Here is a 46,481-nt window from a genome sequence, read left to right as displayed (position 1 = left end):
GACAACGAGTCATAGACTCACCAAAACTGTCCACTTTTCAGGCGCCGGAACCGACCAATTTTCGATCGCCGCCGACAGCCGCTACCTGTGGCTGCTGAACGCCGTCGCCAACTGCGCCACGGGTCGGTACATCGAGGCCAACCCCGCCTGCCCGCAAGGTCCAGAAGCCTGCGGTGACCGGGCGCCACCTGACGATGCCCGACCCCGACCAGGTCCGAGACCTGCTGGCGCGACTTCGCGCCCGAGGCAACGGCGCGACGCGTGGTTCGTGCTCACCGCGGGATATACCGGGACGGCGTGCGGCTTGACGCATTCCGTTTCTCCAGCGACACTGTTTCTCAGTATGGGAAACACATGCAGGCAGGAAACGAGCAGGCTGGCTGACGCTGAGCGGCGGCTCCGCGCGCTGCTGCCGGTCACGTGGTCCGTGCGCACCCAGTCCACCGGGCCAGACCGGCCCGCCGTCGACGCTCGGCTGCTCATCACCAGCCCCAACGGCGACTCCGCGCTGCTTGTCCCGGTCGTGAAGCGATGGTCCACGGCACCGACATCATCCGTCATCGGCACCCTCCATGCCCTGAGCCAAGCGCGGTCAGAACCCATCCTCCTGGTCACCGACTACGTCAACCGACCACTGCGTGAGGCCTGCGAGGCAGGGCAGATCAGCTACCTGGACCAGACCGGGTGGGCCTACATCGCCTTGGACTCGCCCGCGGTGCTCATCCGAGCCCAAGGCGGCGACCGTCCTCCAGCTCGCCGGGTCTCCCACACAGTGACGCGGCTCACCGGCAAGGCGAGCGGCCGCCTGATCCGCACCCTGCTCACGGCTGCTGCGCCACTTGGCGTGCGCGAGCTGGCCCTTCAGTCCGGCACGAGTCCCGGCTCGGCTGCCAAGCTGCTACCTACCCTGGCCACGGCCGGCGCCATCGAGCGCGACGACCAGGGCCAGGTGACGCTCGTGCGTCGACGTCAGCTGCTGGAGCGGTGGACCGCGGATTACCAATTTCTCAAGAGCAACCGCCAGGTCGGGTACTACCTGGCGCCGCGGGGAGTGGACCAGGCACGACAACACCTGACTGGCAGACCCGAGGTCGCCCTGACCGGGGTCGCGGCCGCGCGCGCCTACCTGCCGGCGGAAGCCTTGGCGGTCGTGCCGACGACGACGCTGACGCTCTACAGCACCGACGCCGACGCCACCGTCGGCTCCCTGCGTCTGGTCGCCACTGACCGCCCCTCAGCCAACGTGGTCATGGCCGAGCCGGTCGATCCCGTCCTCGTGCAGAGTCCGGCAGCCAGCGTGGACGGCATACCGGTCGTCGTCCTCCCGCAAGTGCTCGCAGACCTACTCACGCTGCCCGGCCGCGAGTCGCTCCTGGCGGAGCAGCTGATGGACCACCTCGCGAGCAATGACCCCACATGGAAGGAGCACCCATGATGCAGCCGCCGGTGGCGCCGGAATACATCGCCGCTCGCCGCGTGCTCCTCGATGCCCTCGACGCGCTGGAGGGCCACCGACAGAGCCTCATCCTCATCGGCGCCCAGGCGGTCTACGTCCACACCGGCGCCGGATCGCTGAACGTCCCGGTGATGACCACGGACGCAGATCTCGCCCTCGACACCGCGACCCTCCAAAGCGAACCTGACATTGCCGCCGCCATGCACGCGGCCGGGTTCATCGCCGGGCAGCCGGGGCACTGGAGCGGGCCCGGAGACGTCGCGATCGACCTGATGGTCGCACCGCACCAGTCCAACCGACCGCAACGCAGCGCCCGCGCCGCTCACCTGCAGGGGCATCAACACACCACCGCACGCATCGGTGCCGGGCTTGCCCTGGCGCTGATGGACAATGCCCCGCGACTGATCACGGCGTTGGCCGATGATGACCAGCGACGTCGCACCCTGCGGGTGGCCGGCCCAGCGGCCCTGCTGGTGGCAAAGCTGATCAAGATCGAGGACCGTCTCCGGGGCGCGGCCAGGGGCCAGACCAGCAGGATCGTCGACAAGGACGCGCTCGATGTCCTGCGACTGCTCCAAGCTGTCGAAACGCAGGTACTCGCGGACGGGATGCGGCAACCCACAGCGGACAGCCCGGCGGCCAGCGACGTCGTCGCCGCGGTCGCCATCCTGCGCCACCGTGCATCGACCCCAACCGGTGACCTCCCACGCCTGGCCACCCGCGCTGCCCTTGGAGACCGCACCGTCGGACCCAGCCTCGTGGTGCTGGTTGGCGAACTCCTACAAGCACTGCCTCGTTGAGAAGACGGGACGAAGCATCTGACCGAGCCGCGTGCTCCGACCGGCCTGGCCACGGTGGCCGAGTCCATCATCGCGCCGACGACCCCGAGGTGAACCCTTGGCGGTGGATGCCGGTCTCCCGTCCAACCAGCTGCGGGAACAGGGACGGGTAGATGCCGAGCATGCCCCAGGACGCGGCGGCACCGGTGACGGCGAACGGAAGCCGGCACCAACCCCCGAGGGCACCCGCGGCCGATCGACCCACCTCGAGGCCACCGCCGGCCCGGACTGCCGGCGCCGGCCACCTGGGGGTCTCCTGGCGCCGGCCCAGCGCAACGATCGCGACCTACGAGCAAGTACGGCGTACACCACGGCGTGGGGCATCCGGGTCGGCGGAGAGTGCCGATCACCGAGGTTGCTTGCTGGATCCCCTCGAGGCGGTCGCGCGGGCACTGGTGGCGGCCGCCTTCCGGAATGCGTCAGGCTGTCTGGTGGATCGCTCGGCCGGCGGTGAGTGCCTGCCGCGCTTCCAGTAGCGCGGCGATGATTTCGCTTTCACGTTCTGGGCTCAATCTGACGATAGGTACCGGGCAGGAGATCGCGTAGACCGGTGGTTTCTCGCGGCCGACGGCGACGGCGAGGCAGCGTAGCCCGAGTGCGGTCTCCTGGTCATCGATGGCGTAGCCGCGTTCGCGCGTCTGACTCAGTTCCTTCTTCAGCTGTTCGTGGTCCGTAATGGTGTGTTCAGTGTAGGCGGGCATGACGTCGGGTATGAGTGACTCGACGTCTTCCCAGGCATGTTCGGCCAGCATGGATTTTCCGAGACCGGTGGCCCATGCCGGCATACGGCGTCCGGGTTGAGCGACGATGGACAGAGAGTGCATGGACTGCAGCGTGACGAGGTAGACGACGCTGTCGTGGTCCAGGCGCGCGAGGTGGACCGTTTCGTTGAACCGGTGCGAGAGTTCGTCAATCACGGGTCTTGAGCGTTGCACCATGTCGTCGGTCTGGACGAATGCGGCGCCAACGAGCAGGGAGCGGACGCCGAGCCGGTACTTGCCGTCCGCGAGGGTGAGCCAGCCGCGCCCGACCAGAGTTGTCAGCAACGCGTAGGCACTGGCGCGTGGGATTTGGAGGGCCTCGGCGATGTCGCGCAGGCTCAGGGGTTCGTCGCGTGTGCTGAGCAGTTCTAGGGCATCAACGGTGCGCTCTGCTGACTTGACCGGGCGCACCCCTGCCACTTTGTCGGGTGCGGACGTGCTGGTCATGGTTGGGACGTTAGCGGACGACATGCCGATAACCACGCAATCGCTCGTTGCCATCCAGGCGCCTTGTCACATCTGTAGACATAGTCTTAGATACTAGACATGAATGCGACTTCTCGTCCAACTCCCCAAGTCCTGGTTCTCGGCGCGGTGGCTGACAGTCAGTTGGAACGCCTCCGGCGGTCCTGCGCTGTGGACCAGGTCGCGCATGCAGATGTGCTACGTCCGGTGGGTCGGCGATTGCTGGAGCGGGCGGACGGCCTGCTGGTCACCGGTCAGTACCCGGTCGATGTTCGGCTGCTTGAGGCCGCTCCTCGGGTCAGGGTGGTATCGCTTCGGGCCGTGGGGCATGACAGCGTCGACCTACTCGAGTGCGCCCGCCGAGGGGTCCAGGTCTGCAACACGCCCGGAGTGCTGGATGCGGCGGTAGCGGAGCTGACGGTGCTTCTCATCTTGGCCCTCGCCAGACGGTTGCCTGAACATTTAATCAGCACCGCGGATGCCGTCCGGCCACAGGTGACGTTGGGCCGGGACATGGTCGGCCGGACGTTGGGGATCGTGGGTATGGGGCGGATCGGCAAGCGAGTCGCGCAAATAGCTGCTCAGGGTCTCGGCATGCACGTGCTCCACACGACCCGGCGGGAACCTGCCGAGGAGGGTTCCGGCTGGGTGTCGATGGATGAGCTGCTGGCCCGGGCGGACGTCATCTCGCTCCATCTGCCGCTGACTGACGCTACCCGGCACTTCGTGGGCGCGCGCGAGCTGAAACTGATGAAGCAGGGGGCCATCCTTGTCAACGCTTCTCGAGCGGGTCTGGTGGATACCGAGGCCCTTGCGGACTCGTTGAACCAGGCTCACCTCTACGGCGCCGCTTTGGATGTCACCGCGCAGGAGTGGATTCCGGTCGACCACCCGCTAAGGCGGGCGCCCAACGTGGTCCTCACTCCGCACCTTGGGAGTGCCACCGAGGAGACTCGCACCGCCATGGCAGAGATGGCGGTGTCGAACCTGCTTCTCGCGCTGCGCGGAGACCCGCCGCTGTCAGTGGTCAGCGCGTGACGGACACGGCGACCGACGTGGCGCCGATGGTGTCCCTTGCGGAACGGGCAACCCGCCGTCTAGTCTATACATGTAGTTGCGAGCTACACACATAGACAAACAGGAGGCGCTATGCATTGGGCCCCGGAGGACCTGCCACTCGCGATCAGCGGGCTGCTGGCCTTTCCCATCACTCCCTTCGACGCTGACGGCGACCTCGAGACTGCTGCGCTGAGACGGCAGGTCGCGATGCTTCAGTCGTTCGGGGCGCAGGCGATCTTTCCCGCCTGCGGCACGGGCGAGATGCAGTCGCTGTCGGGTGATGAGTACATCCGCGTCATCCGAGCGTGCGTCGAAGAGGTGGACGGACGCATTCCGGTGGTTGCCGGGGTCGGCTTCGGACACAGCATCGCCAAGGAGATGCTCGCCGTGGCCAGCGACACCGGTGCGGACGGTGCGCTGGTCTTTCCGCCCTACTTGGACCCGGGGGCCTCCATGGCGAGGCGCGACTACTTCGCCTCCCTCGCGGACTCAACCGAACTGGGTCTACTCGTCTACCAGCGCGGCTCCATGGTGTTCACGCCGAGCGAGGTGACCGCGCTGTCCGAGGTGCCGAACATCGTCGGGATCAAGGACGGCACCGGCAGGGTGGATCTGCTGGTCCGTCAGATCGCCGCGGCGCCTGGCAAGAGCTTCGCCTTCTTCAACGGAGTACCCACGGCGGAGCTTGTGGCACCCGCTCTTCGGGCCATCGGAATCGACTCGTACAGTTCCGCCCTGTTGAACTTTGTCCCCGAGATCGCTCGAGCGTTCTATGACGCTTTGGCCGCTGGAGACACGGACTCGGTCGCGGATCTCATGGCGCGTGCTGTGGTGCCGTTCGTCCAGCTGAGGGACCGGGCACCCAGCTACGCGGTCTCCCTGGTCAAGGCGGGGGTGCGCTTGCGCGGACTGGACGTCGGCCCGGTACGGCCGCCCCTAGCGATGCCCACGGCCTCAGACCTCGACGATCTCGTGGGCTACATCAACGGCCTTGGTTTGGACACCCCCATTCACGGCAGCGCCAAGGGGGCGAGGTGATGAAGATCGTCGTGGACCGGGACGCCTGCATGGGGTATGCCAACTGCGTCATCGAGGCACCCGAGCTCTTCGACATCGACGAGGCAACCGACAAAGCCGTTGCGTTGATCGAGGAGCCGGACGAATCGTTCCGAGAGGCGGCCGAACGGGCCGCGCGCGTGTGCCCGGCGGTAGCGCTGCGGATCGAAGGCTGATCCGCGTGCCTGGCCGAAGAGTGCTGATCGTGGGCGCGTCGATAGCGGGCGTCTCGGTTGCCGAGTCACTGCGCCAGTTGGACCAGGACTGCGAAATTCTGCTGGCAGGCGAGGAAGCGTCCCTTCCCTACGATCGGCCCCCGCTGTCCAAGCAACTGCTCGCGAAACCATCGTTCGGAGCAAACGACTGCCAGTTGCGCTCCACTGAGTGGTTCGCCGAGCGTCGGGTCGCGGTCCAGGTGAACCGCAGAGCGGTCGCGCTGGAACCAGCGGCGAAACAGGTCACCTTCGCTGACGGTTCGGCCGAAGAGGCCGACCACGTTGTCATCACCACCGGCGCCAGACCCCGTCGACTGCAGGGATGGCAACCCTCGGAGCACATCGTCTACCTGAGAACGCTCAGGGACGGCGTGGCCTTGCGAAGGGCCCTGCGTGGCCGGCCGGGGCGCTTGGTCGTGATCGGCGCGGGCTTCGTAGGGCTGGAAGTGGCGTCCGCGGCCGCGAGCCTGGGCTGGTCGGTGACCGTCCTAGAGGCAACCGACGCGCCCCTGAGCCGTGTGCTGCCCCCGGCGGCCGCTGCGGTGTGTGTCGAGCCGCTGCACGCGCTCGGTGTGGAGTTCCGGTGCGGGACGCTCGCCACAGGACACGTACGCGACAGCGCGGGCATCCGCGTCCAGACCTCTGCCGGTGAGGAGCTGGCCGCCGACCTCGCCTTGGTTGGTGCAGGCGCTATCCCCAACACCGAGTGGGTCGAGCCATCAGCTCTCGAGGTGGACCGGGGGATCTTGTGCAGAACCTCGGGAGACACGAGCCACGAAGGCATCTGGTCCGCCGGTGATGTCGCTCGTTGGTGCAACAGCGTTACCGGGCGCAGCGACCGGATCGAGCACTGGCAGGCAGCCCGTGAACAGGGGCACGTGGTGGCCCGGCGCATCGCGGGTCAGCTCGCGCATTGGGACTCGCCCCCTTACTTCTGGTCTGACTTGGGCGACACCAAAATACAGTTCGTGGGCGCCGCGAGCGCCGACTGGGAATGCCAAGTGGTCCGAGACGGCCGGCGCGCGCTATGTCTGATGGGCGACGACCGGCTGCGAGCCGTCTTGACGGTTTCGCATCCCCGTTCGCTCGCGGCAGGCCGCCGGCTCCTGCAGGAGGCAGCCTCCTTCGAGGCGGCCAAGGCCTGGGCGGCCGCGTGAACAGCATCGTGGATCCCTTGACCGGAGTCCCACGGACCTTTAGCATTCATCTACATCACGAGACAGTGTCTCGATGCATAGACAGAGGAGAGAGCGATGGCTGAACTGAGTGGACCTCTGGGGAGGCGGCAGTTCCTTGGCATGGCGGCAGTAGGGCTTGGTGCGGCCAGCGTCGGGCTCCTGACTGCCTGCGGCAAGGATGCCCAGGCCGACGCGGCTGGGCAGACCTCGGCGGGACCGGCGATCCGAGCCGCCGGAAGCCCGAGCGGAAGCTCGGGGGTGATGCGGCAGGCGCTCAGGCTGGCGGCCGAGGAGCTCGGGACGGCGCAGGTCGAGATCGCCGATATGGCCCAAGGGACGGCCCTGTTGAGCATGCGCAAGGGGTCGGTGACCTGCGCGATGATGAGCTGGGTCAACTTCGCCCAGGCCAAGGACCAGGGTGCGGAGTGCGTGGCGATCGCGCCGGCCTGGGCGTCCCACGCGTCGATCATGGTGCCTGCGGGCTCGGACATCAAGACGCTGGACGACCTGCGCGGCGTACGGATGGGTTCGGCCGAACGCACCACGGGCGTCTACCAGGAGACGCGGGCCGTGCTGAGCGAGAACGGCCTGGACATCGAGAAGGACATCCACCTGACGCCCATGGGCGACTCGACCGTCATGCTCGCCCTGTACAAGAAGGGTGAGTTCGAGGCGGTCCTGGACAACGAGCCAATGACCTCCCAGATGCTGGCGGACGGCTCATCGCGCGAGATCCTCCAGATCGGCCGCCACCAGGCGGAGCAGAACAATGGCCGGTTCACGCCGGTCAACTCCTGGGGTGTTCGCAAGGACTGGCTGGAGAAACAGGACCAGCAGAAGATCCACGAGCTGTTCCTGCACGCCACGGAACTGGCCAAGACGTCTAAGAAGCCGTACGAGGCGGCGGCCGAGCAGATCGGTCTGGACGCCAAGGCCACCGAGTTGTTCCGCAAACGGTTCTCCAAGCTGGTCGTCCCGGAGTTCACCGACCAGAACCTCGAGGACGCTCAGAAGATGCTCGACCAGTCCCGTTCGCTCGGCATGGTCGAGGAGAAGTTCGCCGTGACCGACTTCGTCTTCAAGGCCTGACCGTGGCCGGCACTATTCACGTCGCCCCCCGGCGCCTTGTTGGCGACATCCGGCTGCAGGACCAACGAGGGCTGTACCGCATTGGGTTCCTACTTACCGGTCTGCTCATCTGGTGGATTGGGGCGACCTTCATCGCTCCCACCGTCATTCCCTCGGTGGAGGAGACGCTGAGCCGGGTGGGGGACCTGGTGACCGGCGGTGAGCTCTACGGCCAGCTGTGGGCGACCACGCAGCGGGTGCTCGCCGGGTTCGCCTGCGCGTATGTCGCCGGCCTCACCCTGGGCGTCGCCATGGGCCGATCCAAGCGCGTCGAGGCCTTCTTCGAGATGTTCATCGTCATTGGCACCTCCCAACCCGGCCTGTTCGTGGCGATGATCCTGCTGGTCGCCCTGGGCCTCAGCACGGGCACCGCGATCTTCACGCTCGCCTATCTTGCGACGCCGATCATCACCATCAGCATCTGGCAGGGCGCCAAGAACCTCGACACCGGCCTCAACGAGGTGGCCGACGTCTTCGGCTACAGCCGCGCGTCGCGTGTCCGGCACGTGATCCTGCCCCAGCTGATCGGCCCGGGCCTCGCCGGGTTGCGGCAGGGCCTGGGGATCACCTGGAAGTACGTCGTGATGATCGAGATGATCGGACTGAACGACGGAGTCGGCTACCAGGTGACCCGCGCCTTCCAGCTGTTCAACCTCACGGACGTCGTCGCGTGGACCCTCTGCTTCCTCGCCTTCGTCCTGCTCCTGGAGTACGGCGTCATCCGCTCCGCTGAACGGCGGCTGTTCCGGTGGCGTGACAAACCCACCGGGCGGGTGCGCTCGGTGAGCGATCCCACGCAGGCGAAGGAGCCCAACCATGTCTAGCCCAACCGTGGTGCTCGAAAAGGTCTGCAAGTCCTTCGAGCTGAAATCTGGCGGCAGCATCGACGTCCTCGACAACATCCACCTCACCGCTGAGAAGGGTTCGTTCGTCGCGGTCCTCGGACCGTCGGGATCCGGCAAGTCCACCCTCCTCGGCGTGCTTTCGGGCGTGCTCGCCAGCGACGCCGGCCTCGTGCAGGTACCGCCGGCGCACGAGATCGGCTACGTCTTCCAGACCGCCCGACTGCTGCCCTGGCGCACGGTCTCGGAGAACCTGGAGATCACCCGGGCGGCCCGCGAACGCGTGCGTGGGCGCCCCTACAGCCGAGACGCCGAGCATTACCTCGCCGCTGCCGGCCTGTCCCAGTACGCCGACTTCTACCCCTCGGCGATCTCCGGCGGCATGCAGCAGCGGACCGCCATCGCGCGGGCGCTGTCGACCGAGCCGACCATGCTGCTGATGGACGAGCCGTTCTCCGCCTTGGACGAGATGACCGCCCGAGTCCAACGAGCCTTCCTGCAGCGGACCTGGCTCGAGTACGGCTCCACCGTCATCTTCGTCACGCACAACGTCCTCGAGGCGATCACATTGGCAAGTTCCATCGTCGTGGTCTCGCCTCGGCCGGCCAGAGTTCTCGATCACATCGAGGTCGAGATTCCCCGGCCACGGTCGTTGTCAGATCCCAGGTTCGGCATCCTGCAGGACAAGATCCTCGACCTCCTGGGCGTCGCCGTCGGAGACCAAATGCTCTGACCACCACACCCAATCCCACCTAGGACAGGAATCGACATGCAGCACTCAGACATTCGATCTCTGGTCGACGTCGCCGGCGGCACCGCGAGCCGGCAGATCTTCGTGGACCAGGACCTCTACCGGCTCGAGCAGGAACGGGTCTTCGGGCGCAGCTGGCTGTTCCTGGGCCACGAGAGCCAGGTGCCCAATCCGGACGACTACTACGTCACCCGGATGGGCGAGGAGCAGGTGATCCTGACCCGGGACAAGCAAGGCGAGATCCACGGTCTGCTCAACACCTGCACGCACCGGGGCATGAAACTGTGCCGCTACGACCAGGGCAACACCGGCCTGTTCACCTGCCCCTACCACGCGTGGAGCTTCTCCACCGACGGCAACCTGGTGAGTACCCCCGGTGAGCTCTTCGGCGTCCCCGGCTACCGGGCTCGCTACCACGAGGAGCTAGACAAGTCCCAATGGGGACTGGTCCAAGTACCGCGCATCGTCAACTACCGAGGCACGATCTGGGGAAACTGGGACAAGGATGCTGCTGACTTTGCCGACTACCTGGGCGGGATGGGCATGTGGCTCGACTTCGCGCTCGACCACCGAGACGGTCGGGAGAACGGCGCGGTGGTCCTCGCCGGTGTCCAGAAGTGGCGCGTCCAGTGCAACTGGAAGTTCGCACCCACCAACTTCATCGGTGACGTGGCCCACGTCGTGAGCCACCGCTCCGTCGACATGGTCGGCATCGGCCCCAGCGGCAAGGGCCGACGCGACACCAAGACCGACGGTGCATCGGTCTTCGGCTGGCCGGACCTCGGCCATGGAGGCACGGGCTGGGACGCCGCCCTCGAGGAGGACTACACCCAGCCGGCAAGCTTCGCCAAGTATCCGATCGTCTCGGAGTACTTCGAGGAGGTCCGGGCCAAGCGTCGGGAACGCCGCAAGGGACAACTGCACTTCCAAGGCAAGGGAACAGTCTTCCCAAACATGTCCTTCCACGAGGAGCAGCCACGAACCATCATCATGGCCCACCCCAACGGACCCACCGAGACGGAGTTCTGGCGGTACTACCTGGTCGACCACGACGCCCCCGACGAAGTCAAGGACGTGCTGCGCCGCTACTTCATGAGCTACTCCGGGCCAGCAGGACTCACCGAGCAGGACGACCTCGAGAACTGGTCGGCCGCCACCGAGGCCAGCAGCGGCTGGGCCGCCCGACAGCACAACTACAACTACCAGATGGGGCTTGGCCACTCCGAGCCCTACCCATCCGTGCCCGGCTGCATTTGGGCCAGGCAGCTGTACTCCGAACAGAACCAGTTGATCTGGCTGAAGCGATGGGCCGAGTTCATGGAAGGGCGAACCTGGGATGAATTGATGCACCGCGTGGAGGTCCCCGATGACGTACCGTTCCCGATGGCGTCCGACGAAGAGGCCTCGGCATGAGCGCCTCGCCCGCCACCACGACTGGCGTCACCCTCCCGCCCGCCTTGGCGTTGCGCGTCGAGCTGGAGGACTTCTATGCACGAGAGGCCGACCTCCTAGACAACAGGGAGTACGAGGAGTGGCTGGACCTGCTCACCGAGGACGTGACCTACCGGGTTCCGATCACCCAGAACGTCCACTCGAGTGGCACCGAACGGGAGTTCTTCACGGAAGACCTGGACGTCTCCTGGATGGACGAGGGAAAGGAAACCCTCACCCAGCGGGTAGAGCAGTTCCGGACCGGAATCCACTGGGCTGAAGAACCCGTCTCCCGGACGAGCCATCTCTATACCAACCTGCGGGTCCTCGAGGTCGACGACGTGGACGAGCCACACCGCCTCGTGGTCAAGCTCGGCTTCCTCATGTATCGAAACCGACTGCGCGGCACCGAAGACTGCCTCGTTGGCAAGCGCGTCGACACGTTGGTCGGCCAGCGCTACCGCTGGCAGATCGCAACGCGAGCCGTTCACTTGGACCACTCCGTGCTGCTGGCGAACAACCTCACCACGTTCCTGTGAAGGAGCCGGAAATGTACGACGTCAACCTGCGCACCTTCAAGCCTGGCGACACACTGCAACTCGTGGATGGACGAGTGGTCGAGGTCGTGGAAAACCCCGGGGACGGCGCATGGCTGATCTGTCGTGAGACCGTCCCAGGCGCATCCCCTGACGCGGTCTTTCTGGCGGAGATCGCCGGCGAGACCGACTGACCCGCTCCACGACGGTGGCCGGCGCGCCCAGGCCGCGGAGGACTCCATCAACGACCCTACCTAGCGCACGTCCCGACGGTGGTGGCGCCGCGAGTCGGCCGACACGTCACCGTCACAGGACGATGAAAGGGCAGCACACGTGAATCCCAGCAGCATTGTCAGCATCGACCCGGCACTCGGGGAGGCCGTCGAGGACGTCACGGCACCCACCACGACCGACCAGGTCGCCGAGGTGTGCCAGGCAGCGGCCGCGGCCGCCGGTCCCTACGAGGCAGGAGGGCGCAAGCTGTGGTCTCGGGTGCTGCGTGCGATGGCCGAGGCGCTGGAGGCGCGGCGCCCGGAGATCGTGCTTCTAGGGCAACGGGAGACTGCGCTGCCTGCGGCACGCCTCGAGGGTGAGCTCAGCCGAACCGTCTTCCAGGCACGGCTGTTCGCTGACGTAGTCGACGATGGCGCCTTCCTCGAGGCCACCATCGACCACGCGGCTCAGACCCCCATGGGCCCGGGCCCTGATCTGCGCAGGATGTTGATTCCGATCGGCCCTGTGGCGGTCTTCGGTGCCAGCAATTTTCCGCTGGCGTTCTCGGTACCAGGCGGTGACACGGTTTCTGCCCTAGCGGTTGGGTGCCCGGTCGTGCTCAAGGGACACGAGTCTCATCCGGCGCTCTCGGTTCTCGCCTTCGAGACGCTGCGCGAGGCTGCACGGAAGGCAGGCGCCCCCGAAAACCTCCTCGGCTTGGTTTTCGGCAGACAGGCCGGCATCGAACTGGTTATGCACCCCTCGATTCAGGCGGTCGGTTTCACCGGCTCCCTGTCCGGCGGCCGTGCCTTGACGGAGGCGATCGCGCTCCGCCCCGATCCGATACCGTTCTTCGGCGAGCTCGCCAGCCTGAATCCTGTCGTGGTCACGGCCGGGGCGGCCTCTGCCCGTGGGAACGAGTTGGCGCGGGACCTGGTGAGTTCCGTGACTGGCTCGGCGGGGCAGCTTTGTACCAAACCAGGGCTGGTACTCATACCGACCGGCCCAGTTGGCGACGTCCTCGTCGAGGAAGCTGCACGGCTTGTGACCGACACCGGGCCATCCGTGCTTCTGAACGCGCGGGTACGCGATGCCTATGCCGACGCCACTGGCTCGTTCGAGCGCGCGCCCGGCATGCGTGTCATAGCCGAAGGGAGCCCGCCCGAAGGAGCCGGCTATGCGGTGACCGCCCGCCTGCTGGAGACCGACGCTTCCCAGCTCCTAGGTGTCAAGCTCGACGAGTGCTTCGGTCCCACGACCGTGATCCTCAGGTACGAGCCGGAGCAGGTGGGACGCGTCATCGACCAGCTGCCTGGCTCCCTCACCGCCACGATCCACGCCGAAGTGGACGAACGAGAGCTGGTGGCCGAACTGACGACACGGCTGCGAGGGAAAGCCGGTCGCCTGCTCTACGCGGGCTTTCCGACCGGAGTCTTGGTCTCGTGGGCCCAGCACCACGGCGGACCATGGCCGGCCACCAACAGCCAACACACCTCCGTGGGAGCAACAGCAGTCCGGCGATTCCAGCGACCCATGGCCTGGCAGTCGGCGCCATCGTGGGTCCTCCCAGAGGAACTGCTCGATGGCACCACGAATATCCCGCGAAGAGTCGACGGCACGCTCGACTTGCCCTCCTAAGCCTCGATCCGTGGAGGTGCCGCGCGGTTGACCTCGAGCGGCCTTCGATGACCGCTCGGCACCGGTAGGCGGCCCGTGGGCAGGGCTGTGCCGCTGGTCTGCCCAGCTTTTCCACGAGAGGGTCTCGGGTCGTGGCGTTATGGCGAGGGGACAGGTGCTCAGACAGTGAGCGGAGGAGCGAGCCCGGGGTTGAACACGCCACGCCAGATGGCCAGCCAGGCCTTCGCCCAGGGCCAGTGCTCGGGTAGGTGCAGCACGCGCCGTCGTTGCGGGCGGGCGATCCGAGCGGGGACGTTGACGATTTGGCGCCGGAGCGTCGCGCCGCGCGCGACCCTCAGCTGCCGGCCACTGAGGGTCGCGGCGGCGCGTAGCAGGTTGTGGGTCATCCCGGCGCAGAGCGCCCACGCGTGGTTGGCGGCGAACCGGCTGGAGGGCAGGTGCGCCAGGGGGCCATCGATCAGGTCGGCGAAGACGGTCTCGATGATCGCGTGCCGGCGGTGGGTGATGTCGGCCTCGGCGACCGGCAGGTCGGTGTTGGTGAAGAACGGGTGGTAGCGCCAGACCGGGAACAGCTCGTCGAGCTTGGCCTGGTCGCGGACCCGGCGCACGACCAGCCGCGCGGTGACCGGGGTGTCGGTCGAGGCGAACGCGGTGAAGGAGGTCTCGGCGACTTCCGCATCGCTGATCAACGTGCCGGTGTCGGGGTCGGTGACCGCGCCGGGGTAGCGCACCGGGGTCCAGGCGTCATCGGCGATAGCCTCGATCGCGCGGGACACGGCGGCGTTCTTGGTCAGCACCACGGAGAATTGCACGCCCTCGCGCAGGCAGGCGGTCACGACCGCGCTGGTGCCGTACGCCGAGTCGCCGCGGACCAGGATCGTGCCGGCGGCGCCGGCCGCGCGGGCGGTCCTGATCGCTTCGGTGACCATCGATCCGGCGGCCCGCCCGGAGCCGGCCTTGCCGGCCCGCAACCGGATCCCGGCGAGCACCGGTGCGGCGGTGTCGGTGCTGATCGTGGTGGCCAGCGGGGACAGGCCCTTACGCAGCACCTGCTTGCCGGCGATCTTGGTGTGCCCGAAGCTGGCGCCCTAATGAGAGTTACCGGCTCGGCCCGTTGAGGCAGACTCGGTGACAGGTAGCTGCCAGTTGGTGAGCACTCGTGCGCCCAGGATCTCTTCCGAGTCCTACAAGCAGATCGTGCCCCTGCCGGTGGTTGGAAGAGTTGACCGCTGATGGGATGTCGTGCCTGCTCGCCCGAGCGTGAGCACTTGTTCATTAGGGTGCCGGCGCCTTCCACGAGCTGCCTGACGTTGTTGATGATGGATCGAGAGTCGGAGGTGCGGGAGTGCTGTTCATAGGAGATGACTGGGCCGAGGACCATCACGACATCGAGTTGCAGGATCAGTCGGGTCAGTCTCTGGTTCGGACGCGACTCGCTGAGGGCCTGGCTGGTATGGCTCAGCTGCATGAGCTGATCGGCAAACACATCGGTGACCAGGCGGCCGACCATGTGGCGATCGGGATCGAGACCGACCGCGGCCCATGGGTGGTCGCGCTGGTCGCGGCTGGATACCGCGTCTTCGCGGTCAACCCGTTGCAGGCGGCACGCTACCGGGAACGGCAGAGCGTGTCGGGTGCCAAGAGCGATGCCGCGGACGCGCACATGCTTGCCGACATGGTGCGTACCGACTCGCATCAGTTGCGTCAGGTCGCGGGTGACAGTGATCAGGCTGAGGCGGTCAAGGTCGTGGCACGGGCCCATAAGACGTTGATCTGGGAGAGGACCCGCCACGTGCAGCGAGTGCGTAACGCGCTACGGGAGTTCTTCCCAGCTGCACTGACCGCCTTCGAGGATCTCGCTGCTGCGGATGCGCTTGAGCTGCTCGCCAAGGCACCCGATCCGGACGCGGCAGCGCGCCTGACGATCACGCAGATCACCGCCGCGCTCAAGCGCGCCCGCCGACACCACGCCGGTGAGAAGGCCAAGGCGATCCAAGCGGCGCTCCGTACCCAGCAGTTGCGGCAGCCGGCTGCCGTGACAGCCGCGTACGCGGCTACAGTTCGAGCTCAGGTAGCCGTGATCGGCACGCTCAACGCACAGATCACGACGATGTCCTCGCAGGTCGACGCCCATTTTGGGCAGCACCCGGACGTTGAGATCTATCTCAGCCAGCCGGGGATGGGTCCGGTCATCGGTGCCCGGGTGCTGGCCGAGTTCGGGGATGACCAAAGCCGTTACGCCGACGCACGAGCACGCAAGAACTACGCCGGCACCAGCCCTATCACCCGGGCCTCGGGCAGGAAGAAGACCGTCCTGGCGCGCTACGTGCACAACAACCGCCTCATCGACGCACTCGGGCAGCAAGCCTTCAGCGCCCTGACCGGCTCACCTGGGGCGCGGGCCTATTACGACGGTCTTCGCGCTCGAGGGACCGGCCATCGCGCTGCTCTTCGACAACTGGCCAATCGACTCGTCGGCATCCTGCATGGCTGCCTCAAGACCGGCACCCGGTACGACGAGACGACTGCGTGGTCGCACCGCGACGAACCAGCCGCCGCAGCTTGACAGGTTTCGCCATGGGATGTCTGCTTGGTCTTGCCGTACACCGGCCGCAGCAGCGAGTCGATGTCGATGTACGCCTGCTCCTCGATCCCGGCCAACACGCTCGTGCGCTTGGCCAGCGCGATCAGGTGCGCCCGCGCGACCGCGGCGAGCTGGCTGGCGTGCCCGTGCGTGAACTCCCGCAGGAACTGCCCGAGCGTGGCCGGCGCGTACACCTCGCCGAAGAGCCGCTTCATCCCGCCGGAGCGGACCACCTGCAGGTCATCGATGCTGTCCGCGCCGGCGGCCATCCCGGCGATGATCGTGCTGATCTTCCCGGCCGGGTTGACCCCGGCCGAGGCGACCCCCACCGAGTCGAGCCGGACCTTCTCCTCCAGCAGCTCGGACAGGCCGGTCTGCTCGGCCAAGCCCATCACTGGGGCCAGCCCCGCGCACGACACGAGGTTCTCGTCATCGAAGACCGGTGTCGCCGTGGACCACGCGTGCGGTAGTTTCACTTTCAGTGCCTTCTGGGTTTCTGGAGCAACGGGACGTCAGCACTCCCGATCCTCCTGTCCCAGAAGGCACTTCCACACCCGCCACGCCGCACTCACCAAATCGGCTCACCATCGGTCCACGGATCGAGGCTAAGGCACTCGGCCTGGACCTCTCCAACCGCCGATCGCACGACTCTTCCGCCCGCAGCTTGGGCAGTTTGGAGGCATAGTGCAGTGTGGGTGGCGACCATCGAGCGCCATCTTCGCGTGCTTCAGCGACCAGCCCGAAAAGTCTCCCCCCTCGGGCGCGCCCATGGTTCCCTGCGGCGTTCCTGACCTGCCTATCGGTGCGCCGCTGATCAAGCTCGCCCAGCGAGATGGCTCCAAGGAGCGGACGGCACGGGCACGATCAAGCCTGGCGGGCGCGTGAGGTCGCCTCGGAGGCAGAAATTGCGATTGAGCACAACGGCAGCAGCAGCGATCCCAACGTTGCGCCTCGGGCTTCCGGCGTGGCCGCCGTGACAGCGTAGCTCGATCGGCGCATGCGAACGGTTGCTGCTGGGCCGACGAGTGCCATCGCGACATGTACGTAGAGGTGCTGCGAAGGACAACGTCCCCCTGGCAGTCATTCGCTCGCGTCCAAGCCGTCGATAGTCCGCCTGGATTCCGGTCTCGAGAGTGCTTCCTCTATCAGTCATCCCATCCTTAGTGTCTCGCCGGTGGAGTTTGATTCCGTACGCCCAACTCAGCACCACGTGAGCGCTTTCGTCTGGTCGCGCCGCAGCGAACGCTGCGAGTCGCAACGGTCACCGTTTGTTCCTCTCCGCGAGGCGCTGCTTCAGGTTGCGAAGGCGTGAGCCGCCTGGGAGAGCTGTTGTTTGGTGGGGCCTGATCCGATCGTCCGCAGCCGGCGAGAGCGATCCGTCGCTCAATATGCGGCGCGTTCCGGTGGAACCGCTGCCTCGGGGACATCAGTCGGTGCTTTGCCGCTGCCCGATGATGGAGATCGCGGATAGACTGCCGTGCTAGGTCCAGCGTGTTCATCATCTCGCAGACGGACCGGTTGCGTATGGAGGTGTGAGGATGGCTGAGGCTAAGGGCGGCAGCGTTCCTGAGTCAGTGGTTGGCGCCGCTAGGGAGCACCTAGCGGCCAATGTCCGGGCGGCTCGGCTGGCCCGGGGGATGAGCATGCGGGAGCTTGCCCTGGTGAGTGGGTTGAGCAAGGCGTTGATCTCCCAGGTTGAACGCTGTGTGGCGAATCCGTCGTTGGATGTGATCGGGAAGCTTGCGGATGGCCTGGATGTCCGCTTCGCGGCGTTGCTGCGTAGCCCTGTTGCGGGTCCTCAGGTGGTGCGCCGTGGTGAGGGCCCGACGATGCGAAGTGGGCGGGTGTCGATCCGGACGCTGTTCACGTCGACCGACCGTTCCTGGTCGGAGATGGCAGAGGCGTCGATGCCCGCTCGGAGCAAGTCGTCCGAGGCGACGCATCGAGAGGGTTCGGTGGAGTTTGCTTACGTGGTTGCTGGTTCGGTTCGCGTAAGCACGAGCGTTTGGGACGTGGATCTCGCAGCGGGCGATGCGATCCATTTTGACGGGGCAGCGGATCACCAGTATGTGGCTGGAGACGATGGCGCGACGTTACTGACCTCGGTGTCGGAGCCGGAGCTATGAGCACTAGCCCGGGTCAGACGTGCAGGACGACCATGGAGCGGTAGGGCGGGTCGCCGAATTGTGCCAAGCGTTCCAGCGCCTCGGGGCGGATCGGAAGGTTGTAGCCGTCGAGCCAGGACTCTCCGAGGTGGGAGTCGGTCCAGGGGTCGTGGGCGATGAATGCGCCGTCGTGGTAGGCGTGGACGAGGATCCAGTGGGGGCAGCTTTCGGTGTGCATCTGGTCTTCGTCGATCAGGACGATTGCCGCCTTGCCCGAGTCGACGATCGTTCGTAGCTCGTCGATGGCGAACCAGGCGGTCACGTGGTGGCCGGCGTTCTTGGCGGCTGCGCGCAGGTCTTGTTGGACGAAGGCCTTGAGGTCGCGGTCGGCATCGGTGCTGACGTCCTCGGTGAGGATGGTGTCTTCGGTGCTGAGCCAGACGTCGGCGTAGGCTTGTTGGTGGTGGGCGGCTACGGCCAGGCCGTAGGGGTCGCAGCCGCCGTGGCCGCCGACGCTGGTGGCCTGCCTCCACATGTCGATCTCGAGCTGCCGGCTGGGTGAGTCGATGAGGCCTTGTCCTGCCAGGCCCATGGATAGGGCCGCCGGGCCGCAGGTGAATTCGGTGGTTTGTCGGACATATGGGAAGGGGCGAAGGTTCGGTTCGGTGCGCCATCTGACTTGGCCGGTGGGGACGTGGTCGCTGGCCGACGGCAACGGGGTGGCCATCTGGGGGGTGTGCCATGGCGTGTAGCCGGCCGCCTGGTCGCTGGCGGCTGTGGGGTCGCTGGGGTGGTACTGGATCTTGACGGAGACCAGGCCGCGCTTCCAGGCTCGTTCCTCGATAGCGCCCACGAGTTGTCGGCGCAGGTGTTCTGCTGCCTCGGGGCCCGATTCGGGGTGAGTCCAGGTGGCACCGATCTTGAGGTAGGCCGTCAGCGGGCGCGAGGACGTGAAGGCCGCCGCGCGTAGCGTGTCGTCCTGCCAGGCCAGCACCACGGTCCGGTCCTGGACCCCGGCGGGGCTGCCCCAGGTCCGGGCGAGTTCGTCGGGCACGCCCGCCTTGGCTAGCGCCGCGGCGCTGTTGGCGTCGATGTGGCGTTCCTCGATGCGGTTCACTGTTCTTGCCCCTTCTTGGTGGTTCATACCGGCACGCTCTTGAGCAGCCGCTGGGTGTACGGGTCTTGGGGCTGGCCCAGGACCTCGGCGGTTGAGCCTTGCTCGACGACACGGCCGTCGAGCATCACGTAGATGCGGTCTGCGACCTGTCGGACGACGGCAAGGTCGTGCGAGATGAAGATCATCGACAGGCCGAACTCCCCACGCAGCTCGGCCAGCAGGTTCAGGATCTGTGCTTGTGCGGACACGTCGAGCGCCGAGACCGGTTCGTCGCAGATGAGAATCTCGGGCTTGGGTGCCAGGGCTCTGGCGATGGCGACGCGCTGCTGCTCGCCCCCGGACAGGGCTCGGGGTCGGCGGCGGGCGTACCCGGCGGGCAGCCCGACCTGGGTCAGCAGGTCCTGCGGCGTGTCGGTGGGGGCGTCACCGGCGCGAAGGGCATCTCGAAGTGAGGTCGCGATCTTGAGACCCGGGTTGAGCGCGGAGCTGGGGTCCTGGAAGACGATCTGGATGCCGCCCGCGCGGCCCGTGCGTGGGCGTCCCCGGAACTGGAGTGTTCCCGAGTCCGCCCGTTCGAGTCCGACCAGGATCCGGGACAGTGTGGTCTTGCCCGAACCTGACTCCCCGACGACTCCGATGCACTCCCCCCGCCGCAGCTCGAGGTCGACTCCGCTCAAGGCGGTGTGTCTGCCGAAGGACTTGGTCAGTCCCTTGGTGACTAGCAGGGTGTCGTCCGCGTGGGTCGCGCTGCCTGCCGGGCTAGGTTGGTCAGGGCGGGACGGGTCGACCTCTGGGGTCGGCAGCGCTAGGCCAGGGCGGATGCAGGCCGCTGCGTGTCCGAGTCCGGTTTCCGCCAGGGTGGGCACCGCCTCGGTGCATGCGTCGACCACCAGGGAGCAGCGGTCCGCGAACGCGCAGGCGTTGCCCACGTCGGCCAGTCGGGGCACCGATCCCTCGATGACGGGCATCCGGGCGAGCCGGGTATGTAGCGGTGGTTCGCACTCGCGAAGGCCGAGGGTGTAGGGGTGTTGAGGGGCGTGGAACACGGCCGTGGCGGAGCCGCGTTCGACGATACGGCCGGCATACATGACCACGATCTGCTCGGCGCGGGCTCGGGCGACGGCCAGGTCGTGGGTCACCAGGAGCAGGCCCATCTCGCGGTCGCGTTGCAGTCCGGCGATCAGGTCGAGCACTTCGGCTTGGGTGGTGACATCCAGTGCGGTGGTTGGCTCGTCGGCGATCAGCACGGCCGGGTCGGTGATGAGCGCCGCGGCCAGGGCGACGCGCTGCCGCATTCCTCCGGACAGCTCGAACGGGTACTGCCGGGCGACCCGCTGGGGCAGCCCGACCTCGTCCAGCGCCTGGGCGACCAGTTCACGCCGGCGACTTCTGGACTGCCCCCGCAGGGGCATCGCGATCTGGATGCCGCACTGGTGGCGGGCGCTCAGGCTGGTGAACGGGTCCTGTGGCACCAGCCCGATCTGACGGCCGCGGATGGTGCGCCAGGCCGGGTGGGTGGGGTCGAGGTCCACGCGGTGGCCCTCGAGGTCCAGGATGCCGCTGGCCGACAGGCCGGCCGGCAGCAGGCCGAGCAGCGCCCGGCCGGTGAGGGTCTTGCCGCTGCCTGACTCGCCCACGACGGCGAGGGTCTGGCCGCGCCGGATGTCGAGACTGACCCCGGTGACGATCGGCCCCTTGGGGCCGGTGACGTTCAGGTCGCTGACCGCGAGCACGACATTGGTCATCGGGCGGCCACCCTTGCCTGAAGCCTCTCGAACAGCCAGTCGCCCACGATGTTGACCGCGGTCGCGGTCAAGATGATGGCGATTCCGGGTGCCAGGACGGCGGTGGGCACGCTGCCGAGGATGTTGCGGCCGTCGGCCAGCTGCCGCCCCCAGTCTGGGGCGCCCGGTCCGACGCCCAGTCCCAGGTAGGACAGGGAGGACATGGCGACCAGCGCGAAGACGATGTTGAGCATGAAGTTGGTGATGATGATCGGGACCACGTTGGGCACGATCTGGCCGAACATGATCCTGCGGCGTCGCATCCCCAGCACCGAACACGCCTCGATGTAGGGCATGGCCCGCTGTTCCATGACGCTGCCTCGGATGAGGCGGATGTCCGAGGGTGAGAAGAGGACGATGAGCAGGGCGACCGTGACCCAGTAGCCGCCGCCGACGATGCCGGCGACGACGATGGCCAGCAGCACGGCCGGGAGGGCGAGGATCAGGTCGGCGTACCGGGCGAGGAGGGCGTCGATGAGGCCGCCGTGGTACCCGGCGATGGTGCCCAGCAGGATGCCGAAGGCCATGGATCCTGCGGCGATGACGATGGGCCCGACGATGGCCGAGCGGGTGCCCGCGATGGTCAGCGCCAGGATGTCGCGTCCAAGGTCGTCGGTCCCCAGCAGGTGATGGGGGGTGCCGGCGGGGGTTCGGCCCAACAGGATGTCCTGAGTGGTGGCGCCCGGGACGATCCATTGGGAGCCCACCACGCATGCGGCGACCAGCGCCAGGACCAGTACGGAGACCACGATGCTGACCGGCAGGGCGGTTCGTCGGCGCGGCTGCTGCGTCTGGGTTGTCGGGAGTGCGGGCAACGGGGACTGGGTCATCGGCTCACCAACTGGGTGCGAAGTCGGGGGTCGAACAGCAGGTAGGTCAGGTCGACCAGCAGGGCGGTGACCGCGATGACCGCGGCGACCAGCAGGGTGAGGGCCTGGACGGTGGGGATGTCCTTGAACAGCACGGAGTCCTCCAGAAGGGATCCCAGCCCGGGGAGCGAGAAGGTGGCCTCGACCAGGATGGTGCTGCCGAACAGGTAGGCGACCGCGAGCCCGAGGCTGGTCAGCACGGGGATCGCCGCGTTGCGCATGGCCAGGGCCAGGGTCTGGCGCGCGGCCAGTCCGCGCGCGCGAGCGAACACCACATAGTCCTGCTCGAGTTCGTGGATGACCGCAGCGCGGGTGATCTTGACGATGAACGCGCCCAGCCCCAGGGCAAGGGTCAGGGAGGGCAGTGCGAGGTGCCACAGGCGATCGAAGGTGCCGACACCGGTGCCGTAGACGGGGAACCATCCCAGTGCCTGGGCGAAGACGTACAGCAGGAGCAGCCCCAGCGCGAAGGCGGGTGCGCTGATGAACACGACCGAGCTGCCGACTACGGCGCGGTCCAGGACCTGGTTGCGCCGGACCGCGGCCCACACTCCGGCTGGGATGCCACCGACCATGGCCAGGACGAACGAGATGACGACCATCTCGATGGTCAGGCCCAACCGGCTGGTGATCATGTGGGCGACCGGGTCCTGGGTGCGCACGGAGATGCCAAAGTCCCCGTGCATGGCGTTGGTCAGCCAGGTCCAGTACTGCAGGGGCAGCGGGTCCTCCAGGTGGTATTGGGCCCGCACTTCCGCGAGGGTCTGCGGGGTGACCTGCCGGGTGCCCAGCAGGTTTCTGGCGATGTCTCCAGGCTCCAGGTAGAGCAGGCAGAACACCAGGAACGAGATGACCACCAGCAGCAGCAGCGTCCCGGAGAGTCTGCGCGTCATGAACAGGGCGACGCCTCGTACCGGCGTGCGGTGACCGGTCATGTCGCGCTGTAGAGGCTGTCCGACCAGGGGGACAGGAGGGTGAAGGAGGTGTAGTTCCGCACCCCGATGCTGCGTGCGAAGGCGGTCGATGACTGGCCCCACCACAAGGACAGGTAGGGCAGGTCTGCGCCGGCCACGACTTGGGCCTGGATGACCTGATCGGCCCGCTGGTGAGGGTCCAGCTCGCCCTTGGCCTGGTCCAACAGCCCGCTCACCTTGGGATTGCTGTACTTGACGGGGTTCGGCGGGTTGCTGTTGAGCAGGTAGTCGGCCAGTTCCGCCGGGTCCCCCGTGGTGGAGAAGTACCACATGTAGCGCACCGGCGCCTTCGCGTCGTTCAGGGCGCTGAGCCACTGTTCGATGCTCTGCTCCTTGACGTTCATGGTGATCCCGATCGACTTGAGATTCTGCGCCAGGCTGAGCGCGGCCTTGCCCAGCTGTGGGCCGGTGTTGGGGTAGGTCAGGTCGAACGAGAAGCCGTTCGGGACCGAGGACTGGGCAAGTTCCTGCTTGGCCTTGTCCATGTCGAAGTCGTACTGCGGTACGGCGGCCAGCTTCTTGGTCGCCTCGGTCGGCGTGTAGACCCCGCCGAACTGCTCCGGTGTGGACATGGCCGTGGCCACCTGCCCGAGTCCGTGGAGCAGCTTGTCCACGATGGCCTGTCGATCGATCGAGTGGGCGACGGCCTTGCGGACGTGGATGTCGTTGAACGGCGGCAGCGTGTAGTTGAACATCAGCCCCGCCCAGGAGCGGTCCGGCACAGAAATGACCTGGGTGTCCGCCAGACCTTTCCACTCATCGACCTGATCCAGTGGCACGTTCAGCGCCACGTCGATGTCCCCGGATTTGCGGGCCAACAGCCGCGCGTTCTCGTCGGAGATGAACTGCAGGGTGAACTTCTTCACCTTGGGTGGGCCGTCCCACCACGTGTCGGTGCGCTCGAAGACGGCCTGGGAGTCGGGGGAGAACGAGGTGACCTTGTACGGACCAGAGCCGATCAGCATGGCGCTGGAGGTGCCGATCCGCCCGTGGTGCTTCTTCCAGAACGCTTCTGGCGCCACCCAAAGGGCGTCGGCCACCGTCGGCACCCAGTCGAACGACACGTTGGGAGCCGAGAGGCGGAAAGTGATCTCCCACGGGCCCGTCTGCCTCACCGAAGAGACCGCACCCCAGTAGCTGGCAGAGCTGGGCGAGACCTTGGCGTCACGGGCCATCTTGATCGAGTAGAGGATGTCGCTGACTTTGACCGGTGACCCGTCGGTGAACTTCGCGTCTTTCCGAATGGAGAACACGTACGTCTTGGGGTCCTTGGCTGTCCACTTGCGGGCCAGCGCGGGCTGCAGCTTGCCGGCCGAGTCCACCGACAGCAGCCCCTCCATGGTCAAAGCGGCCACGTAATAGTTGAGAATTCCGGACTCCACGCCTGGGTAGAGGTTCGACAGCGACCCCGGCAGGCCCACCGTGACCTCGTCGAGCACCGCCCCAGTGTCCTTACCCTGGGAAGCCGAAGGGGTGCTGGTTGCGCCAGACGTGGGCTCTTGACCGCCGCCACAAGCGTTGAGTAGGGCGGTCATCGCGACGAGGGTGGACCCTCCGGCCGCGCCCTGCAGAAGCGTCCGTCTGCTCATCGGTCGCCCAAAGGCATCAGACAGTGACATGTTCGGCCTCGATTCGATGTCTACTCATGATGGTCAAGTGTCTAGTCAAACTACCCACCACTCTGGATCCGGGCAAGGCCTTCCGGATATTGGTCTCCGCGAGACTCAGCGCGATCGTTCACCAGCTAGTGCAGGTAAGTCCCAATGCCGAGGGCGATGCTCGCCGGCAGGAAGACAAGCCGGTACTGCGCGTTCGCCGATCCAGCACTGGAAGAAGCCACGGGTCACGGTGGGGCCCGATGCAAGCACGGGCATAGTGCTGACGAGGGAAGCCCGCGCAACGGCTAGACAGTTGGCCCGGAGAAGCTGTGGCCCCGCGAAGTCGCGCGCCTGGATGCCTTGTCCTGAACAGCGTCCACATTGACCAGCAGGTGGACCCCCACTTGTGGGATTGACGACGGTCCGAGAACGTGGTCGTTGTCAACTGTTGACACTCTGAGCGAAGGCTCGACAGGAGGACTTGGCGCATGACCCAGCCGTTTCACCGCCTCTTCAGCCCCATCCGGATAGGAAGCCGCAGCGTCAAGAATCGCATTGCAGTCACCGCACACAACCTCAACTGGGACGACAATGGCCGGCTCAACCAGGAGTACGTCGACTATCTGATTCGCCGCGCCGAGGGGGGCGCTGGAATCGTGATGTGCTTCGGCGCGGCCAATGTTGATGCAGCGGCCGGGTCCATCCCCGGCAGGGTCAGTCTCTGGGATCCAGAGAACGAGCCGTTGCTGACCGAGTTGGCCAACGGAATCAAGGCTCATGGCGCGCTGGCGATCTCCCAGGTCAACCACGTGGGCAGGAGGGGCACCTCGGCATCCACTGAGCGACCACTGTTGGCGCCCTCCGAGGACCCCGAGCCAACTCATCGTGAAACGCCGCACGAGCTGGAGCCGGACGAGATCACCCGGATCATCGATTCCTTCGCGGATGCCGCGAAGCGGTTGGCTCGGTGCGGCTGGGACGGCGTCGAAATCACCTCCTTCGGTGGGCAGCTGATCGAGCAGTTCTGGAGCCCCACGATCAACACCCGGCCGGACGCCTATGGCCAGTCCTTTGAGGGCCGGATGCGCTTCGGTGTCGAGGTGGTTCGCGCGGTGCGCGCTGCCCTGCCCAGGGACGCGGTCGTCGCCTTCCGGATGACCGGCGATGCACTGTCGGACGAGCTCGGACTCGCTGCCCCGGACCTCTTGCGGATCGCTGAGCACCATGACTCGCTGGGAATGATCGACGTGTTCAACATCAGTGGCGGGACGGGTGCGACCCTGAAGAGTCAAGCGGCCGTCGTGCCGCCGGCGACCTTCGCTCCTGGTTGCTATCTCCCGCTGGCCAAGGCCATGAAGGAGCGATTGAGCGTCCCGGTCCTGAGCGCAGGCCGGATCCTTGTCCCGGCTCAGGCGGAGGACGCCCTGCGTGATGGCGACTGCGACTTGGTCGCCATGACCCGGGCCACGATCGCCGACCCGGATCTGCCAAGGCTCGCCCGAGCCGGTGAAGTGGACCGGATCCGACCGTGCATCTCGATCAACGATGCCTGCATCGGCAGGAGCTACCAGGGCAGGCGGGTGCTGTGTGCCGTCAACGCAGCGGTTGGGCATCCCGCCCTCGCGGCAGCCGAGGAGGGTGATGGGCCGAACCAACGGCGAGTCCTGGTCGTCGGCGGGGGTCCGGCAGGCTTGGAGGCGGCCCGAGTGGCATCACTCCGGGGCCACGCGGTGACCGTGCTGGAGGCCGCGGACCGATTGGGCGGCCAGATCGCGGTGGCTGCCCTAGCAGAGGACCGCCCGCGGCTAGGCGAACATGTCGCTTGGCTGACGCGGCAGATCAAGCGGCAGGGAGTCGAGGTGCGCCTGGACACCAGGGTGGACTCTGAGTCGCTCCAGTCGCTCCAGCCTGATCACGTGATCATCGCAACCGGGGCCTCCAGCGTCGTACCGGATCTCTGCGACACGGCGGGTGTCGTGGTCAGCACCGACGTGCAGGTGTTGCGGGGGGAGGTGCCGGTCGAGCCGGGGAGCAGGGTGGTGGTCTATGACCGTGAGGGCGGGATCCGCGGCGGCTCGATCTCGCTAGCGGTCGCGCGGAAGGGCGCGCACGTGACGCTGGCCACGCCGTTGCAGGCTCCCTGCCAGGACCTGGATCCCACACAGCTGCCGTTCATCAGGACCCAGCAGGAGCTCCTGGGGGTCGAGATGCTCACGGACGTCCGGCTGTTAGGCCTCGATCGCCAGAGAGCGACCTTTTCGAACGTGTGGTCCGACGCCGAGACGACCCTGTCCGCCGACCACGTGGTCTTCGTCGGCTTTTATCGAGCCAACAGCGACCTGGCCCGTCGGCTGCGGCACCGCGCTTCGGTCGCGCAGGTGCAGGCCATCGGTGACTGCGTGGCGCCGAGAACGCTGCGCGACGCCGTCAGGGAGGGCGCGATGGCGGGGGCAAGCCTGTGATGTCGCACCGCGAGACCTCGTCACCACCCTCCTTCGGCCCAGAGGAACGCTCCCGGTTCGATGCGTTGAGCTTCGACTGCTATGGGACGCTGATCGACTGGGAGCTGGGCATCGGCCGCGTCCTGGCCGCGTGGGCGGACGCTGTTGATCTGTCGCTCACAGTTGAGGAGCTGTTGACCCTTTATGCCACGCAGGAGGCGCGGGCCGAGCGCGAACAACCCCGGGCCCTCTATCCCGATATCCTCGCCCGGAGCTTCAGGGCGATGGGGCAGTCCCTTGAGGTCGAGGTCGCGGACAGCTGGGCGGAGCGACTCGGCGACTCCGTCGGCGACTGGCCGGCCTTTCCCGATTCACGTCAGGCACTGGAGCGATTGCGCACGAGGTACCAGCTCGTCGTACTCTCCAACGTCGACCGGGCCAGCCTGGCCCGCAGCCTCGTGCACCTGGGCGTGGAATTCGAGGGCCTGATCACGGCGGAGGACGTCGGGAGCTACAAGCCGAATCCAGCCAACTTCGACCGGCTCCAGGCCTTTGCGCGGTCGCGTGGCATCCACGAGGGGAGACTCCTGCACGTCGCGCAGAGCCTCTTCCACGACCACGTCCCCGCTCACCGCGCCGGATTGCCCTCCGTCTGGATCAATCGCCGCCATGGCCGGGCAGGGTGGGGCGCCACACCACCCCCAAGCCAGCACGTCACGGTGGACTGGATCTTCCCCGACCTGAGCTCCTTCGCCGATGCCGCAGTCGGAGACACCGACCAAAGCATGTGAGGCCCAGTGGATTCGGCGTGTCAGAGCTGCAGGGACTTGACCTGCAGGAACTCCTCCAGGCCGTAGCGTCCGGACTCGCGTCCGAGGCCCGACCGCTTGTAGCCGCCGAACGGCGCCAGGAAGTTGTAGGCGCCTCCATTCACGGTGACCTGGCCGGTCCGCAGATTCCGGGCCACGCCGACGGCACGGTCGCGGTCGGCACTCCAGACGGCACCAGACAGCCCATAGTCGGAGTCGTTGGCCAGCGCCACAGCCTCGTCCTCCGACTCGTAGCCGGTGATGCCGAGGACCGGTCCGAAGATCTCCTCGCGGAAGATCGACATCTCCGGACGGACCTCACTGAAGACGGTGGGCGGCACGAAGTAGCCGTGGGAGAGTGCGGCGGGACGCTCGATCCCACCGCACACCAGGCGTGCACCACTGTCCATGCCCGCGCGGACGTATCCGCGCACCCGGTCCCACTGTGTGCTCGAGACGACCGGGCCCAGCCGAACCGACTCGTCGCGGGGATCTCCAATCGTGTAGGCCCCCGCTGCTTCGGCGGCCACGTTCGCGGCCCGCTCGACGGCAGATGCGGGCACCAGCAGCCGGGAGAGCGCGGCGCAATTCTGGCCGGCGTTGGTCAGGCAGCGCTCGAGCACCTGTGGGACCACAATCTCGAGATCCGCGTCATCCAGCACGATCGCGGCCGACTTGCCGCCCAGCTCCAGGCAAAGCCGTTTGATCTGGGGGGCCGCCAGCTCGCTGATCCGCATCCCGGCGCGGGTCGAGCCGGTGAAGCTGACCAGGTCCACGTCGGGATGGCTAACCAAGGCCTCGCCGACACCGGCCCCCGATCCGGACACGAGGTTGAAGACGCCTGGCGGGAGACCGGCTCGGTCGATGATCTCGGTGAGCAGCAGCGCGTTGAACGGTGTCACCTCGCTCGGTTTGAGCACAACGGTGCACCCGGCAGCCAGGGCTGAGGCCACCTTGAGCGTGATCTGGTGCAGCGGGTAGTTCCAGGGCGTGATGCACGCCGCCACGCCCATGGGTTCACGGATGACCAGGCTGGTGCCGATCTCCTCCTCGAACGCGTAGCCACGCGCGACCGAAACCACCCCGTCGAAACCCGTGAGCGACAACCCGACCTGAGAGGCGCGGGAGTCGACGATCGGTGCTCCCAGCTCCTCGCTGATCGTCCGAGCCATCTCCTCGGCCCGCTCTCGCAGTCCTTGGGCGATCGCGTCCAGGTGGTCGAGACGCTCCTTCAGCGGTGTTCGACTCCAGGACGCGAAGGCTCTTCGCGAGGCCGCCACGGCACGGCCCACCTCGGCCGGTGTGCACTCGGGGACGGAGCCTATCGATGCCTCGGTGTACGGGTCGAACACCGGAATCGCGTCAGGCGATTCCGGCCGTTGCCACGATCCATCCAGGTAGATTGCTGAGCGCATGTCGACAGTCTACAGTTGGACGATCCTGCAATGGAGGACCCGCAGATGACCCTCTCATTCCCGGCGGCAGTGTTCCGCGGTGTCGACGAGCCGCTACAGATCGAGCAGGTGGATCTGCCGGATGGCCCGCCCCCCGGTGAGGTTCTGGTGGAGTTGGCCGCGAGCGGGCTCTGCTTCAGCGACCTGCACGTCCTGCGCGGCGACTGGCCGGCTCCCACCCCCCTGGTCCTCGGGCATGAGGGCGCCGGTGTGGTGCGGGCGGTCGGCGCGGGTGTGCGCCGCCTGCGGGAGGGCGACCACGTCATTCTCTGCTGGACGCCGTCCTGTGGGGTGTGTCGCTTCTGTGCGAGTGGCCGCCCGTCGCTGTGCGACGAAGCCAAGGCCAAGGCGTCTCGGCACGTGATGCCCGACGGGACCACGCGGCTGCGCCAGGGTGGCGTCCCGGTCCACAGCTACATCGCGCTCGGGACGTTCGGTCGCTTCGTGATGGTGCAGGAAAGCGCGGCGATCGCGATTCGGCGTGACGTGCCGTTGGACCTGGCGAGCCTGGTCGGCTGTGCCGTCACCACAGGGATCGGGGCGGTCATCAACACCGCGAAGGTGGAGCCGGGTGCGAGTGTACTGGTGCTCGGCTGCGGTGGGGTGGGACTCAGCGTCGTGCAGGGAGCCGCGCTGGCCAGGGCCGCCACCATCGTCGCCGTGGACCTTGATCCGGAAAAGCGGCAGCTGGCCACGACGCTCGGAGCCACGCACGCGCTCGACGGGGCCGACGCGAACCTGCAGGGGCGGCTGACCGAGCTCGGCGCCGGCGGCGGTTTCGACTACGCCTTCGAGGCCATCGGAGCGCCCGCCACCACCGACGTCGCGATACGGAGTCTGGGCAAGGGCGGCACCGCCGTGCTCGTCGGTCAGGTACCGGCGGGTGTGACGGTCCCGATCGATCCCTTGCTCATCTCCGACCAGGAACGCGTCATCCGCGGGTCGAACTACGGATCCGCCCGGCCGGTGGTCGATTTCCCCCGGATCCTGGATCTCTATGCGCGAGGGGTCATCAACCTCGACCTCATGGTCACCGAGCGCATTCCGCTGGAAGAGATCAACTCGGGATTCGATGCTATGAGGGCTCACCGAGGAGCCAGAACGGTGGTGGAGTTCGATCACGGCCTTGCGCGAGCGTCCAGCATGTGAACATCCGGTTGACCACTTGCTGTCAACTGTCGACACTTGCTGGATTCCGGTTCAAATGACCGGTTCGACAGCCTTCATGAAGGACGACGTCGTTACCGCCGTCACCTCGAGCCGCTCGCCCCGTCGAGAGAAGGAAACCCGACCATGAGCCTCCCTCCGGTCGTCACGTTCGACTGCTATCGGACCTTGATCGACTTCGACCTGAACCGCGCCACGCTGCCGATCGTCCAGGAACGGCTGGAGGCCGTCGGTGTCGAGGCCGACGAGTTCCTGGACAACCTTCGGGTGATGCGGTTCCAGGGTGTGGTGCAGCCCTACCGGCGGTACCAGGACATCCTTGCCGAAACGCTGGAGAGTTGCATGCTCCTGCACGGGATCCCAAGCAACGATGACGATGCCGACCGACTGATCGACGCGGCGAGAAGGTTCGAGGTCTTCCCCGAGGTCCCGGCCGCACTCGAGCGGCTGCGAGAGCGCTACCAGCTGGCCATCATTACCAACAGCGACGATGACCTCATCCCCTACGGCTTAGCGGAGATCGGCGTCCCGTTCGACTACGTGGTGACCGCCGAACAGGCGAAGGCCTACAAGCCTCGCCCAGAGGCATTCGACAAGCTCTTCGAGGTGCTGCCCCAGACGCGTGATCAGATCACCCACGTCGCCCAGGGTTGGGACTACGACATCATGCCCACCAAGGACTTCGGGCTGGCCCGACGCGTCTGGGTCAATCGCTACGGTTTCACCGGCAGCGACTACTACGCGCCTTACGACGAGATCCCCGACCTCTCGTCCCTACCGCAGCTCCTTGGCGTATGACTACTGCGATGACGATCACGGAGAAGGTGGGAGCGAACGGACGGGTCTCATTCTGGTACGAGGCCATCGGGGGGCTGCCTGCCTACCGGCCGCCGTTGGCGGGCGACCGGTCCGCGGATATCTGTATCGTCGGCGGGGGATTCACGGGGTTGTGGACGGCCTACTACTTGAAGCAGGCGGACCCTAGCCTCGACATCGTCGTCGTCGAACGGGAGTTCGCCGGTTTCGGCGCTTCCGGCCGAAACGGTGGATGGGCCTCCGGCCTGCTCGCCGGTTCGCGCGAGCGGTTCGCCCGCCTCTACGGCCAGGAAGCGGTCCGGCGTCAGCAGCGGGTCATGAGTGAGTCCGTCGACGAATTGATCCGTGTCGCTGACACGGAGGGGATCAGCGCCGACATCCTCAAGTCGGGCACGGTACGGATCGCGTCTACGCCCGGTCAGGTCTCCCGCCTGCGAGAACGGGTGGCGGACGACCATCACTGGGGTGTCGAGGACGCCCGGATGCTCGAAACCGAGGAGCTGTCTGCCCGCATCCGGACCGGTGACGCCGTGGCCGCCAGCTTCACTCCGCACTGCGCCCGCATCCAGCCGGCCAAGTTGGTGCGGCAACTCGCCGACGTCGTGGAGCGACGTGGCGTCGCGATCTATGAAGGCACGGCGGCGTCCCGCATCGGCCAAGGCGTCGTCCAGACAAACCGAGGCGTGGTGCGTGCGCCCGTGATCCTGCGCGCGACCGAGGGTTTCACTGCGTCGTTGGCCGGACAGGGCCGCACCTGGCTGCCGATGAACAGCTCGATGATCGTGACCGAGCAGCTCACGGATGCCATGTGGGATGAGATCGGTTGGGCGGGGGCCGAGACGCTGGGTGACACCGCCTATTCTCACATGTATGCCCAGCGGACCGCGGACGGCAGGATCGCCTTGGGCGGGCGCGGCATCCCCTACCGCTTCCATTCGCACACCGACATCGCCGGGCGGACCCAGTCCAAGGCCATCGACGAGCTGGCGCAGGTCCTGCACCGCCGGTTTCCGGTGACGCGCGAGGCGCGGATCCAGCACGCCTGGTGCGGGGTCCTCGGCGTGCCACGTGACTGGTGCTCGAGCGCTGTCTTCGACGTGAAGACGGGGCTTGGCTGGGCCGGGGGTTACGTCGGTCAGGGAGTCACCACCACGAACCTCGCCGGCCGGACCCTCCGGGACTTGGTGCTGCGGCGACAAACGGAACTGACATCGTTGCCCTGGGTGGGGCACACCTCACGCAGATGGGAGGTTGAGCCGGCTCGCTGGATCGGGGTCCGATCCATGTACGCGGCATACCGGCATGCGGATCACAAGGAGTCCAAGGCCTCTGGGCAGGAGTCACGCCTCGCCCACGTGGCCGACTTGATCAGCAAGCGGCCCTGAGCACCGTGCTCAGTGGCCGCCCACCAAACCCGCATCGGCGGGCTCCGGCAGTTCATTCGTGGATGAAAGGTTCGTCATGAAGCACACCGGCATGGCATTTCTCCTGCTGCGCGATCGGCCCACGTCCCGGCGCAGGGGCTGGGCGATCTCGTTGACTTGCTCCGCTGCACTCATCGGGGCCGGAGTCTCGGCCTGCGGAAGCTCGAGCACTCCGGAGGCCGCACCGAGCGCGACGGGAGGGGGCATCACCACGGGCACGGGCAAGGGAGGTGAGATCCCCAACAACACCAAGGACCCCAAGATCGCAGCGCTCGTGCCCGCGTCGTTGCGCAAACAGGGCTACCTCACGGTGGCGTCAGAGAACTACCCGACCGCCGTCATCGTCCCAGAGGGGGGAGGTGCACCCACTGGATGGGAGCCAGCCATCGCCAAGCAATTGGGCGACGTCCTCGGCATGGAGTTCCGGATCAAGATCGTCCCCTTCGACAGCATCATCCCCGGCCTACAGGCAAAGCGCTTCGACATCGCCATGGGGCAAATCGCCATCAACCCAGAGCGCAAGAAGGTGGTCATCTTCGTGTCCGAGGCAGACTCCTCGGACTCGTTCATGGTCAAGAAGGGCGGCGGCCTCGACATCCAAAAGACGTCGGACATGTGCGGCCACACCGTGGCGGTCCTGTCGGGCTCCGTCGAGGCGGGCGCCGTGCGGCAGGCCAACAAGGAGTGCAAGCAATCCGGCGTCAAGCCGATCACTATCCAGCAGTACAACGACCAGTCCGCGGCCAATCTAGCCGTCCAGAGCTCGCGCGCAGAGATCAACGTGGGCTCGACCAGCACACTAACTTACGTGACTCAGCAGCACCCGGATCAGTTTGAGCTGCAGGGGTCGTTCAAGCGCTCCGACGGCAATATCACCGGGATCGCGATCACCCGTACACCGGAGGGCCAGCAGTTGGCCAAGGCGCTCCACGCTGGAATGAACAAACTCATCAAGAACGGCACCATGAAGGCCATCATGAACAAGTGGAACGGCGGTACGGGCCTCATTCCCGAGTCCAAGCTATACCCGTGAACGCAGGTCTGCGCCCGCACGTCACACGGGTGACGGTTCGCCACACCGTGGCCGATCGTATACGCCTGGACCACGGGTGCGACTCATCTCCACCGGTCGAACGGAGTAGCTCATGAGTACGACGACAACCACGTTGCCGGCGGCGCGCGACGCGTCGGTCGTGAAGCTGTCCCACCCCACGAGGTGGATCACGGCTGCCGTCCTGCTGGTGCTGGCCGCGATGATGGCGAATGCACTGGTGACAAATCAGCGGTTCGGCTGGTCTCAGGTCGGTCACTACTTCTTCAGCAGTCAGATCCTGGGAGGGTTGAAGAGGACGCTGTTCCTCACGGCGGTGGCCATGATCATCGGCGTTGTTCTGGGGACCATCCTCGCCGTGATGCGGATGTCCGAGAACCCCGTCGCCAGGACCACTGCGGGGTTGTACATCTGGTTCTTCCGCGGCACGCCTCTGCTGGTACAGCTCATCTTCTGGTACAACCTCTCGGCCCTGTACCCCCGCCTATCAGTGGGGATCCCCTTCGGGCCGGAATTCGCTGGTTTCACCACCAACGAAATCCTCACCGTCTGGCTGGCAGCAATCTTGGGACTGGGACTGAACGAAGCCGCATACATGTGCGAGATCATTCGCGCCGGGCTTCTGTCGGTCGACCAAGGTCAGCGGTCGGCGGCCTTGGCGCTGGGCATGCGCGAATCCCTGCTCTTCCGCAGAGTGGTGTGGCCACAATCCCTTAGAGTCATCGTCCCACCGGTCGGCAACCAGGTCATCGGCATGCTGAAATTCACTTCACTGGTCAGCGTCATCGCGCTGCCCGAACTGCTGTACTCGGCGCAACTGATCTACCAGCAGAACTTCCAGACCATCCCCCTGCTGATGGTGGCCTGCATCTGGTACCTGCTCGTGACCTCAGTGCTATCGGTGGCCCAGCACTACATCGAGCGCCACTACGGCCGCGGAACCAATCTCAACACTGGACCGTCAATGGCGGCGAATCTGCTGGCTGCGCTGCGAGCACGTGCGCGCCAAGCCGGGGACGGGGTGAGTTGAAACATGTCCGATGACAGCCGAGCCACGAACCAGCCGCCGGTGACTCCACTCGTGAGGGTAGTCAATCTGCATAAGCACTTCGGACTGCTCGAAGTCCTCAAGGGCGTTGATCTGGAAGTGACGCAAGGAGAAGTCTTGTGCGTGCTCGGCCCCTCCGGCTCGGGCAAGAGCACCATGCTGCGGTGCATCAACCACCTGGAGCGCCCCGACGGTGGCTATGTCACCGTCCGCGACGAGATCATCGGCTATCGCTACCGGGGCGAAAAGCTGCACGAGCTGCGACCTAACGAGATCGCACTGCAGCGCACGAAGATCGGCATGGTCTTCCAACAGTTCAACCTCTTCCCGCACATGACCGTCCTCGGCAACGTCATGGAGGCGCCGATCAGGGTGCTGAGGCAGAAGCGCGCCGAGGTCGAGGCCCGGGCGCACGCCGCGCTTGAGGAGGTCGGCCTCTCGGACAAGACCCACGCCTACCCGAAACAACTGTCCGGGGGACAGCAACAGCGGGTGGCGATCGCCCGAGCGCTGGCGATGCAGCCCGACCTCATGCTGTTCGACGAACCGACGTCGGCCCTGGACCCAGAGTTGGTCAACGAGGTGCTGGACGTCATGCGGCGCCTCGCCAACGAGGGCATGACCATGGTAGTCGTTACCCACGAGATGAACTTCGCGCGCAACGTCGCGGACAAGGTCGCCTTCATGGATGGCGGCGTCGTGGTCGAATACGGCCCGCCGTCGCAGGTGATCGACGCTCCACGCCAGAGACGGACCCAGGACTTCCTGGGGAGCGTCAGCCGGGCACCCGCGTACACCGAGCCGGATCCGACCCACACATCGAGGTGACCAACACATCATGGACGCGATTCTGGAACCGCTGGAAGTGGCGGGGTTGCACCTGCGCAACCGAATCTACAGCCCGGCCCACGCTCCCACCGGTTACCTGAACGACGGGGTGCCGGCCGAGCGGTACGTCGCGTACCACGAGGAGAAGGTCAAGGGCGGTGCCGCGCTGACGATTGTCGGCGGATCGAGCAACGTCGCCATCGACTCAGCCGACGTGTTCTCGAACTTTTACGCCGGCGGACCCGAAATCCTCGGCTTCTACGGCGAGCTCGCTCGCCGAATCCACCGCCATGACGCCGCGGTCATGGTGCAGATCACCCACCTGGGTCGGCGCTCCAAGTCCGACACCTCGCACTGGCTGCCCACGATCGCGCCCTCTGCGGTCCGCGAGCACGCACACCGCAGTTACCCCAAGGAGGTGGAGGACTTCGACATCACCAGAGTGGTCGCCGCCTACGGGCGAGCGGCCGCTCTGGCTCGGGAGGGCGGACTGGACGGTGTGGAGGTGGCCGCGCTGGCCGGTCACCTCATCGACCAATTCTGGGCACCCCGGACCAACCACCGGACTGATGAGTTCGGCGGGTCGCTGGAGAACCGCCTGCGATTCGGACGGATGGTGCTGGAGGAGGTCCGCCGGTGCGTCGGCCCTGACTTCGTCGTGGGGCTGCGGATGCCCGGTGACGAGGCGGCGGCCGGCGGTCTCGACGCCGAGTTGTGTCGCGAGATAGCCGCAGCGGTCTGCGACTGGGGCGTGGTCGACTACCTGTCCGTGGTCTACGGCGGTGGGGAGTCGCCTCAAGAACTGTCCAACGTCATGCCGGGGTTCGGGAACGGCCTCGGCGCACATCTGGAGATGGCCAAGCATCTGCGCGCGGCTGTGCCGGTGCCGGTGTTCCATGCAGGCCGGATCGCGGATGTGGCGACGGCGCGCCACGCCTTGACCAGTGGCAGCGTCGACATGGTCGGCATGGTCAGGGCGCACATGGCCGATCCAGAGATCGTAGCCAAGGTCCTCCGCGGCGAGGAAAGTAGGATACGGCCCTGTGTCGGCGCCAGTTACTGCCTCGGCCAAGCCGGAACCTTCTGCCTGCATAATCCGGCGACCGGGCGCGAAACTGTCCTGTCGCAGGTCACGACCAGCACGTCGGAACGCCGTCGCGTCGTAGTGGTCGGTGGGGGCGTGGGTGGCCTGGAGGCGGCCCGGGTCTGTGCGGAGCGCGGTCACGAGGTGACGCTGCTGGAGGCCTCCGACCGATGGGGTGGTCAGCTCGCCACGCTCATCCGAGCCCGTCGCCAGTCCGAGAAGCTCGGCATCGTCGACTGGTTGGTTGCCGAGGTCGACCACGGGGGAGTCTCCGCGCGGCTCAACATGTTTGCCGAGGCCGATGACGTCCACGCCCTTGTGCCGGACGTCGTGATCACCGCCACCGGTGGCCTCCCGCTCCTCGACCTCGAAGGCCCCGGCAGCGACCTCGTGGTGTCCTCGGCTGAGGCCATGGGAAGGTCCGTGCGTGCCGGAGAACGGGTCCTGATCTTCGACGATGACGGGGGCGAGAACGCCCTGACGGTGGCCGAATACGTATGCGCCCATCATGGGATCGTGGAGCTGGTCACTCCGGACCCCTGCCTTGGCCTCGACGTCGCGGCCACGCTCATGCCCGACTACCGTCGTGTCCTGCACGCGGCGGACGTGTCGGTCGTGCCCGACTCCGCCCTGCGATCGGTCGTGCGCGAGGACGGACGCCTGCGGGCCGAGGTGGTCAACACCTACACCGGGCGGACGAGCTTTCGCCAGGTAGACCGGGTGGTGGTAGAGCGCGGCACCATCCCCTTCGCCGACCTCTACCACGCGCTGCGGCCCGCATCCCGCAACCGCGGCGAGGTCGACCTGGACGACTTCGCCGCCGCGAGGCGCCAGCACGTGGTCACCAACCCGTCTGGCGAGTTCGCCCTCTACCGCATCGGCGACGCCGTCTCCCACCGTGGCGTGCACGGGGCGATCCTCGACGCGCGGCGGCTGTGCCAAAGCCTCTGATCGATGGCGGTCGCGGTGCAGGCTGAAGCTGAGTTCCCTTGATGGCTGAGTCACGGCTCGTCGTCGTGGGGGGAAACGTACTGCCCAACACAGCTCGATTCCCGGGCATTTCGGTCGATCTCGCCACACGGGACACACTGACGAAGCTCCTGCCGACCGCGACCGCGATGTTGGTACGTGACTTTGCCGGCACCTGGATCCCTGCAGTCATCGCCGACTCGGGTGACCGCCTGTCTTGGGTGCACGTCAACAGCGTGGGCGTCGACCACCTGTTGACCCCGGACCTCGTGGAGTCCGACATCATCGTGACGAACTCGTCCGGGGTGCTGGACCAGGCGATCGCGGAATACGTGCTCGCAACGATGCTCGCCTTTGCCAAACGCCTTCCCGGCAGTTTTCGAAGGCAACAACGGGGCCAGTGGCGACACGAGCCGAGCCAGCGGCTCACCGGATCGACCGCCCTAGTGATCGGGCCCGGCGCCATCGGGGCCGCCACGGCCGCGCTGCTCCGCCAGGTAGGGGTGCTCGTCGACGCGGTGGGACGGTCCGGGAAGAGGAACGAGCACGGGCCCTTCGGAGAGGTCTTCACCGCCGGGGAGCTTGCCCGGCGCGTGGGGGACTACGACCACGTTATCGTCACCGCGCCACTCACCGAGTTGACCCGCGGCATGATCGATTCACGGGTTTTGGACGCAATGAAGCCGACGGCCTGCCTAATCAACGTGGCCCGAGGCGAGATCGTCGACGAGCCTGCCCTCGTCGCAGCTCTCCAGACGGGTGCGATCGCCGGTGCTGCCCTCGACGTATTCGCCTCCGAGCCACTGCCTCAGGGCCATCCGCTCTGGAGTCTGCCCAATGCGATCATCACCTCGCACATGGCGGGCGACTTCATCGGCTGGCGAGCGGCGCAGGAAGAGCTGTTCCTGGACAACCTCGGACGCTTTGTCGGCGGACTGCCGCTGCTCAACCAGGTCGACAAACGGCTCGGCTACGTACCTTGGTCGGCTCTGCGTCATAATGGGGTCGGCCACCCGCTACGGGAGCAGACTGACGGTTCAGCCGCGCCCGAGCCGGATCACTGAATTCCTCAGGTGCCAGTCTATCTCGCCGAGAAAGGCGTCTGCATCACCGGCACGCAGCAGGTCGGCCAGACGCTGGTGCTGCTCGATCACCTGCTCCCGCCGGTCATAGATCCGCTCAAAGCGTTGGAGGCACAGAAGTGTCTCGGCCGCCAGGGTGGCGAACATTCGGCTCATCCGCCTGCTTCCGACCGAGTCGACGATCGTCTGGTGGAACGCCAGGTCGGTGCGCGTCACGTCCGCCCACTCACCCTGATCCAACGCCCATGACATCCGCACCAGGATCGCCTCCAGCTCATCGAGGAGCTGGTCGGTGTCGCGCTCGAACACGAGGCGTGCGGCCTCACGTTCGAGGGCGAGCCTGCCCTGATAGACGTCCGCGATGTCCTCGGAGTCCAGCATCACGACCGATGTTCCACGGTTGTGGACTTGGTCGAGTAGGCCCTCCTGCACTAGGCGTTGAATGGCCTCGCGCACAGGTCCGCGGCTCACCTCTAGGCGCGCGGCGACGTGTACCTCATTGACCTGCTCTCCCGGCTGGAGGCTCCCGTCCAGAATGAGGTCGCGGAGTTGTTCCGCGATGAGGCTGGCCGTGCCCTTCGCTCGGTTGGGCGAGAGCCGGTCGAGCGCGTTCACAGCTCACCTCGGCTTCTAGTCTGACTGGCTCGTCCACTGACCTTCCCGCAGCGAGCACAGTGACAGCGGGACAAAGGAAATATAGCCCAGCGAGTGATCTGCAGCTCGGTTACCTAGCCGAGCGAGCACTACAGGCATACGAATCGAATCTTGAGAACTGGCATGGAGGGCCCGCAACCACGCCTGGGTGACGGTCCGCCCCGGAGGAGCTCGGCGCCTGCGCGTATCTCGCTCACGCAAGTGAGATCATCGAGTTCGTGCCAGTCAATGCAACCCACTCCAGTTGGCTTCCCGGGCGATGCCGGCTCTTGTGCAGGCGGTCGTTCTGGCGCGTCGTATGGGTCGCGTGAGAACTCGTGACGGCGTGCTGAGGCGCGGATCGCCGGGGCATGAGCTGGGGCCATGCGTCTCAGCACTGGAATCTAGGCGAGTTCCAGTTCGGAAGAGGTGTGGTCACTCGGGTAGGCGCCCTGAGCGAGGGACCGGCCCAATACCCTGTGGGCGGTCGTCGCTGCATGTGCTCCTGCGAGCGCCTCTCGACCGAGATGAATGTCGTCGCTTGCGAGAAGGGCCACCCATTGGCCGAGTTGTCGTGCCCGGAGGCGTTCGACGTGGCAGGGCAGGACGCGGGCGGGCGCGTAGAGCAGTTGAGAGCGGATGAGGACGTCGGGCAACTCGGCGATGGCGTGGAGCAGGTCGGCGAGGTCCGACTGGATGTAGCTCAGGTCGGTGAGAGCCTGCTGCACGTCCAGGCCCGCAGACGTCGGCCGGCGGTCGTGCTGCATTGAAGGAACGGCGAGGATCTCGTTGAGGATCTCGTACAGGGTCGTCGCTGTCGTGACGTATTCGTGGCTGGGCCGGGTGGCGGTCGTCACGCCTGCCCACAGCGGTTCGGCGCGCTGCATGGCAACGGCGGCGGCGCGCAGACTGGCTCTGGCAGGAGCGACCTCGTCGGCCGCTGCGGCTTCCGAAGGCGGGGTGATGTCGAGGAGGTGGTCGGTGGCGGCATAAACGTGGACGGCTTGGTTGGTGATGTTGCGCAGGACTTCGGTGCTGGGGATCGTGCGTGCCAGTTCGCTGCGGGCGGCCTGGGCCCAGTTGCGGAGGCCCGATTCGAGCCGTTCGTTCGCGGTGTCCGGCGTGCTGGGTGGGGCGAAGCTGGGGAGGCGGAACAGCATGCTGTCGCGGTCAGGAATGGCGAGGGCGTCGAGGGCGTGTTCGGCGTAGCCGGTGACGCCCATGGGACGCTCGACGTGTTCCAGGGGAAGGCATGCCATGGCATGTCTGCCGGCAATCGTGGTGATGGCCATGAGGTACGCGATGACCGGGGCGGTCTGGGCGTCGTCGAGCATCCGGTCCAGCTCGGAGCCGGTCCAGGTGACCAGGTCTTGCCGTCTGGCTCCGGAGAGCAGGTCGGCGAGGACGCCGAGGGTCACAGACAGCTGGTTGAACGGGTCGGTGCTGGATGCGTCCGCTGGGCGCGCCGGCTCGACGGTGACCGGTGTCGTCTTGGTCTGCCGCTTCGGGATGGGTGGCGGCGGGAAGTCGTCCAGGAGCTGGATGAGGGCGGCATGGGCGCGTACGCCGTCTGGGTCGGTGGTGCGCAGGGGGCCGACGAGTTCGCGCAGCAGGCGGTGGGCAATGTGCTCGAAGGACGTCCACGAACTCAGGACGACTGGATCGACAAAGTGCCTGAGGGCCCGGGCTTCACGGTCGGCGCGGTCGAGCAGGTCTCCGACGGTCGTGGTGCTCATGGCAGCCCGGAGCGGTTCGTGTCCGTGCCGCTCGTGCCGGTGGGTCTGGCTGTGCTGTCGACGGCGGATCGGAGCTGGGCCAGCCGCAAGGTCCAGACCATCAGGTCGGGTGGTGCTTGCTGGAGCGGGATGGCGTCCAGCAGCGCGAGTGCTGTGTCCAGGTGCTCGAGCGGGCCCAGGGAGTCGTCGGGGTCGGGGACGGCGTGGATGCCGGGGTACAGGCCCCCGCACAGCAGGCTGAGCTGGGCACCCAGGGACCGAGCGGGCGCGAAGGGGTCATCGCCCGCTGTGGCGCGGATCTGCCTGGCCGCCCTGTCGAGGTGGGCACACGCCTGTTCGAGCAGCCCCTCGCTGTCCGGGTACGAGCGGCCGTAGGGATTGGCTGGGCGGGAGTTCACGGGGGTCCTTCAATGTCGTTGGATGGCGCGGCAGGGCATGGGTTCGTGGCCGGCCGGCATCAGGTCAGTGACGGCGTGGCCGACCGAGAGGGCGGTGGCCCGGCCGGCGTGAAGTCGGTGGGCCCTGTCGCCGGGCGTTCGGAGCTTCGTGAGGTCCAGTAGCGGTCGGCGTGCTGCAGGGCGGTGGTGTCCAGGGCTCGGCGCAGGGCGCGGCTGAACTGGTCGTTCGGGTTCCATCCCTGGGCGGTCATCTCGCGCTCGGCTCCGGTCAGCAGCGCGTCTCTCGCGTGGTCGGGAACCTGGGCGGCCAGGGGGAGGAGGGTGGCGAGGACCGCCGGGACCGGCTCGGAGACGCCGCCGTCCAGGAGTGTCTGGACGAGCTCGCGGCCAGGCAGGTGTGGATGCATCTGGTCTGGCGAGTCGTGGAGGAGGTGGGTGCGGTCGAACGCCGCCAGGCCGGTGGCGCCGTGGGCGCGGAGCCAGTCGGCGGGGTCGGACCCGGCTGGCAGGGTGGTGACCAGGGCCGGCCGGGCTGCGGTGATGGACAGCAGCCGCAGCCAGCGTGCGGTTCCTTCGCGTCCGGCCTGGTCGGGGTCGAGGGCGATGACCGGCGGCTGGTGGTGCATCGCGAGGACGGCGTCGGCCTGGGTGGGGGAGACGGTCACGCCGCTGGCGCTGACCGGCGCGAACCGGCCGGACTGGCCGGCTTGGGCTGCGGTGGCGGCGATGGCCAGGGCGTCCAGGGCGCCTTCGACGACCACGACGGTCGCGACCTCGGCCAGCCGGTGGTGGGTCGGCCGGTAGAGGACGGCCGACTTGTCGAAGATCGGGGTGCGGGTGGGGTCGCGGTACTTGGGTGCTGCCGGGTACCCGGTGGTGTCGCGGCCGAGAAAGCCCTGGATGCGCCCGTCCGAGTCACCGATCGGCAGGGTGACCCGGCCACGGTAGGAGTCGATCGGCTCCCTGCCGCGCGCGGGCTGGTAGGCGAGGTCGAGGTCGATCAACTCGGTGTCGGTCACGCCGAGGTCGCGCAGGTGGGCGGTGAGGGTGTGCCGGCCGGGGCTGGCGTACCCGGCCAGCGGCCGCCCACCAGTTTCGTGGCGTAGTGGTTCGAGGTCGATGCCGCGGTGGTGGCGCAGCCACGCTTCGGCGTGCGCTGCCGCGGCCGGGCTGGTGAAGTGCTCCCAAGCGAGCTGGTTGATCTGGTAGCCCCGTTCTGGGGAGGTCGTCGGCACCCGAACCGGTCTGGCGTGCATCGGCGTGGGGGTCGGCGCCGGTGCGGGGGAGTGGTCGTGGAACGGGTTGCCGTCCTGCAGCGCGCGGACCGAGGCGAGGAACGGCATACCGGTGATTCGGGAGATGTAGTCGATGACGTCGCCGGTGGCGCCGCAGCCGAAGCAGTGGAACCGGTCGGGCACGCCGCCCACGGACAGCGACGGATGGTGTCGTCGTGGAAGGGGCAGCACCCGACGTATCCGCGTCCCCGCGGGCGCAGGGCGACGCCGGAGGCGGCGATGACCTGCTCGATCGGGTGGGTGGCGCGGATCTGGTCGAGGTCCCACCGGGGCTGTGGTTGGTAGGGGCGGTGGGTGTCGTCGGTGGTCATAGCTCGACCTCGGCTCTGGGTCCGGTCGGTGCGGGGTCGTGTTGCGGCGCGAGCTGCTTCACGAGGTCGGTCACGGTGATGACGTGCATGTGCGGGTCGGTGTCCGCGGCGTGGGCGGTCGCGTCGTGGACCGCGTCCAGGGGGACGTCGTCGGCCAGGACGGCGTACTCGCGCCAGGTGGGGTCGTAGACGTAGAGCAGGCCGTGGTCGGCGCCGAGTTGGTGGCGCACGGTCAGGCGCTGGTCGCCGAGGCGTCCCCAGTGGTCGCCGAAGTCCCGGTCGACCCCGCGGCCGGCGTTGCGACGGGTGAACGCGATCGGGCCGAGCCACTCCAGTCCGTGCGTCGTCATCGGCGCCGCGTGCGCAGGTGTAATCGCTGCCAGCGTTCGCTCCGGCGACGGAGACGGCGTCGAAGACTGTTGATCGGTCGCGCGGCTGGTCGTGTGCGTCATGATGATGCCCCTTTGACTGACCCGGCCGGCCGAATGCCGGCCTCTGCATCGGCTACCGCCCAGCGGATACACCATCCGCACACGACACCGGCCGGCTCAGGAGTCGGCCAGGCCGTCCTGGATCGCGGCCTCGCGCCGGGAGCCGGTGTCGGCGGCCACGAAGGCGGCCCAGTCGTTCTCGTCGGTGGTCCAGCCACGGGCGGGGTCGTCGCGGTGTTCCTTGGCGGTGCACTGGGTGCGGGCCGCCCACGCGGTCAGGCGGTCCTCGATCTCGCGCAGTGCCCGGAACCAGTCCACGCCCGCGGAGGGGGAGGCGGTGGGGGTGAAGCAGGCGCGTTCGTGGTCGCGTAGCGCGGCCAGGGCGGCGACGATGCCGTCGTGGCGGTACCAGCACGGTGGGACGGTGCGGGCGTCCAGCCCGAACCGGTCGATCAGGTCCTCGACCCAGTCGCGCAGTTCGGTCCAGGCCTGTTCGGCGACCTCGGCCGGCAGGTCGGGCCAGTACACCGGCCCCGCCCCCGACACGGCACCGTTCGGTGAGTGGCCCTGGCTGTGGCGAGTCACGAGAGGGGCGACCGGTTCGCGGGATCGGTAGGCCCCGGCATACCGGTGGATGTACCGGACTGGCTTGGTATGCCGGGTGCCTGGCTCGCGCGGGCGGCGTGCGCGTGTTGGATGGTCGCCTCGAGCCGGTCGCGGCAGCGTTGCAGGGCGTCGGCATCGGATCTGGCGGTCCAGGGCGACAGGGTCAGCAAGATGGGTTTGGCGGCGCGCAGCAGCAGGATGCCGGTGCCGAACGGCAGCATCCGTAGCCGGGAGGGTTCCATCACCGGTACCTGGTAAGGCGTGGTGGACCGGGTGCGGGCGCCGTCCGCGCCGACCTGGTGGGTGTGCTGCTGGTCGGTTCGGGTGCCGACCAGCTTGGACAGGTCGTCCAGGTCGCGGGCGTTGGACCCGCCGCCCAGGACCAGTTTGACGATGGCCGCGTCCCAGATCGCGCCGGCCTGGTGGTCTCCCCACACGGCACGTGCCTGGGCCAAGGACTGCAGCACGGTCGTGGTGGCGATGCCGGTGCCGCCGCCGTCGGACATCAGCGACGGCAACGAGGGCAGGGGGTAGTTGGCGGCCTCGTCCAGGATCATCGACAGCGGCGGGTCGACCCGGGCGCCGGGGGAGGCGGCGGCCAGGCGGCGGGCGGCTTCGGCGACATCCTCGACGAACGCGCCGACCAGTCCGGCGGTGGCGGCCGCGCCGGTGGAGGTGCCGACCAGGTAGACGGTGCCCCGCTCACGCAGGAACACCTCGGGGTCGAACTGCTCGGTCGGTCCGGGGGACAGGGCGTCCAGCACGTTCGGGTCGGCCAGGGCGGCGAAGGCGATGCCGACCATGGCCCAGACCGAGTCACGCTGCTTGACGTCCGCGGCCACGATCGACTCGAGGGCCTTGTCCCACGCGGTCGCGGCGCGGGCGTTGGTGGTCAGGATCACCACCGCCTCCCGTGCCTGGGTCGCCGACAGCGACCACCGGTACAGGTCTGCGGTGGACCGCCCGCCCAGCGCGGCGGCGTGCAGCAGGCAGCGGACGGCTTGCTCGGCGCTGGACTGCCAGAAGCTGGCGTCGGTGGTCCCCTTGGCGGCGCCGACGGTCAGGGCCTTGGCGCGCACCAGCGCGGTCTGCGGGTTCTCACACCCCCGGATCGGGGACCACCGGGTGGCCGAGGGTATGCCGGGTGCGAGCCGCTGCGGGTCGAACACCGCCACCGGCCCCACCCTGGACCGCGCGTCCAGTGTCGCGACCAGGTTGTCCGGGCGAGTAGACGTGGTGACCACGGCGCCGGGGGCGTCCAGGATCGCGTTGATCACCACGTGCAGGCCCTTGCCCGACCGGGGCGGGCCGAGCAGCACCATCGAGTCCTCCACGCTGGCATAACAGGTGGTGCCGCGGCAGCGCCCGAGCAGGTGACCCAGGGCGGCGACGTCCGGGTGTTTCAGGGACGGGCGCAGCGTGGACGCTCGCTTCATGAGTGATCGGCGTCCGGCGACCCCGGCCGCCTCCCGGCGCGAGGCCACCCCCTTCAGCCGGTGCGGGTCGGCTGCGCGGTCCGTCTCGCGTCGGCGCGCGACCTGCCACAGGACCACGGACGCGCCGAGGGACAGCGTGAGCGTGGTGGCGGTGACTGTCCAGTACAACCAGGTGGGACCGACCGGCTGGCCCCATGCCGCTGACGGATCGGCGCGATGAGCCGTGAGGGCCGTGATCGCCGAGAAGAGCTCGACCGGCGGCACCGGGTGCCCGGACAGGACCGCCGCGCCCGCGGCCCCGGTCCACAGCACCACGGCCAACCCTCCCGCGCCCAGCACCGCAGCGAGCAGCCAAGTGTCACTGACCGGGCTCGACTTCCCCGTGGCCATCACGACAACCCGAGCCCAAGCCCGATGAGTTCGGTGGACATAGGCTCCAGCGACGGGTTCCGATGCGTCGAGGCCGAGAGCCCTTCCTGTTCTGGGCGGTTGGCGAGCTGTAGATCCGCGGCGCGGCCGCCGGCGGTGTGGGGGACGGTGCTCTTGGTGATGATCTCCTTCGCCGCGGCCGCCACCCGCGACGCGGCGGCTCTGACGACCTCCGTCCCCTCCTCTCCGGCCCAGGCGGACACGTACGGGAAGGTGTAGTCATCAGTGGCCAGACCGTGGGAGTCGGCGACGATGAACGCCACCGACTCGGCCTCCACCTCCTTCGCGCCCCGACCCATTGGCCTGGGACTGCCGCAGGCAGAGCGCACTTCGGGATCGTGAAGCACGGTGTGCCCCAGCTCTTTTCCGCACCAGGGCTGCAGGCTCGTAGTGGTGGTCGTCCGAATTTGGGTGGCGGCGAACTGCGTGCATTG

The 46,481-nt window shown here is 67.2% G+C and carries 40 protein-coding genes and 3 pseudogenes; 25 read left to right on the top strand and 18 right to left on the bottom strand.

The genetic code is table 11. From position 1 onward, the window contains the following. Positions 1 to 427: 427 nt before the first annotated feature. Together FCN22_RS16980 and FCN22_RS16975 are read left to right on the top strand one after the other, a co-directional pair. Complete coding sequence (locus FCN22_RS16980; RefSeq protein WP_162308244.1) at positions 428 to 1,435, top strand: helix-turn-helix domain-containing protein; 1,008 nt, start codon at positions 428 to 430, stop codon at positions 1,433 to 1,435. Beyond that, a complete protein-coding gene (locus tag FCN22_RS16975) occupies positions 1,432 to 2,256 on the top strand; it encodes a hypothetical protein (RefSeq protein WP_238384802.1) in 825 nt (274 codons plus the stop codon). Before FCN22_RS16980 ends, FCN22_RS16975 begins: the two co-directional genes overlap by 4 nt. Before the next feature lie 67 nt (positions 2,257 to 2,323). Here FCN22_RS16975 and FCN22_RS21670 read toward each other — a convergent pair whose 3' ends face one another. After that, positions 2,324 to 2,500: a hypothetical protein gene (locus tag FCN22_RS21670; protein ID WP_162308243.1), complete on the bottom strand. Its 177-nt coding sequence runs from the start codon at positions 2,498 to 2,500 to the stop codon at positions 2,324 to 2,326. 214 nt (positions 2,501 to 2,714) lie between these two features. After that, on the bottom strand, positions 2,715 to 3,503 hold the full coding sequence (locus tag FCN22_RS16970) for an IclR family transcriptional regulator (RefSeq protein WP_137122748.1): 789 nt from the start codon (positions 3,501 to 3,503) through the stop codon (positions 2,715 to 2,717). Positions 3,504 to 3,602: 99 nt separating this feature from the next. Between FCN22_RS16970 and FCN22_RS16965 the strand changes: the two genes are divergently transcribed. The 11 genes from FCN22_RS16965 (at position 3,603) to FCN22_RS16910 (ending at position 13,568) form a co-directional block, all read left to right on the top strand. Continuing rightward, positions 3,603 to 4,559: a 2-hydroxyacid dehydrogenase gene (locus FCN22_RS16965; protein ID WP_137122747.1), complete on the top strand. Its 957-nt coding sequence runs from the start codon at positions 3,603 to 3,605 to the stop codon at positions 4,557 to 4,559. A 111-nt stretch (positions 4,560 to 4,670) separates the two neighbouring features. Further along, positions 4,671 to 5,618, top strand: coding sequence for a 5-dehydro-4-deoxyglucarate dehydratase (locus FCN22_RS16960; protein ID WP_137122746.1), 948 nt, complete (start codon positions 4,671 to 4,673; stop codon positions 5,616 to 5,618). Next, positions 5,618 to 5,812 (top strand): ferredoxin, encoded by a 195-nt coding sequence (locus FCN22_RS16955; protein WP_137122753.1) that lies wholly within the window; start codon positions 5,618 to 5,620, stop codon positions 5,810 to 5,812. Before FCN22_RS16960 ends, FCN22_RS16955 begins: the two co-directional genes overlap by 1 nt. 20 nt (positions 5,813 to 5,832) lie before the next feature. Next, entirely contained in the window at positions 5,833 to 7,008 is a 1,176-nt protein-coding gene (locus FCN22_RS21665; RefSeq protein WP_162308242.1) for an NAD(P)/FAD-dependent oxidoreductase, read from the top strand. 96 nt (positions 7,009 to 7,104) lie between these two features. Next, entirely contained in the window at positions 7,105 to 8,118 is a 1,014-nt protein-coding gene (locus FCN22_RS16940) for an ABC transporter substrate-binding protein (protein ID WP_137122744.1), read from the top strand. 2 nt (positions 8,119 to 8,120) lie between these two features. Beyond that, positions 8,121 to 8,981 (top strand): ABC transporter permease, encoded by an 861-nt coding sequence (locus FCN22_RS16935; protein WP_137122743.1) that lies wholly within the window; start codon positions 8,121 to 8,123, stop codon positions 8,979 to 8,981. Continuing rightward, entirely contained in the window at positions 8,974 to 9,732 is a 759-nt protein-coding gene (locus FCN22_RS16930; RefSeq protein WP_137122742.1) for an ABC transporter ATP-binding protein, read from the top strand. The genes FCN22_RS16935 and FCN22_RS16930 overlap by 8 nt, the downstream gene beginning before the upstream one ends. A 36-nt stretch (positions 9,733 to 9,768) precedes the next feature. Further along, positions 9,769 to 11,163: an aromatic ring-hydroxylating oxygenase subunit alpha gene (locus FCN22_RS16925; protein WP_137122741.1), complete on the top strand. Its 1,395-nt coding sequence runs from the start codon at positions 9,769 to 9,771 to the stop codon at positions 11,161 to 11,163. Then, entirely contained in the window at positions 11,160 to 11,720 is a 561-nt protein-coding gene (locus FCN22_RS16920) for a 3-phenylpropionate/cinnamic acid dioxygenase subunit beta (protein WP_137122740.1), read from the top strand. The genes FCN22_RS16925 and FCN22_RS16920 overlap by 4 nt, the downstream gene beginning before the upstream one ends. An 11-nt stretch (positions 11,721 to 11,731) precedes the next feature. Next, the gene (locus FCN22_RS16915; RefSeq protein ID WP_137122739.1) at positions 11,732 to 11,911 is read left to right on the top strand and encodes a hypothetical protein; all 180 of its coding nucleotides are present in this window, start codon (positions 11,732 to 11,734) and stop codon (positions 11,909 to 11,911) included. A gap of 139 nt (positions 11,912 to 12,050) precedes the next feature. Then, entirely contained in the window at positions 12,051 to 13,568 is a 1,518-nt protein-coding gene (locus tag FCN22_RS16910) for an aldehyde dehydrogenase (NADP(+)) (RefSeq protein WP_137122738.1), read from the top strand. 158 nt (positions 13,569 to 13,726) lie between these two features. Here FCN22_RS16910 and FCN22_RS16905 read toward each other — a convergent pair. Beyond that, positions 13,727 to 14,656 (bottom strand): annotated as a pseudogene (locus FCN22_RS16905) (IS1380 family transposase); the annotation flags it as partial. A gap of 257 nt (positions 14,657 to 14,913) precedes the next feature. On the opposite strand from FCN22_RS16905, the gene FCN22_RS16900 reads away from it, so the two are divergent. After that, a complete protein-coding gene (locus tag FCN22_RS16900; RefSeq protein WP_137122737.1) occupies positions 14,914 to 16,134 on the top strand; it encodes an IS110 family RNA-guided transposase in 1,221 nt (406 codons plus the stop codon). A 2-nt stretch (positions 16,135 to 16,136) separates the two neighbouring features. Here FCN22_RS16900 and FCN22_RS22325 read toward each other — a convergent pair. Next, positions 16,137 to 16,628 (bottom strand): annotated as a pseudogene (locus FCN22_RS22325) (IS1380 family transposase); the annotation flags it as partial. 1,062 nt (positions 16,629 to 17,690) lie between these two features. Here FCN22_RS22325 and FCN22_RS16890 point away from each other — a divergent pair. Continuing rightward, entirely contained in the window at positions 17,691 to 18,278 is a 588-nt protein-coding gene (locus FCN22_RS16890; RefSeq protein ID WP_137122736.1) for a helix-turn-helix domain-containing protein, read from the top strand. A gap of 13 nt (positions 18,279 to 18,291) precedes the next feature. Here the strand turns inward: FCN22_RS16890 and FCN22_RS16885 are convergent, their stop codons facing one another. The 5 genes from FCN22_RS16885 to FCN22_RS16865 are packed head-to-tail and all read right to left on the bottom strand — an operon-like array spanning position 18,292 to position 24,440. Continuing rightward, complete coding sequence (locus FCN22_RS16885) at positions 18,292 to 19,374, bottom strand: peptidase C39 family protein (RefSeq protein ID WP_162308241.1); 1,083 nt, start codon at positions 19,372 to 19,374, stop codon at positions 18,292 to 18,294. Positions 19,375 to 19,397: 23 nt separating this feature from the next. Further along, the gene (locus tag FCN22_RS16880; protein ID WP_137122734.1) at positions 19,398 to 21,119 is read right to left on the bottom strand and encodes an ABC transporter ATP-binding protein; all 1,722 of its coding nucleotides are present in this window, start codon (positions 21,117 to 21,119) and stop codon (positions 19,398 to 19,400) included. Continuing rightward, complete coding sequence (locus FCN22_RS16875; protein WP_137122733.1) at positions 21,116 to 21,988, bottom strand: ABC transporter permease; 873 nt, start codon at positions 21,986 to 21,988, stop codon at positions 21,116 to 21,118. Before FCN22_RS16875 ends, FCN22_RS16880 begins: the two co-directional genes overlap by 4 nt. Then, positions 21,985 to 22,962: an ABC transporter permease gene (locus tag FCN22_RS16870; protein WP_238384800.1), complete on the bottom strand. Its 978-nt coding sequence runs from the start codon at positions 22,960 to 22,962 to the stop codon at positions 21,985 to 21,987. The genes FCN22_RS16875 and FCN22_RS16870 overlap by 4 nt, the downstream gene beginning before the upstream one ends. After that, positions 22,959 to 24,440 (bottom strand): ABC transporter substrate-binding protein, encoded by a 1,482-nt coding sequence (locus tag FCN22_RS16865; RefSeq protein ID WP_202911644.1) that lies wholly within the window; start codon positions 24,438 to 24,440, stop codon positions 22,959 to 22,961. The genes FCN22_RS16870 and FCN22_RS16865 overlap by 4 nt, the downstream gene beginning before the upstream one ends. Before the next feature lie 647 nt (positions 24,441 to 25,087). Between FCN22_RS16865 and FCN22_RS16860 the strand changes: the two genes are divergently transcribed. Together FCN22_RS16860 and FCN22_RS16855 are read left to right on the top strand one after the other, a co-directional pair. Further along, positions 25,088 to 27,061 carry an oxidoreductase gene (locus FCN22_RS16860; protein WP_137122731.1) on the top strand — a complete coding sequence of 658 codons (1,974 nt, stop codon included), beginning with the start codon at positions 25,088 to 25,090 and terminating at the stop codon, positions 27,059 to 27,061. After that, positions 27,061 to 27,831, top strand: a complete 771-nt coding sequence (locus tag FCN22_RS16855; protein ID WP_137122730.1) for a haloacid dehalogenase type II — start codon at positions 27,061 to 27,063, stop codon at positions 27,829 to 27,831. The genes FCN22_RS16860 and FCN22_RS16855 overlap by 1 nt, the downstream gene beginning before the upstream one ends. Positions 27,832 to 27,851: 20 nt before the next feature. Here FCN22_RS16855 and FCN22_RS16850 read toward each other — a convergent pair whose 3' ends face one another. Continuing rightward, a complete protein-coding gene (locus FCN22_RS16850; protein WP_137122729.1) occupies positions 27,852 to 29,264 on the bottom strand; it encodes an aldehyde dehydrogenase family protein in 1,413 nt (470 codons plus the stop codon). A gap of 45 nt (positions 29,265 to 29,309) precedes the next feature. Between FCN22_RS16850 and FCN22_RS16845 the strand changes: the two genes are divergently transcribed. The 8 genes from FCN22_RS16845 to FCN22_RS16810 all read left to right on the top strand — a co-directional run bounded on the left by FCN22_RS16845 (position 29,310) and on the right by FCN22_RS16810 (position 38,754). Continuing rightward, positions 29,310 to 30,452, top strand: a complete 1,143-nt coding sequence (locus tag FCN22_RS16845) for a Zn-dependent alcohol dehydrogenase (RefSeq protein ID WP_137122728.1) — start codon at positions 29,310 to 29,312, stop codon at positions 30,450 to 30,452. Between the two features lie 144 nt (positions 30,453 to 30,596). Next, positions 30,597 to 31,268, top strand: a complete 672-nt coding sequence (locus FCN22_RS16840) for an HAD-IA family hydrolase (protein ID WP_137122727.1) — start codon at positions 30,597 to 30,599, stop codon at positions 31,266 to 31,268. A gap of 8 nt (positions 31,269 to 31,276) precedes the next feature. Next, on the top strand, positions 31,277 to 32,671 hold the full coding sequence (locus tag FCN22_RS16835; RefSeq protein ID WP_137122726.1) for an NAD(P)/FAD-dependent oxidoreductase: 1,395 nt from the start codon (positions 31,277 to 31,279) through the stop codon (positions 32,669 to 32,671). A gap of 76 nt (positions 32,672 to 32,747) precedes the next feature. Further along, positions 32,748 to 33,743 (top strand): ABC transporter substrate-binding protein, encoded by a 996-nt coding sequence (locus tag FCN22_RS16830; RefSeq protein ID WP_137122725.1) that lies wholly within the window; start codon positions 32,748 to 32,750, stop codon positions 33,741 to 33,743. 112 nt (positions 33,744 to 33,855) lie between these two features. Beyond that, on the top strand, positions 33,856 to 34,791 hold the full coding sequence (locus FCN22_RS16825) for an amino acid ABC transporter permease (RefSeq protein WP_137122724.1): 936 nt from the start codon (positions 33,856 to 33,858) through the stop codon (positions 34,789 to 34,791). Between the two features lie 3 nt (positions 34,792 to 34,794). Continuing rightward, positions 34,795 to 35,637, top strand: a complete 843-nt coding sequence (locus FCN22_RS16820) for an amino acid ABC transporter ATP-binding protein (RefSeq protein WP_202911643.1) — start codon at positions 34,795 to 34,797, stop codon at positions 35,635 to 35,637. 10 nt (positions 35,638 to 35,647) lie between these two features. Beyond that, entirely contained in the window at positions 35,648 to 37,672 is a 2,025-nt protein-coding gene (locus tag FCN22_RS16815; protein ID WP_137122723.1) for an oxidoreductase, read from the top strand. A gap of 41 nt (positions 37,673 to 37,713) precedes the next feature. Further along, complete coding sequence (locus FCN22_RS16810) at positions 37,714 to 38,754, top strand: D-2-hydroxyacid dehydrogenase (protein WP_137122722.1); 1,041 nt, start codon at positions 37,714 to 37,716, stop codon at positions 38,752 to 38,754. Here FCN22_RS16810 and FCN22_RS16805 read toward each other — a convergent pair. The 8 genes and pseudogenes from FCN22_RS16805 to FCN22_RS16770 all read right to left on the bottom strand — a co-directional run. Further along, positions 38,728 to 39,387, bottom strand: coding sequence for a GntR family transcriptional regulator (locus FCN22_RS16805; RefSeq protein ID WP_137122721.1), 660 nt, complete (start codon positions 39,385 to 39,387; stop codon positions 38,728 to 38,730). The genes FCN22_RS16810 and FCN22_RS16805 overlap by 27 nt on opposite strands. A 422-nt stretch (positions 39,388 to 39,809) precedes the next feature. Then, a complete protein-coding gene (locus FCN22_RS16800) occupies positions 39,810 to 40,823 on the bottom strand; it encodes a hypothetical protein (protein ID WP_137122720.1) in 1,014 nt (337 codons plus the stop codon). A gap of 314 nt (positions 40,824 to 41,137) precedes the next feature. Further along, the gene (locus tag FCN22_RS16795; RefSeq protein WP_137122719.1) at positions 41,138 to 41,539 is read right to left on the bottom strand and encodes a hypothetical protein; all 402 of its coding nucleotides are present in this window, start codon (positions 41,537 to 41,539) and stop codon (positions 41,138 to 41,140) included. Positions 41,540 to 41,598: 59 nt separating this feature from the next. Further along, positions 41,599 to 43,005: a toprim domain-containing protein gene (locus FCN22_RS16790; RefSeq protein ID WP_162308240.1), complete on the bottom strand. Its 1,407-nt coding sequence runs from the start codon at positions 43,003 to 43,005 to the stop codon at positions 41,599 to 41,601. 136 nt (positions 43,006 to 43,141) lie between these two features. Continuing rightward, entirely contained in the window at positions 43,142 to 43,495 is a 354-nt protein-coding gene (locus FCN22_RS16785; RefSeq protein WP_137122717.1) for a hypothetical protein, read from the bottom strand. A gap of 198 nt (positions 43,496 to 43,693) precedes the next feature. After that, positions 43,694 to 44,161 carry a hypothetical protein gene (locus tag FCN22_RS16780; protein ID WP_137122716.1) on the bottom strand — a complete coding sequence of 156 codons (468 nt, stop codon included), beginning with the start codon at positions 44,159 to 44,161 and terminating at the stop codon, positions 43,694 to 43,696. Then, complete coding sequence (locus tag FCN22_RS16775; protein WP_137122715.1) at positions 44,158 to 46,008, bottom strand: type IV secretory system conjugative DNA transfer family protein; 1,851 nt, start codon at positions 46,006 to 46,008, stop codon at positions 44,158 to 44,160. Before FCN22_RS16775 ends, FCN22_RS16780 begins: the two co-directional genes overlap by 4 nt. After that, positions 46,008 to 46,481 (bottom strand): annotated as a pseudogene (locus FCN22_RS16770) (hypothetical protein); the annotation flags it as partial. The gene FCN22_RS16775 and the pseudogene FCN22_RS16770, both read right to left, overlap by 1 nt.

The organism is Segeticoccus rhizosphaerae, from assembly GCF_005222685.1.
Lineage (GTDB): Bacteria > Actinomycetota > Actinomycetes > Actinomycetales > Dermatophilaceae > Segeticoccus > Segeticoccus rhizosphaerae.
This window is presented reverse-complemented; position numbering and strand designations above follow the sequence as displayed.

Bases quoted from the DNA above. Each gene is read 5' to 3' on its own strand.
- FCN22_RS16845 (WP_137122728.1), top strand. From the start codon at position 29,310: ATGACCCTCTCATTCCCGGCGGCAGTGTTCCGCGGTGTCGACGAGCCG.
- FCN22_RS16835 (WP_137122726.1), top strand. From the start codon at position 31,277: ATGACGATCACGGAGAAGGTGGGAGCGAACGGACGGGTCTCATTCTGG.
- FCN22_RS16830 (WP_137122725.1), top strand. From the start codon at position 32,748: ATGAAGCACACCGGCATGGCATTTCTCCTGCTGCGCGATCGGCCCACG.
- FCN22_RS16890 (WP_137122736.1), top strand. From the start codon at position 17,691: ATGGCTGAGGCTAAGGGCGGCAGCGTTCCTGAGTCAGTGGTTGGCGCC.
- FCN22_RS16860 (WP_137122731.1), top strand. From the start codon at position 25,088: ATGACCCAGCCGTTTCACCGCCTCTTCAGCCCCATCCGGATAGGAAGC.
- FCN22_RS16775 (WP_137122715.1), bottom strand. From the start codon at position 46,008: ATGGCCACGGGGAAGTCGAGCCCGGTCAGTGACACTTGGCTGCTCGCT.
- FCN22_RS16820 (WP_202911643.1), top strand. From the start codon at position 34,795: ATGTCCGATGACAGCCGAGCCACGAACCAGCCGCCGGTGACTCCACTC.
- FCN22_RS16955 (WP_137122753.1), top strand. From the start codon at position 5,618: ATGAAGATCGTCGTGGACCGGGACGCCTGCATGGGGTATGCCAACTGC.
- FCN22_RS16915 (WP_137122739.1), top strand. From the start codon at position 11,732: ATGTACGACGTCAACCTGCGCACCTTCAAGCCTGGCGACACACTGCAA.
- FCN22_RS16840 (WP_137122727.1), top strand. From the start codon at position 30,597: ATGAGCCTCCCTCCGGTCGTCACGTTCGACTGCTATCGGACCTTGATC.
- FCN22_RS16875 (WP_137122733.1), bottom strand. From the start codon at position 21,988: ATGACCCAGTCCCCGTTGCCCGCACTCCCGACAACCCAGACGCAGCAG.
- FCN22_RS16940 (WP_137122744.1), top strand. From the start codon at position 7,105: ATGGCTGAACTGAGTGGACCTCTGGGGAGGCGGCAGTTCCTTGGCATG.
- FCN22_RS16930 (WP_137122742.1), top strand. From the start codon at position 8,974: ATGTCTAGCCCAACCGTGGTGCTCGAAAAGGTCTGCAAGTCCTTCGAG.
- FCN22_RS16870 (WP_238384800.1), bottom strand. From the start codon at position 22,962: ATGACCGGTCACCGCACGCCGGTACGAGGCGTCGCCCTGTTCATGACG.
- FCN22_RS16850 (WP_137122729.1), bottom strand. From the start codon at position 29,264: ATGCGCTCAGCAATCTACCTGGATGGATCGTGGCAACGGCCGGAATCG.
- FCN22_RS16825 (WP_137122724.1), top strand. From the start codon at position 33,856: ATGAGTACGACGACAACCACGTTGCCGGCGGCGCGCGACGCGTCGGTC.
- FCN22_RS16785 (WP_137122717.1), bottom strand. From the start codon at position 43,495: ATGACGACGCACGGACTGGAGTGGCTCGGCCCGATCGCGTTCACCCGT.
- FCN22_RS16975 (WP_238384802.1), top strand. From the start codon at position 1,432: ATGATGCAGCCGCCGGTGGCGCCGGAATACATCGCCGCTCGCCGCGTG.
- FCN22_RS16960 (WP_137122746.1), top strand. From the start codon at position 4,671: ATGCATTGGGCCCCGGAGGACCTGCCACTCGCGATCAGCGGGCTGCTG.
- FCN22_RS16815 (WP_137122723.1), top strand. From the start codon at position 35,648: ATGGACGCGATTCTGGAACCGCTGGAAGTGGCGGGGTTGCACCTGCGC.
- FCN22_RS16925 (WP_137122741.1), top strand. From the start codon at position 9,769: ATGCAGCACTCAGACATTCGATCTCTGGTCGACGTCGCCGGCGGCACC.
- FCN22_RS16970 (WP_137122748.1), bottom strand. From the start codon at position 3,503: ATGACCAGCACGTCCGCACCCGACAAAGTGGCAGGGGTGCGCCCGGTC.
- FCN22_RS16920 (WP_137122740.1), top strand. From the start codon at position 11,160: ATGAGCGCCTCGCCCGCCACCACGACTGGCGTCACCCTCCCGCCCGCC.
- FCN22_RS16810 (WP_137122722.1), top strand. From the start codon at position 37,714: ATGGCTGAGTCACGGCTCGTCGTCGTGGGGGGAAACGTACTGCCCAAC.
- FCN22_RS16880 (WP_137122734.1), bottom strand. From the start codon at position 21,119: ATGACCAATGTCGTGCTCGCGGTCAGCGACCTGAACGTCACCGGCCCC.
- FCN22_RS16855 (WP_137122730.1), top strand. From the start codon at position 27,061: ATGTCGCACCGCGAGACCTCGTCACCACCCTCCTTCGGCCCAGAGGAA.
- FCN22_RS16965 (WP_137122747.1), top strand. From the start codon at position 3,603: ATGAATGCGACTTCTCGTCCAACTCCCCAAGTCCTGGTTCTCGGCGCG.